The sequence below is a fragment of the Moraxella sp. CTOTU47618 genome (genome assembly GCF_032017425.1).
Lineage (GTDB): Bacteria > Pseudomonadota > Gammaproteobacteria > Pseudomonadales > Moraxellaceae > Faucicola > Faucicola tetraodonis.
The window spans coordinates 1-57671 of the sequence record NZ_DALZPW010000006.1; the positions used below are offsets into that span (position 1 = coordinate 1).

At 43.1% G+C, this 57671-nt stretch carries 51 protein-coding genes (1 of these 51 running past the window's edge); 15 read left to right on the forward strand and 36 right to left on the reverse strand.

What is annotated here, in order from left to right; translation table 11 throughout:
* Positions 1–54 precede the first annotated feature (54 nt).
* Positions 55–987 carry a 1,4-dihydroxy-2-naphthoate octaprenyltransferase gene (gene menA, locus RTS09_RS06075; protein WP_312535231.1) on the reverse strand — a complete coding sequence of 311 codons (933 nt, stop codon included), beginning with the start codon at positions 985–987 and terminating at the stop codon, positions 55–57.
* Between the two features lie 84 nt (positions 988–1071).
* A complete protein-coding gene (locus RTS09_RS06080) occupies positions 1072–3621 on the reverse strand; it encodes a Tex family protein (RefSeq protein WP_312535234.1) in 2550 nt (849 codons plus the stop codon).
* Between the two features lie 532 nt (positions 3622–4153).
* Here RTS09_RS06080 and ompR point away from each other — a divergent pair.
* A complete protein-coding gene (gene ompR, locus RTS09_RS06085) occupies positions 4154–4927 on the forward strand; it encodes an osmolarity response regulator transcription factor OmpR (RefSeq protein WP_286130670.1) in 774 nt (257 codons plus the stop codon).
* Between the two features lie 86 nt (positions 4928–5013).
* Complete coding sequence (locus RTS09_RS06090) at positions 5014–6096, forward strand: CobW family GTP-binding protein (protein WP_312535237.1); 1083 nt, start codon at positions 5014–5016, stop codon at positions 6094–6096.
* A gap of 68 nt (positions 6097–6164) precedes the next feature.
* Here RTS09_RS06090 and RTS09_RS06095 read toward each other — a convergent pair whose 3' ends face one another.
* Positions 6165–6977 (reverse strand): NRDE family protein, encoded by an 813-nt coding sequence (locus tag RTS09_RS06095; protein ID WP_312535240.1) that lies wholly within the window; start codon positions 6975–6977, stop codon positions 6165–6167.
* 184 nt (positions 6978–7161) lie between these two features.
* On the opposite strand from RTS09_RS06095, the gene RTS09_RS06100 reads away from it, so the two are divergent.
* A complete protein-coding gene (locus RTS09_RS06100) occupies positions 7162–7896 on the forward strand; it encodes a glycosyltransferase (RefSeq protein ID WP_312535243.1) in 735 nt (244 codons plus the stop codon).
* Positions 7897–7934: 38 nt separating this feature from the next.
* On the opposite strand, the gene RTS09_RS06105 is transcribed toward RTS09_RS06100, so the two are convergent.
* Positions 7935–8756, reverse strand: coding sequence for an enoyl-CoA hydratase/isomerase family protein (locus RTS09_RS06105; RefSeq protein WP_138017909.1), 822 nt, complete (start codon positions 8754–8756; stop codon positions 7935–7937).
* Between the two features lie 239 nt (positions 8757–8995).
* Between RTS09_RS06105 and RTS09_RS06110 the strand changes: the two genes are divergently transcribed.
* From RTS09_RS06110 to RTS09_RS06135, 6 genes are all read left to right on the forward strand, one after another.
* The gene (locus tag RTS09_RS06110; RefSeq protein ID WP_007117337.1) at positions 8996–9514 is read left to right on the forward strand and encodes a GbsR/MarR family transcriptional regulator; all 519 of its coding nucleotides are present in this window, start codon (positions 8996–8998) and stop codon (positions 9512–9514) included.
* A gap of 12 nt (positions 9515–9526) precedes the next feature.
* A complete protein-coding gene (locus RTS09_RS06115) occupies positions 9527–9775 on the forward strand; it encodes a hypothetical protein (RefSeq protein WP_312535246.1) in 249 nt (82 codons plus the stop codon).
* Positions 9776–10035: 260 nt separating this feature from the next.
* Positions 10036–10986 carry a TIGR01777 family oxidoreductase gene (locus RTS09_RS06120; RefSeq protein ID WP_312535249.1) on the forward strand — a complete coding sequence of 317 codons (951 nt, stop codon included), beginning with the start codon at positions 10036–10038 and terminating at the stop codon, positions 10984–10986.
* An 18-nt stretch (positions 10987–11004) separates the two neighbouring features.
* The gene (locus tag RTS09_RS06125) at positions 11005–11409 is read left to right on the forward strand and encodes a thiol-disulfide oxidoreductase DCC family protein (RefSeq protein ID WP_312535252.1); all 405 of its coding nucleotides are present in this window, start codon (positions 11005–11007) and stop codon (positions 11407–11409) included.
* Positions 11410–11915: 506 nt separating this feature from the next.
* The gene (locus RTS09_RS06130; protein ID WP_099807461.1) at positions 11916–12236 is read left to right on the forward strand and encodes a DUF485 domain-containing protein; all 321 of its coding nucleotides are present in this window, start codon (positions 11916–11918) and stop codon (positions 12234–12236) included.
* Positions 12237–12420: 184 nt separating this feature from the next.
* A complete protein-coding gene (locus RTS09_RS06135; RefSeq protein ID WP_312535455.1) occupies positions 12421–14064 on the forward strand; it encodes a cation acetate symporter in 1644 nt (547 codons plus the stop codon).
* A 75-nt stretch (positions 14065–14139) separates the two neighbouring features.
* On the opposite strand, the gene RTS09_RS06140 is transcribed toward RTS09_RS06135, so the two are convergent.
* Positions 14140–15159, reverse strand: a complete 1020-nt coding sequence (locus tag RTS09_RS06140) for a 5'-nucleotidase (protein WP_312535255.1) — start codon at positions 15157–15159, stop codon at positions 14140–14142.
* A gap of 445 nt (positions 15160–15604) precedes the next feature.
* On the opposite strand from RTS09_RS06140, the gene thrS reads away from it, so the two are divergent.
* On the forward strand, positions 15605–17533 hold the full coding sequence (gene thrS, locus RTS09_RS06145; protein ID WP_312535257.1) for a threonine--tRNA ligase: 1929 nt from the start codon (positions 15605–15607) through the stop codon (positions 17531–17533).
* A 35-nt stretch (positions 17534–17568) separates the two neighbouring features.
* The gene (gene infC / locus RTS09_RS06150; protein WP_172460503.1) at positions 17569–18066 is read left to right on the forward strand and encodes a translation initiation factor IF-3; all 498 of its coding nucleotides are present in this window, start codon (positions 17569–17571) and stop codon (positions 18064–18066) included.
* A 108-nt stretch (positions 18067–18174) separates the two neighbouring features.
* Here infC and RTS09_RS06155 read toward each other — a convergent pair whose 3' ends face one another.
* Complete coding sequence (locus tag RTS09_RS06155; protein ID WP_312535259.1) at positions 18175–18462, reverse strand: GNAT family N-acetyltransferase; 288 nt, start codon at positions 18460–18462, stop codon at positions 18175–18177.
* A gap of 285 nt (positions 18463–18747) precedes the next feature.
* Between RTS09_RS06155 and ettA the strand changes: the two genes are divergently transcribed.
* Both ettA and RTS09_RS06165 read left to right on the forward strand, forming a co-directional pair.
* The gene (gene ettA / locus RTS09_RS06160; RefSeq protein ID WP_060995255.1) at positions 18748–20409 is read left to right on the forward strand and encodes an energy-dependent translational throttle protein EttA; all 1662 of its coding nucleotides are present in this window, start codon (positions 18748–18750) and stop codon (positions 20407–20409) included.
* A 111-nt stretch (positions 20410–20520) separates the two neighbouring features.
* Positions 20521–21150: a hypothetical protein gene (locus RTS09_RS06165; RefSeq protein WP_312523774.1), complete on the forward strand. Its 630-nt coding sequence runs from the start codon at positions 20521–20523 to the stop codon at positions 21148–21150.
* 69 nt (positions 21151–21219) lie between these two features.
* Here the strand turns inward: RTS09_RS06165 and serA are convergent, their stop codons facing one another.
* Complete coding sequence (gene serA / locus RTS09_RS06170) at positions 21220–22452, reverse strand: phosphoglycerate dehydrogenase (RefSeq protein WP_138017899.1); 1233 nt, start codon at positions 22450–22452, stop codon at positions 21220–21222.
* Between the two features lie 220 nt (positions 22453–22672).
* Here serA and RTS09_RS06175 point away from each other — a divergent pair, with 220 nt between their 5' ends.
* Positions 22673–24082, forward strand: a complete 1410-nt coding sequence (locus RTS09_RS06175; protein ID WP_312535262.1) for an FAD-binding oxidoreductase — start codon at positions 22673–22675, stop codon at positions 24080–24082.
* Positions 24083–24151: 69 nt separating this feature from the next.
* Here RTS09_RS06175 and RTS09_RS06180 read toward each other — a convergent pair whose 3' ends face one another.
* From RTS09_RS06180 to purL, 9 genes are all read right to left on the reverse strand, one after another.
* The gene (locus tag RTS09_RS06180; protein WP_409034776.1) at positions 24152–24769 is read right to left on the reverse strand and encodes an LOG family protein; all 618 of its coding nucleotides are present in this window, start codon (positions 24767–24769) and stop codon (positions 24152–24154) included.
* A gap of 260 nt (positions 24770–25029) precedes the next feature.
* The gene (locus RTS09_RS06185) at positions 25030–25224 is read right to left on the reverse strand and encodes an SEL1-like repeat protein (RefSeq protein WP_076775324.1); all 195 of its coding nucleotides are present in this window, start codon (positions 25222–25224) and stop codon (positions 25030–25032) included.
* Between the two features lie 50 nt (positions 25225–25274).
* Positions 25275–27668 (reverse strand): ATP-binding protein, encoded by a 2394-nt coding sequence (locus tag RTS09_RS06190; protein ID WP_312535268.1) that lies wholly within the window; start codon positions 27666–27668, stop codon positions 25275–25277.
* A gap of 369 nt (positions 27669–28037) precedes the next feature.
* Positions 28038–28631, reverse strand: a complete 594-nt coding sequence (locus RTS09_RS06195; RefSeq protein ID WP_312177177.1) for a TPM domain-containing protein — start codon at positions 28629–28631, stop codon at positions 28038–28040.
* A 98-nt stretch (positions 28632–28729) separates the two neighbouring features.
* Positions 28730–30004 carry a TPM domain-containing protein gene (locus RTS09_RS06200; RefSeq protein ID WP_312535271.1) on the reverse strand — a complete coding sequence of 425 codons (1275 nt, stop codon included), beginning with the start codon at positions 30002–30004 and terminating at the stop codon, positions 28730–28732.
* Between the two features lie 197 nt (positions 30005–30201).
* Complete coding sequence (locus tag RTS09_RS06205; protein WP_239741365.1) at positions 30202–30927, reverse strand: LemA family protein; 726 nt, start codon at positions 30925–30927, stop codon at positions 30202–30204.
* 281 nt (positions 30928–31208) lie between these two features.
* On the reverse strand, positions 31209–31859 hold the full coding sequence (locus RTS09_RS06210) for a YceI family protein (RefSeq protein WP_312535273.1): 651 nt from the start codon (positions 31857–31859) through the stop codon (positions 31209–31211).
* A gap of 176 nt (positions 31860–32035) precedes the next feature.
* Complete coding sequence (locus RTS09_RS06215) at positions 32036–32731, reverse strand: YceI family protein (protein WP_239741363.1); 696 nt, start codon at positions 32729–32731, stop codon at positions 32036–32038.
* A 270-nt stretch (positions 32732–33001) separates the two neighbouring features.
* Positions 33002–37009: a phosphoribosylformylglycinamidine synthase gene (gene purL / locus RTS09_RS06220; protein ID WP_312535275.1), complete on the reverse strand. Its 4008-nt coding sequence runs from the start codon at positions 37007–37009 to the stop codon at positions 33002–33004.
* Positions 37010–37359: 350 nt separating this feature from the next.
* Between purL and RTS09_RS06225 the strand changes: the two genes are divergently transcribed.
* Entirely contained in the window at positions 37360–37866 is a 507-nt protein-coding gene (locus tag RTS09_RS06225) for a pyridoxamine 5'-phosphate oxidase family protein (RefSeq protein WP_159675726.1), read from the forward strand.
* Between the two features lie 125 nt (positions 37867–37991).
* Here RTS09_RS06225 and pgsA read toward each other — a convergent pair whose 3' ends face one another.
* The 20 genes from pgsA to RTS09_RS06325 all read right to left on the reverse strand — a co-directional run.
* On the reverse strand, positions 37992–38666 hold the full coding sequence (gene pgsA / locus RTS09_RS06230; protein WP_159675725.1) for a CDP-diacylglycerol--glycerol-3-phosphate 3-phosphatidyltransferase: 675 nt from the start codon (positions 38664–38666) through the stop codon (positions 37992–37994).
* A gap of 989 nt (positions 38667–39655) precedes the next feature.
* The gene (locus tag RTS09_RS06235) at positions 39656–42670 is read right to left on the reverse strand and encodes an Eco57I restriction-modification methylase domain-containing protein (protein WP_076775338.1); all 3015 of its coding nucleotides are present in this window, start codon (positions 42668–42670) and stop codon (positions 39656–39658) included.
* A 692-nt stretch (positions 42671–43362) separates the two neighbouring features.
* Positions 43363–43665, reverse strand: coding sequence for a helix-turn-helix domain-containing protein (locus tag RTS09_RS06240; protein WP_076775340.1), 303 nt, complete (start codon positions 43663–43665; stop codon positions 43363–43365).
* Entirely contained in the window at positions 43652–44518 is an 867-nt protein-coding gene (locus RTS09_RS06245) for a KilA-N domain-containing protein (RefSeq protein ID WP_076775342.1), read from the reverse strand. Before RTS09_RS06245 ends, RTS09_RS06240 begins: the two co-directional genes overlap by 14 nt.
* 402 nt (positions 44519–44920) lie before the next feature.
* On the reverse strand, positions 44921–47002 hold the full coding sequence (locus tag RTS09_RS06250) for a DUF3987 domain-containing protein (protein WP_076775344.1): 2082 nt from the start codon (positions 47000–47002) through the stop codon (positions 44921–44923).
* Between the two features lie 130 nt (positions 47003–47132).
* Positions 47133–47903, reverse strand: a complete 771-nt coding sequence (locus tag RTS09_RS06255) for a hypothetical protein (RefSeq protein ID WP_076775346.1) — start codon at positions 47901–47903, stop codon at positions 47133–47135.
* Complete coding sequence (locus tag RTS09_RS06260) at positions 47900–48088, reverse strand: hypothetical protein (protein WP_143351081.1); 189 nt, start codon at positions 48086–48088, stop codon at positions 47900–47902. The genes RTS09_RS06255 and RTS09_RS06260 overlap by 4 nt, the downstream gene beginning before the upstream one ends.
* A 430-nt stretch (positions 48089–48518) precedes the next feature.
* Positions 48519–48740 (reverse strand): hypothetical protein, encoded by a 222-nt coding sequence (locus RTS09_RS06265; protein ID WP_076775350.1) that lies wholly within the window; start codon positions 48738–48740, stop codon positions 48519–48521.
* Positions 48737–49003 carry a helix-turn-helix domain-containing protein gene (locus tag RTS09_RS06270; protein ID WP_076775352.1) on the reverse strand — a complete coding sequence of 89 codons (267 nt, stop codon included), beginning with the start codon at positions 49001–49003 and terminating at the stop codon, positions 48737–48739. Before RTS09_RS06270 ends, RTS09_RS06265 begins: the two co-directional genes overlap by 4 nt.
* 10 nt (positions 49004–49013) lie before the next feature.
* A complete protein-coding gene (locus RTS09_RS06275) occupies positions 49014–49277 on the reverse strand; it encodes a helix-turn-helix domain-containing protein (protein ID WP_099807448.1) in 264 nt (87 codons plus the stop codon).
* A 121-nt stretch (positions 49278–49398) separates the two neighbouring features.
* Positions 49399–50535, reverse strand: coding sequence for a hypothetical protein (locus tag RTS09_RS06280; protein WP_099807447.1), 1137 nt, complete (start codon positions 50533–50535; stop codon positions 49399–49401).
* 205 nt (positions 50536–50740) lie between these two features.
* Positions 50741–50932 carry a hypothetical protein gene (locus RTS09_RS06285; protein WP_099807446.1) on the reverse strand — a complete coding sequence of 64 codons (192 nt, stop codon included), beginning with the start codon at positions 50930–50932 and terminating at the stop codon, positions 50741–50743.
* Positions 50932–52299 carry a tyrosine-type recombinase/integrase gene (locus RTS09_RS06290; RefSeq protein ID WP_312535298.1) on the reverse strand — a complete coding sequence of 456 codons (1368 nt, stop codon included), beginning with the start codon at positions 52297–52299 and terminating at the stop codon, positions 50932–50934. Before RTS09_RS06290 ends, RTS09_RS06285 begins: the two co-directional genes overlap by 1 nt.
* Before the next feature lie 295 nt (positions 52300–52594).
* Positions 52595–53332, reverse strand: coding sequence for a sulfite exporter TauE/SafE family protein (locus RTS09_RS06295; protein ID WP_076775362.1), 738 nt, complete (start codon positions 53330–53332; stop codon positions 52595–52597).
* A 24-nt stretch (positions 53333–53356) separates the two neighbouring features.
* A complete protein-coding gene (locus RTS09_RS06300; protein ID WP_312535302.1) occupies positions 53357–53848 on the reverse strand; it encodes a molybdenum cofactor biosynthesis protein MoaE in 492 nt (163 codons plus the stop codon).
* 39 nt (positions 53849–53887) lie between these two features.
* Entirely contained in the window at positions 53888–54151 is a 264-nt protein-coding gene (gene moaD, locus RTS09_RS06305) for a molybdopterin converting factor subunit 1 (protein WP_007117364.1), read from the reverse strand.
* Positions 54138–54635 carry a cyclic pyranopterin monophosphate synthase MoaC gene (gene moaC / locus RTS09_RS06310; protein ID WP_040404340.1) on the reverse strand — a complete coding sequence of 166 codons (498 nt, stop codon included), beginning with the start codon at positions 54633–54635 and terminating at the stop codon, positions 54138–54140. The genes moaD and moaC overlap by 14 nt, the downstream gene beginning before the upstream one ends.
* Before the next feature lie 128 nt (positions 54636–54763).
* Positions 54764–55768, reverse strand: coding sequence for a GTP 3',8-cyclase MoaA (gene moaA / locus RTS09_RS06315; RefSeq protein ID WP_312535305.1), 1005 nt, complete (start codon positions 55766–55768; stop codon positions 54764–54766).
* A 2-nt stretch (positions 55769–55770) separates the two neighbouring features.
* On the reverse strand, positions 55771–57057 hold the full coding sequence (locus RTS09_RS06320; protein ID WP_312535457.1) for a molybdopterin molybdotransferase MoeA: 1287 nt from the start codon (positions 57055–57057) through the stop codon (positions 55771–55773).
* 7 nt (positions 57058–57064) lie between these two features.
* Positions 57065–57671 carry the 3' portion of a nucleotidyltransferase family protein gene (locus RTS09_RS06325; RefSeq protein ID WP_312535307.1) on the reverse strand. The gene runs 83 nt beyond the window's last position, so only the last 607 of its 690 coding nucleotides appear in the window; its start codon lies beyond the right edge, outside the window; the stop codon is at positions 57065–57067.

A 57671-nucleotide genomic window follows, 5' to 3' on the forward strand; every position in this document is an offset into this window, starting at 1 on the left:
TACGCTTTTCTTTCCCTCTGTCAATACCAATGGGAAAAGTTTTTTGATTTATTTTCAAATTAGTTTTTTATAGTTAAAGATAAGAATGCTTACACTCATCAACACACTGGTCGCTAGGGTAATTAAGACAATTTTGGCTAGCTCTGGCGCTAGTGCGTTTGAGGGGATAGTTTCATCACTATAATGGCGAACCATTTTAAGATGTTTGGCAATCGGAGAGATTAGAACAAGTAGGCTTAATAGATAAAAATTTTGTCGCAAGGTCACAAAGGTAATGAGTAAAAAGTAAGCACCCAACAACATAAACCGATACAGGTGGCTCATGCTTTCTTTGCCTAAGGTGGTAGCAAGGGTATTTTTACTAGCGCCTGTATCTGTGTCAAAATCCCGCATATTGTTAATCATCAATACGCAAGTGCATAGCAGGCCGATCACCACGGCAGCAATAATATCCCTCACGCGGATAAATTGTGTTTGTAGGTACACGCCCCCTAATACGTTAACTAAGCCGAAGAATAAAAATACCGCTATTTCCCCTTTCGCATTGTACCCATAGGGGTTTTTACCCATGGTATAGGTCACTGCGGCGATAATAGCGATGATGCCCAATGCTAAGAAGGTGAAGAAATCGATGAGACTGTTAAAGCTCAGCCAAAGTAAGCCAATACCGCAGCCAAAAATAAACAGCGCCCAACTTATGATTAATTTCTTGAGGGTCTTGGGATTGATTGTCCCTTGGGCAGTCTGTCTGTCGAGTCGATGGGCATCCGTACCCCGTATACCATCGCCATAGTCGTTGGCTAAATTGGATAAAATCTGTAGTCCTAAGGCAACCCATAGGCTTAGCAAAAAGATTTGCCAATTTTTGGTTTCAAAGCTACCAATACGCGAGTATGCCAACGCATTGGCTACTATGATGCCAGCCACCGCTAATGGATAAGTGCGTGGGCGAGTCGCTTGCCAAAATGCTTGTAAAAAATTGACCATCACTCACTCGAAACCTTGTATCACCAATCGCAACATCTAAATGGATTTAGCCATTTAGATGCACGTTTACTAATGATGCGGGGTTTATGTTGATTTTTTTAGACCTGCTTGCGCCAACAATGCACCTAAGCTACCGATTTTTTGCGGTTTGTCGGCTGCTTGGTTTTGCGGTTTAGCAGCTTTGTCACTACGTTGAGGTTTGCCCGAATGTTTGGCTGATTTACCGCCGCGCTCGGCAGGGTCTGCGTGTTTTTTCGCCGTACCAGCCACTGATTGGTTGGTATTTTTTGCTTTATTGGCGGGTGCTTTTTCAGCAGCTTTGGCTGCCATTGGCGTATCTGACTTCATGCTAAAGCCCACGCGTTTACGCTCTGCATCCACTGAAATCACGCGAACGGTGACGATATCACCTGGTTTGACATGATTTAACGGATCGGCGATAAACTCGTTACCCATCTCTGAGATATGTACCAAGCCATCTTGATGGACGCCCACATCAACAAAACAACCAAAACTTGTCACATTGGTGACCACGCCTTCAAGCGTCATGCCTTCGGTTAAATCGTTGAGGCTATTGACATCGTCACGGAACTGCGCTGTTTTAAAGCTCGGTCTTGGATCGTGTGCAGGTTTGGCTAATTCTTGTTTGATGGCAGCGGCTTTCAGCGTTGCTTGCTCGGCATCATTAACCTCATCGTTTGCGGCAGCGATAAGTGAAGCGGTCAGATTGTTAAGCGCTGACTCGTCACCTAGCACATCGTTGAGATTATTGTCGGTTGAGGCCAGCCATTGTTTGACCATCTCATAGTTTTCTGGGTGTAACCCTGTTGCATCTAACGGCTCATCACCGCCACGAATGCGTAAAAAACCTGCCGCTTGTTCAAAAGTTTTGGCACCCAATCTTGGCACATTTTTGAGCTGTTCACGATTGGCAAATGCGCCATGTTCGTTGCGGTAGTTGACAATTTGCTGTGCTACATTGACATTGAGACCTGCGATATAAGACAAAATCGCAGGACTTGCGGTATTGACGTCTACCCCCACCGCATTCACACAGTCTTGCGTGACTTTGGTTAAACTATCAGCCAGCTGCGTTTGGTTGACGTCATGCTGATATTGCCCCACGCCAATGGCTTTGGGATCAACTTTAACCAGCTCAGACAAGGGATCTTGCAAACGACGGGCAATCGATACTGCCCCACGAATGGATACATCAAGCTCTTGTAATTCTTGCGATGCCAGTTCGCTCGCTGAGTACACAGACGCACCAGACTCATTGACCACCACAGGCACGGCTTTGATATCGCCGTTTCCTTGAGCGCTGTGTTCTGCCAAAATTTCTTTGATTAAGGCATCTGTCTCACGGCTAGCCGTACCGTTACCAATGGCGATTAAATGCACATGGTGGTTTTTGAGTAAATCGGCAATGGTTTGTTTGGCTTCATCGACCTTATTGTCTGGGGCAAATGGATACACTGTTGCAATCGCAAAACTATCATCGCTATTTTTGGCAACATGACCTAGGCTATCAACCACGGCCATTTTAACCCCATGACGGATACCCGGATCGACGCCTAGAATCGTTTTTTGACCCGCTGGCGCTGCCATTAATAAATGCTGTAAATTGTTTGCAAACACGTCAATTGCTGCTGATTCAGCCGTTAAGCGTTTTTCTGTGAGCAAACGATGCTCAATATGCGGACGCCATTTATCCAACCACAGTTTTTTTCCCAGTGACAATAAAAATTGTTGACGCTCACTAGGCTCAGCAGCCGTTAAGTTAAATGCCTGATTAATTTGCTGGGTAAACGGTGCATCCTCGCCTTCAATGGCAATCGTCAGTACGTTGTCTTGGCGACCGCGTAGCATCGCTAATAATCGATGATTGGGTAAACGCGCCAAGCTTTCAGCGTGGTCAAAATAGTCTTTGTATTTTTCGCCGACTTCCCGTTTTTCTTCGCCCACTAAACGGCTATGAATTTGGGCGATTTTACCAAAGCCGACGCGCAGTTTGTCGAGTAGATCAAGCTGCTGTGTCCACTCATCGATAATAATGGCACCGATACCTGATAGCTGTTTTTCTTTATCTTCAAAAATTGACGCTTCGGCTTCGCCGTTGTCATCCTGTACAGGCGCTGGCGCTTGGTAATCTGATAATGCTGAGGCTGGGCTTACCGAGTCATTTAGAACCGCCAAGGCAATTGGCTCAAGTCCTGCTTCACGGGCTTGGGTTGCCAGTGAGCGGCGGCGCGGACGATACGGCAAATAAATGTCTTCTAATTCAAGTTTGGATGCCGCTTGATTAATGCGTTCATTCAATTCATCGGTCAGCTTATTTTGTGAAGTCAACAGCTCAATGATTTTTTGGCGACGAATGGCCATATCTCGTTCATAGCTCAGCGATTTTTCCAGACTACGCAACTGTACGTCATCGAGCCCGCCGGTTTGGTCTTTACGATAGCGGGCAATAAACGGAATCGTCGCGCCATCATCATAGAGTTTGACGAATGCCATCATTTGGTTGAGTTTGATACCAAGATTGGCAGCTAATTTTTGATAAATGGCTTGCTGGACTTGCTCAGAGAGTACATCTACCGCTGGATTAGCCGCAATGGCAGTAACGTTTGTAGTCATATTTTTGCCTAACACTTATAAGGATGAACTCAAAACTTCAGAGTTCACGCATTATAACAAAACAATACAAAAAGATAATAGGTAAACGCTATTTTAACAAAAATCTTTAGTGATTTTTTACTTTGCTAACTATACCCCTGTTGTTAAACTAAAATTTTGCTAACGGATGACTATATAATAGATGACTACCCTATAAGCTAACGTCGCGTTTTTAGCAAAATCACTACAGCAATCGACACATTTCTTTGCTTTAATAACCGCATAACCAAGCAAATTTGACTGAATAATAAGATTGATAATGCTTGCAAGTTGTAACCAATCGTTTCAAAATACCCTTATCAGTCCTTAATAAAAATTTTTATACCCATATATTTTATAACATTGCTTGTCCTAACTATTAATTATAAGGTTCATTTCAACACGCTAATGGAACATATTTAGCGTTTATAAAAACTATGTAGCGAAAACAACATTCGAGTGAAAATAACATTGGTGATAGGAATATCGACGATAAAAATGAGGAAAATAATCAATGAGTGACGACATCAACCCCACTGTAGAATCTACTCCCAATCAATCAGCCGCCGGCGATATGAATCAGCGCATTTTGGTCGTTGATGATGATGCGCGCCTACGTACCTTATTGCAACGTTTCTTAGAAGACGATGGTTATATTGTACGTACTGCGCATGACGGCAACCAAATGGACAAATTGATGCAGCGTGAATTATTTTCGCTGATTGTGCTTGATTTGATGCTACCTAACGAAGACGGTATCAGTATTTGCCATCGCTTACGCGCAGAAAACTCCGATATTCCGATTATTATGTTGACCGCTAAAGGTTCCGATGCCGATCGTATCGCAGGACTTGAAGCAGGCGCGGATGATTATTTGCCAAAACCCTTTAACCCCAAAGAATTATTGGCACGTATTAAAGCCGTATTGCGCCGGCAAACGCGTGAATTACCAGGCGCACCCAGTCAGCAAATGGAAGTGGTCGAATTTGGGTCATGGACATTAGATTTATCAACGCGCACCCTAAAACGTGATGGCAATATCGTGACCTTAACCACAGGTGAATTTAGTGTATTAAAGGCTTTGGTACAACACCCCCGTGAGCCATTAACCCGTGATAAACTGATGAATCTGGCACGCGGCCGTGAATGGGGCGCAATGGAGCGCTCAATTGATGTGCAGGTGTCGCGTTTACGCCGTCTCATCGAAGATAATCCTTCGCAAGCGCGCTATATCCAAACCGTTTGGGGCGTGGGCTACGTGTTTGTACCCGATGGCGCAGAAAGCTAAACAAGCGCTATTTAAGAGAGCGGATTAAAAAAGCCAATTAGAAGAGCGGATTAGGAAAACTGGGTTAACAGAGTTAAGAAAATTTTATGATAAAACCGTTGATTGTAAATACAGCCTGTCACCTTGTGATGGGCTTTTTAGGTTCTGGAAAAACCAGTTTTATCAATGCCTGTATCGCGCATTTTCAACACCAAGAAAAGTGGGCGATTTTGGTCAATGAAGCAGGTCAAATCGGTATTGATGAAAAGCTATTGACGGGTAATGCTGACCATGATTTAGCGATTCGCCAAGTATCTGGTGGCTGTATCTGCTGTTCTTCGCAACTGCCGCTACAGATTGCGCTCGCTCGCTTGACTTCTGAGTATAGACCTGACCGATTATGGATTGAGCCGACAGGGCTTGCACACCCGCGAGAGCTGATTGAGCAGCTATCTGCACCACATTGGCAAACTGCATTGTCGCTAAAATCTGCCATCAGTATCTTCAATGCGCGTCATTGGCAAGATAGCCGTTATCGTGACAATGACGGCTACCAAGCGCATGTGCGATTTTGTGATGTGGTGGTGATTAATCGCTTTCATGGGTTGGATGACACCCAAAAAACCCAACTGACCGCATGGGTAAAAGGCTTAAACCCTAAAGCAAAATTGATTTGGCAAGCAGAGCAAATGCTGAGCGAAGATAATCTGCGGCAATTGCAACAAGCGCTCAATCAATCAAGCCAAGTGCTTGCTGAGCGTAGCCACTATCAACAAGTTAGCTTAACAAGCTTTGCTCAGTCCACCGCCCCACCCACTACCCAAGTCGACACGCCCCCATCGCCAACAGCTACCAATGATGACTTGCCATTTCGCTATCATGATGTACAAAATGGCTATCAAATCATCGGCTGGCGGGTGTCAGCCGACTGGACAATTGATATGACTGTACTGATGGAATGGCTTTTGGCACTGCCCAACTGGCAACGTATCAAATCGGTGGTTCATATCAAACATACGCATGATGAGCAATGGCAAACCATGAATTTTACCCCAGATTCGCTCGATTTGGTGGCCTGTGAGCCACAAACCGATAACCGTATTGAAGTGATTTTTTTGGATAACACTATCGAATTGGATTTTGATAGGCTCGATACTGAGCTGATGATGATGTTTGGGAATATCCATTAAGCTTACGGTTGATAGATAGTCCATTTTATTGTCTATTTTTTTGATGTTGCGGCTGTTTTTTTCATTGATTATGTGGCGTTAACATCGGGCGTGATACGGATGATAGTGTCATTTTCAAGGTTTTTTTCTTGCATATCAAACCCTGTATGAGTGATGGTAAGCAAGCTACTCACGCGCGTCCCATAGCTACTTCCCAGCAACTTATCGAGGCGATTGGCAGGAATAAAGATGGAAGACAACGCCAACTCTGTCTTGATACCTAAACCTGTATCAGGTAGCTGGGTGATAGGCGCTTGTTCACGGTCTTGCAATATCTCAAATGCCACGTTTTTCCAATTGGCTGTTTGCCAATCCTCGTGCTCAGCAAGTAGGGGCAACAACTCTTGTCGTACTCGCTTGCGCAGTTTCTGCGTTTTAAACCATGCCGTATTTGGCTGACCATTGGATAACACGTATAAGCCTTTTGCCAATACCTCGATGCCATACCCTTTATTATTAAGTAGCACCGCTTGCTGCCGATCGCCAATGACTAGATTGAACCCATCGTAGCAGGGCAAATCAATTTGTCTTGCGAAAGCTAGCGGTGACCACTCACCACTTAAATAATCAAGGATTAATTGACCTCGGGACGTGGCAAAGACAGGCTTATCTTTGATAATCTCTCGGTAGTTTAAAATCACCCCCCAGCGCCCCTGCACAGGATCGATACCCAACCAAGTGCCCCCTGCTTGCGCATCTTGCCCCGCGATGATTTTTTTTCCATTCGGCAATTGCCATTCATGCAGTGCGCGCGTAGGACGCTGCAAAAATTCATCCCGATTGGATAATAATACCAAGGGATTATCCTCAAACAGCTGCCAAGCCAACGCCACAATGCACATACTTCATTCCTTCTAACTTGTTACCATGCCCTCGCCCATTGACCCTGCATCAGCTCGATTGCTTATTCCATAGCTTAGCACCCAAAACTTTTTTAGCAATCACCAAATCGTCATATTGTTCATTTATGATAAAAAATCTAAAAAACTGCCGTTTTAAACGATTGTTGCCCTTGTGAATAAGCTTATGACGCCAATTAGCATCGTGATTATTACCCTAAACGAAGCCGAACGTATCGGCAATATTTTGCGTGACTTAGCCCAACAAAGCTACCAAAATTTTGAAGTCATCGTGGTGGATTCCAACAGCGAAGATGACACCTGTCAAATTGCAGCAAGTTTTCGTCACCAGTTGCCGGCGATAAGCGTCCATAAAATGTCAAAGCGTGGCGTCAGCTTGGGTCGTAATACAGGGGCAAGCCTAGCCAAAAATGAACGGATACTGTTCCTAGATGCCGATGTGCAGTTGGATGCAGACTTTTTGAAAAAAGCCAGTCAATTATTGGATAAAAAATCCTTGAAAGTAGGCGGCGTGTACATGAATGCTGACCACCTAAAGCCTTGGTTTACAGTGGGTTATCTGCTGTTTAACATGGGTATTTTTGTTAGCCAATTTTTATCGCCAACGGCGGTCGGTGCGTGTATTTTTTCCAGTAAATCTGTGCATGAGCAATTGGGTGGTTTTGATGAGTCTATCACCCTGTGTGAAGATTGTGACTATGTCAATCGCGCCAAAAAAATCACCCGTTATCAGATGCTACCGCTCACCTTTCGCTTTGACCCACGCCGCTTGCAGCAAGATGGCTATTTTAATACAGGTTGGAAATATCTTCACGCCAATCTATATCGCTTTTTTGTCGGTGAAATCCGCGATAACAAAATCCGCTATCAATTTGGACATTATGGTACGCAAAAAAAATAGCGTCGGTGGTGACGCTATTTTTTACAAGGTTTTAGGCTTTATCGCCCTTTAAACTCAGCAGGACGCTTTTGCATAAAGGCGGTAATCCCTTCTTTAAAGTCTTCGCTGGTCGCCATTTGCATTTGGTAAATTACCTCTTGGTCTAGCGCGATATCTAGTCCTGCAAATGCCACTTGATTAATCGATTGCTTCATTGCCGCCAGTGCCAAGGTTGGCAAGCTTGTGAGGCGGTCAGTCAGTTTTTTCACTGCCGCATCAAGCGCATCTTGACTCACCAGCGCATTCACCAGTCCCAAATCTTCTGCCTTTTGCGCGGTGATTTGCTCACCCAACATCACAAGCTCAGTGGTTTTAGCGGCACCAATCAACTGCGATAACAGATAAATACCACCACCATCAGGCACTAGCCCGATATTGACAAAGGCTTGTAAAAATTTAGCATTGTCACTGGCGACGCGAAAATCACACGCTAACGCGATATTCATGCCTGCACCCGCACACGCGCCATTGATACGCGCGATAATCGGCTTGCTGATTTTGCGGATACGGCGCGTAATGTCCGCAATCCCAATGGTCAGGCTGTGCGACATTTTCAGTAAATTTTCGCGGTTATCTGCGCCGGATAGCATCTCACGAATATCACCACCGCTAGAAAATCCCTTGCCCGCGCCTGTGATGATAATCACTTTGGCGGCTGTGTCGTATTGTGCGTAATCAAGGGCTTGATAAAGCTCGGATTTCATCACGCTACTGAGCGCATTGAGTGATGCTGGATCATTGAGGGTAATCGTCGCAACACTATCTGCAACATCATACGTGACTTTTTGAAAGGTGAGTTGTTGTGTTTGGGTTGCCGTCATGGGTCATCCTTTTACCAAAGAAATAAATACCAAAAAAATAGATACAATGAACCACTTCATCTTACCGAAATTATTTTTTTTTGGGAAATAAAACGCGACTTGTAAGGTCAACAATCCAAACCCAACCACAAAATTTTTACAATTTTCAAAATTTCTGTATTGACAGAAATATATAAAAAGCTCAAAATAATTAAAAATTGATTGATTTACATCCATTTACTTACACACAAGGCTAAAAAGTGCAACTCACATCGACCATGGAAAAATTTGTCTTACACTGGGGCGAAATGGGCAATAAATGGGGCGTAAACCGTACCGTTGCCCAGATTCATGCCTTGTTATTTTTGGCAGGCAAGCCGATGAATGCCGAAGAAATCCAAGAGACCTTAGGCGTGGCGCGTTCAAATGTGAGCAATAGTATCAAGGAATTACAGAGCTTAAATCTGGTACAAACAGTACATACGCTCGGTGATAGACGCGATTATTTCACCACGGGTACGGATGTATGGGAATTGGCTAAGGTGATTGTCGAAGAACGCTATCGCCGAGAGCTTGCGCCGACGGTTGGATTCTTGGCAGATTTAATCAATGAGCCAGAATTTGCCACAGAAAGCAAAGACATACAACAACGTATCAAAGACACCCACCAATTTGTCGATACGCTGACGAGTTGGGCAAACGAGATGCTAAAACTTTCGTCCACTACGCTCAATCGTATCCTAAAGCTTGGGGCGACGATTCAGAAGTTTTTGAAATGATGGATTAGGACAATGACTGCAACATATCCGACTGGCAAAGTTTTAACCTATTATGCTCTATTTGGCGGTGGGATTGGCGGTCTGATACATTTGATGGGTGTAATGCTTTTTCCAATGAACGAGACCATTAGCCGCCATAGCTGGCAACACGGTGGACTCAATAACTTTTTTCTGGCTATGTTAGCCGCTATAGCGTTTGGCACTTTATTCGGATTTATTCCTTCAATACTAACGAGCATTATCATAGTTTTGAGAAAATAGTACTTTCTAGCGTTTGGCAATATTTTAGATTATTTGTTATTGGCTGTTTTGTGACATTTTTTATCTTTGTAATAGCCTTTCATGATATTAATAGATTATTTACTTCTAATACTCTAGTAACATGGTTAGGCATCTTGGTGTTTAACGGCAGACTTGCAATAGTTGGCGGTTTAACTAGTGTAATCGTTGGCAAATTGGTTTTACCAAAAAGCTAAAAATTTTACCCATAAATTTCAGTTTTGACAGAAAAAAGGAAAGAAATGATGAAAATACTTATCACAGGCGGTTCAGGATTTTTAGGCACAGCATTAACACAATCGTTAAAAACCCATGGTGTAAAAGGTGACACTGCGTCAGTCACTTGGGTATCTCGCTCTGTAGAAAAAGAGAAAACCAAAAATATCGCAGACGACGTTATTAGCTATGACGATCTTGCCAGCACCAATGAGACCTATGATGTCATCATCAATCTGGCGGGTGCGGGTATTGCCGACAGCCGTTGGACGGATGCCCGTAAGCAAGAATTGTTTGATAGTCGACTAAAACCCACACAAGCGGTAATTGACTATATTGAGCGAGTCGGCAACAAACCAAAACTATTGATTAGCGGCTCAGCCATCGGTTGGTACGGTATCCAAAAGGAAACCGACCCAACCGCGCTTGATGAAACCAGCCCCATGACAAAAACCGACTTCGCTCACGAAATCTGTCAGAAATGGGAGCAGCTAGCTTTGACTGCCCAAGATGCTGTAACAGATGCCGTAACAGATGCTGTGCCAGTTGCGATTGTGCGCACAGGGGTGGTGATTGCGCCCGAGGGGGGTATGGTTGGACGACTGATTACCCCATTTAAAATGGGCACCGGTGGTAAGCTTGGCAATGGTCAGCAAATCATGAGCTGGATTAGCCGTACTGATTGGGTGCGTGCGGTGATTTTTATCATTGAACAAAACCTGACTCACATTCTGCCCACTCAGCAAATTTACAATTTAACCAATCCAACGCCTATTAGCAATGCTGCATTTACCGATGCGATGGGCACTTGGTTGCACCGCCCTACTGTGATGACCCTGCCCGCCTTTGTGGTCAAGACCATGTTTGGTGAAATGTCGACGTTACTGTTGGATGGGCAACGCGTTGTGCCCACAGCGTTACTGGATCAAGGTTTTGAATTTAACGACTTGACCGTATTAGATGCCCTAAAACGCTAATCTTCGGAGACTGGTAATATGATTACCATGTACTATGATGATACCTGCCTTGTCTGCCGTACTGAAGCCTTGCATATGGTAGAGAAAAAACCTGACGCCATTCGCATCGTTCCGATTGATGACGCACGGGACGAACTTGCCAAATTTGGTATTAGCGAAAATGAGGCGATGACTTATCTGTGTGTGCAAGATAAACAAGGCAACATGCAAAAAGGCATGGATGCTGTAAGACTGCTATACAAAACCGCACAACTGCCTTTTGCAACCGTGTTTGAGTGGCCTGTGGTGAAACAAGCCAGTGATGTGATTTACCCTGTTTTTGCGCGACATCGCAACCGTGTACCCAATTGGATGACGCAACTTGCCTATGGTAAAGTCGCAGCAGACTGCAAAGACGGTATGTGTAGAACTCGAGGCAAATAAATGCCGTTTGGTTTAAATGGCGGTATGTACGCTCAATGATTCATCTATCCTCAATGATTTATTTATCATGGATAGCTTGATAATTTTTAATGGTCATTGGGCGTTACAGTCATGATGGTGCAATCATAATTAAGTGCAATCATGATTAGGTAAAATGATTATTAGTCACAATTATGACTATCAAGTTATGTCTAATAATAATTTTGGGTGCTTTGATAGGGTCGCCACTAATTTTCAACTTACATTCTACAATTTTTTTACAGTTTGAGAAAAAATAGCTAGATTTTTTAACAATTTTCATTTAATAATAGCAACTAATCAGGAAGATGAGATTGTTTGTATCATTTAAGACAATCTATTACGTTTAGCATAGCGGACTTGCTTCACCATATTTTTGTCTACTGTTATTGTCACCCAATCGCTATTTTCCTTGTCAGTTTTGACTCTGATTGTTGAATCAATCATCAATGAGTTGTCTTTTTCATTCATTTACAAGGAGCGTTATCATGGATGAGGCACAAATTCAGCGTATCATTAATCATTCTGAATTCCAAAGCATGGCAAAGAGAAAAACAAGCCTAGGACTTACTTTTTCTATCATTACTTTAATTGTGTGGTTTGGCTATCTGTTACTCGTGGGCTTTGATCCTGAAATGTTTGCTGCGCCACTGTCAGCAGGCTCGACTGTCCCTGTTGGCTTTTACATTGTTGTTGCCATTATGATTTTTGTACCAGTCATCACTTGGATATATGTCAGCAAAGCAAACGGCGAATTTGACACGATGACTCGTAAAGTAATCGATGATATCAACAGTGGTAAAGTATAACCTCACAGGGATTGTGTTGGGTTTTCAATTTTAAAATTGTGCTTTTTATAACAATTTTGACATCATTTTTGACACCATGGAGGGTGGCATGTTAAAACAACAATATAACGGCCTGGCTGTTAAAGGCTTGCACAAGCGTATCGGCAAGGTTTCAACTGCCGTAAGCTTGACGCTAGTGGGTCTGATGGCACAGATGCCAGCATGGGCAGCGGGCGCCCTAGAAGGCGAAGTAAAAAAACAACCGCTGAATATCTCAGCCATTATCATGTTCTTGATTTTCGTTTTTGCAACACTCGGTATTACTTACTGGGCGTCAAAACAAAACAAAACCGCTAGCGACTTCTATACCGCGGGCGGCGGTATCTCAGGTACCAAAAACGGGATTGCTATTGCAGGGGACTATATGTCAGCGGTAACCTTTTTGGGGTTATCGAGTATGGTTTTTACCGTCGGTTATGATGGCATGATTTATACGCTAGCCTTCTTGATTGGCTGGCCAATTATTTTATTCTTAATCGCTGAGCGGCTACGTAACTTGGGTAAATTTACCTTCGCAGATGTGGCATCTTATCGTTTTTCCCAAACCCCAGTACGTATTTTTGCTGCATCCGGTACCTTGGTCGTCGTTGCGCTATATTTGGTTGCGCAGATGGTTGGTGCGGGTAAACTAATTGAGTTATTATTTGGTTTGGACTATATCTATGCTGTACTAATCGTGGGTATTTTAATGATGATTTATGTACTATTTGGCGGTATGCTAGCCACCACTTGGGTACAGATTATCAAAGCAGTTTTATTGATGTCAGGTGCGACTTTCATGGCATTTATGGTGATGAGCCATGTTGGTTTTAGTTTTGACAAATTATTTAAGTCAGCAGTGGCGATTCATGATAAGCATGAAGCGATTTTGTCGCCTGGTAAATTGGTTAATAATCCCATTGAATCTATCTCATTAGGTTTGGGTCTATTGTTTGGTACAGCAGGTTTACCACACGTATTGATGCGTTTCTTTACGGTGCCAGATGCCAAACAAGCCCGCAAATCGGTACTGGTTGCCGCTAGCTGTATTTCTTACGTGTATTTTATGATCGTTCTTATTGGTTTGGGTGCTATCGTTATCCTAGCTGAACATCCAGATTATTTTACGACAGTGGTGAAAAATGGCGTAAGCTCACAAGCACTCATCGGTGGTGCCAACATGGCAGCGATTCACTTGTCCCATGCCGTGGGTGGTAACTTATTCTTAGGCTTTATCTCGGCTGTTGCTTTTGCAACTATCCTAGCGGTTGTGGCAGGTTTGACGTTATCAGGCGCCTCAGCGGTCAGCCATGATTTGTATGCGAGTGTTATCAGAAAAGGTCAAGCGAGACCTGAAGAAGAGATGCGTGCATCAAAAATTACTGTGGTTGCGTTAAGTTTATTGTCAATCGTGACCGGTATTATCTTTGAAAACCAAAACCTTGCGTTCATTGCAAGCTTGGTATTTGCGGTCGCGGCATCTGCTAACTTCCCGATTCTTTTCTTAGCGATGTTCTGGCGTGGTCTAACCACGCGTGGTGCGGTCATCGGTGGGTTTGCAGGCTTAGCAGTCGCAGTGTTACTGATTATCTTAGGACCTGCGGTTTGGGTAGATATCATGAAACACGAATCACCTGCTTTCCCATACAAAAACGTGGCATTATTTAGTATGCCTGTGACCTTCATTCTAGCGTGGATCGCGTCTATCACTGACAACTCACCACGCGCTGAGTTAGATAGAAAAGGCTTTGATGCACAGTATGTACGTTCATTAACCGGTATCGGTGCGTCAGGTGCATCTGACCACTAATCCAATGTTCAATAACAAATACCGCTTACCATAAGCGGTATTTTTATATTGGGTTTTTTATAAAACCTATGAATTTTAGGCTTGATGGATTTCAACCAGGTTTTGGGTTGTCGTGGCATCCGCTTGTTTGACATACAATTTTGATTTTGAGCTATAAGGCACTAGCCCTGAGGGTACTACGCCTTTAGCAGATTCGTAATTATGAATGGAGTCATCGAAGAAAATATGCGGGGCAAAGGTTTGCAGTACATGGCGTTTATCCAAGCCACCTAAAAAGAATGCCAAATCCACATTGACGCCCCAATCACGTAATGTCTTAATCGCGCGCAAATCAGCAGGCGCATTGCGTGCCGTCACCAGTGCAATTTGAATCGGTGGATGCTTGATTTTAGCAGGCAGGCGTTTTTGTAGTTTAGAGAGTTTAATTAAAAAATCCGCATACGGGCCTTTATTCATCGGCACATCACTCATTTTGGCTTCATAATCATGAAACGCTTTGAGTCCTTGCTGGCGCGACAATAGTTCCCCTGCTTCATCAAATAACACGGCATCGCCATCAAATGCAATGCGTAGCTGATTGGTGTCTAGCTCTTTCATATCAATCGGTGGCGCATCCAAAATCGCGCAGGCACACACGCCTGCATCGGTGACTTGCTGGGCATCTTCATGATTGGTGGTCAAAAACAAATCCACCTTAAAATCTGCCACATAATCTGCCACCCCTTCGCCTGAGGTAAATGCCGAGCGACTAATCGGTAGTCCATGACTACGCAGCGCATTTAATACTTGAATACCGGTATCTGGGCTGTTTTTTGACATAATCACCACTTCAACCATGGGCGCAGCGATGCCCTCGCCCTTGTCATCGGCTACACAATGGTGATTGAGATTGAGTAAGGCTTTGATAAGCGGATAACCCGTCCCAGTTTGCAAGGGATCATTTTCACGTTCAATCATATAGCTGCGAAATTTATCAATCGCCGTTTCTGGATCTTGGGCTATCGCTTGTTGAAAAAACCGCTCAGACTCCGATAGGTCAAACAATGCCGTGGCAGAGACCGCCACAATTAATGTATTGGAAAAATCAACTGACATAAAAATGCCCTTAATCAATCGTGTTGTTATGAAGCATAGCACTCACTATGCTGTAGTTATATAAGTTTTGCCACGGGTAATCTAGATTATTCCTGTAACTTGTTGGTGTAAAGGCGCACAGTTTAGTGTCAAGACACCCTGTCGTATTGGAGATACCAAGCATTGGCTGTCGTCTATTGTAGTGTTTTTTACACGCATATCATGAGCTACCTCATTTTGTGTCATCACTGCAAGCAATTCAATCAGCAAGTTGGTTTCATCACCGCAATTTGCTATAATATCTTGTTTACGCTTTTTGCAAAGCGACGAATTCATGGGATTGTAATGCCTATCTAGACACGGTAAGTCTGGATGGGCAAAGTTTTTCCCTTTTTTTATTCCCATCTCTCACGGTTACATGACCGATAGTAACGGTCATCACTGCCAAAGGACAACAGGAGCAATTATGGTAGCCATTACCTTACCAAACGGCGATATTAAACAATTTGATGGACAAACGTCAGTCATGGAAGTGGCACAAAGCATCGGCGCAGGGCTTGCCAAAGCCACCGTTGCAGGACGTGTCAACGGTAAATTAGTTGATGCGTGTGACCCGATTAGCGAAGACGCAACCGTCCAAATCATCACGCCAAAAGACGAGGAAGGTGTGGAAATCATTCGCCACTCGACCGCTCACTTACTGGGTCATGCTGTCAAACAGCTGTATCCTGAGGTGAAGATGGTTATCGGTCCTGTGATTGAAGAGGGTTTTTATTACGATATCTATAGCGAGCGCCCATTTACGCCAGAAGATATGGAAAAAATCGAAGCGCGCATGACGCAATTGATTAACCAAGATTACGATGTCATCAAAAAAATGACACCGCGTGATGAGGTTATCAAAGTATTCCAAGACCGTGGCGAGACTTATAAATTACGTCTTATCGAAGATATGCCGAATGAAACTCAAATGGGTTTGTACTATCACCAAGAATATGTTGATATGTGCCGTGGACCACACGTGCCCAATACCCGTTTCTTAAAAGCTTTTAAACTCACCAAAATGAGTGGTGCCTACTGGCGCGGTGATGCCAAAAATGAGCAACTACAACGTATTTACGGTACCGCTTGGGCAGATAAAAAAGACCTAAAAGCTTATATTCAGCGTATCGAAGAAGCGGAAAAACGCGACCATCGTAAAATCGGTAAAGCGCTTGATTTATTTCATATGCAAGAAGAAGCGCCTGGTATGGTGTTTTGGCATCCCAATGGCTGGACGATGTGGCAAGTGCTTGAGCAGTATATGCGAAAAGTACAAAAAGATAACGGCTATCTTGAAATCAAAACCCCGCAAATCGTCGATAGAAGCCTATGGGAAAAATCAGGACACTGGGAAAATTATGGCGACATGATGTTCACCACCCATAGTGAAAAACGTGACTATGCGATTAAGCCGATGAACTGCCCGTGTCACGTGCAAGTGTTCAATCAAGGGTTAAAATCCTACCGTGACTTGCCATTGCGTCTTGCTGAGTTTGGTTCGTGCCACCGTAATGAGCCGTCAGGTTCACTCCATGGCATCATGCGGGTGCGTGGCTTTACCCAAGATGACGCGCATATTTTTTGTAGTAATGAGCAAATCAAACAAGAAGCCCAAGACTTTATCAAGCTTACCCTTGATGTGTATAAAGACTTTGGTTTTGATGACGTGCAAATGAAACTCTCGACTCGCCCAGAAAAACGGGTCGGTGCTGACGAACTGTGGGACTTGGCAGAAAAAGACTTAGCGGACGCGTTGGATAATGCCGGGCTTGACTGGCAGTATCTGCCAGGTGAAGGCGCATTTTATGGACCCAAAATCGAGTTTAGCCTTAAAGACTGTCTTGGCCGAGTATGGCAATGCGGTACACTGCAGCTTGACTTTAACCTGCCAGAGCGACTAGGTGCGGAGTTTGTCAATGAGCAAGGCGAACGTGAGCGCCCTGTGATGCTACACCGTGCGATTTTGGGGTCATTTGAACGCTTTATCGGTATGCTCATTGAGCATTACGCCGGTTGGATGCCAGTCTGGCTTGCACCGCAGCAAGTTGTGGTGATGAATATTACCGACAACCAAGCGCCAGCCTGTCAAAAAGTCGCCGAACAATTGAATCAAGCCGGACTTCGTGTCATCACCGATTTGCGTAATGAGAAAATTGGCTTTAAAATTAGAGAACGCACCCTTGAACGTATTCCTTATATGATTGTCATGGGTGATAAAGAAGTAGAAAGCAACCAAGTTAACGTGCGTACTCGTGAAGGTGACAACCTTGGCGTGATGAGTATTGATGACTTTATCGACTTGGTTAACCAAGCGACCGCCCAAAAAGGGCGCGTCAAATCAAAAACAGCGTAGGAGTAAGTATTATTAAGAGTTCAAACCGATTAGACATCAACGAGGAAATTCGTGCCAAAGAGGTACGCTTAGTCAAAGAAGACGGCGAACAAGTTGGTGTTGTGGATATAAAAACGGCTTTGCAGGCCGCCCGTGATGCTGAGTTGGATTTGGTCGAGATAGTACCAGACGCTCAGCCTCCTGTTGCCAAAGTGATGGACTACAGAAAATATCTGTACGACCAAAAACAAAAAGCCAAAGAAGCCAAAAAGAACCAAAAACAAACGCAGCTTAAAGAAATCAAATTGCGTCCCGGCACGGAAGAAGCCGACTATCAAGTCAAACTTCGTAAAATCCGTGAGTTTTTGGAAGACCAAGACAAAGTCAAAGTCACCATTCGCTTCCGTGGTCGTGAGATGGCTCACCAACAAATTGGCTTGCAGCAGCTTGAAAAAGTCATTGCCGATACCACCGACGTTGCCAATGTTGAACAACAACCAAAAGTTGAAGGTCGTCAAATGGGTATGCTACTTGGACCTACCAAGAAAAAATAATCAGCAAACCCTAATCGATAAAAAAACCACATTAACCTATGTGGTTTTTTTATTGCCGTGTTGATGTATTGATAAAATTTTAAGCTTTTAAATCACTGTATTTTTAAATCATTGTACTTTTAAATCACTATATTCAGGGTGCTTTTGCAGATAGCTTGCCACGTAAGAGCAGGCTGGGACTACTTTTTTACCTTGCTCACGGGCATAGTCTAGCGCGTGTTTGGTCAACGCCCCTGCAATGCCGCGCCCGCCGATCGCGTCTGGCACAATGGTATGATCATATACGATAACATCACCATTATCCACATAGCTGATGTAAGCAGTAGTGCCGTCAACGGTGGTTTCAAAGCGTTGTGATTGATCGTTATGGTGAATAGATAATTGTAAATCCGACATGGTTGTCTCCTTGTGTATTTTTTTGTCTATTATGCTATCTGTGACCTTGTTATTTGTCGCTTGGTTATTTGCCGTTTGATATTATCACAGCCACTGTCCATGACTTGTAAAAGTTCTTGCCTATTCGGTATGGGCTTTGCAAATGATTTTTCGCTAGGCTTTTACCTTGCCCCACCCTGTTAACAATGCGATAATAAGCGGTTAAATCTTACCATTTTCAAATTTTTTGGCGTTGATGATACGCCTTACATTCACTTGCTATTAGCTAACTTAAACAGGAAAAACATGGCTCAATATATTTATACCATGAACAAGGTATCAAAAATTGTTCCACCCAAACGGGAAATCCTAAAAGACATCAGCCTGTCTTTTTTCCCCGGTGCAAAAATTGGTGTGCTGGGTCTCAACGGTGCCGGTAAATCAACACTTCTTAAAATCATGGCAGGCGTGGATACCGAGTATAACGGTGAAGCGCGTGCGCAAGCAGGTATCAAGATTGGCTACCTTGCCCAAGAACCGCAGCTAGACCCTGCCAAAGATGTGCGCGGCAATGTAGAAGACGGTGTGCGTGAAGCCCTAGATGCATTGGCGCGTCTTGATGAAATCTATGGCGAATATGCCTTACCCGATGCCGACTTTGACAAACTTGCCGCCGAACAAGGTAAGATGGAAGACATCATCCAAGCATGGGATGCCCATAACCTAAACAACCAGTTAGAAAAAGCCGCCGATGCGCTGCGCCTACCCGCGTGGGATGCCGACGTGAGCAAATTATCGGGTGGGGAAAAACGCCGCGTCGCCTTATGCCGTCTATTACTATCAAAACCTGATATGCTGCTCCTTGACGAACCTACCAACCACTTGGACGCTGAATCAGTCGCTTGGCTTGAGCATTTCTTAAAAGACTATAGCGGCACTATTGTAGCGATTACCCATGACCGCTATTTCCTTGATAATGTGGCAGAGTGGATTTTGGAGCTTGACCGTGGCTATGGCTACCCTTACCAAGGTAACTACACTGAGTGGCTTGAGCAAAAAAATAAACGCCTAGAACAAGAGCAAAAACAAGAAGAAGCCTTTGCCAAAGCGCTGAAACAAGAGCTTGAATGGGTGCGTAAAAACCAAAAAGGCCAGCAAGCCAAATCAAAATCTCGCTTGCAACGTTTTGAGGAATTAAACTCCAAAGAATTCCAACAGCGTAACGAAACCGCTGAAATCTACATTCCACCAGGACCACGTCTTGGCAACAAAGTGATTGAAGTCAACAATATCTCAAAATCATTTGGTGACCGTTTGCTATACGAAAACCTATCCTTCACTGTGCCACCGATGGCGATTGTGGGGATTATCGGACCCAATGGTGCAGGTAAAACAACCTTGTTCAACATGATTACAGGCAAAGACAAGCCAGACACGGGCACAGTTGAAGTCGGTGAATCAGTGAAAGTGGCGTATGTGGGACAGGTACGCGATGAGCTGGACGACAAAAAAACTGTGTGGGAAGAAGTCTCCGACGGTCTTGACATGATTACCGTGGGCGAATACACCACGCCTAGCCGTGCCTATATCGGACGCTTTAACTTTAAAGGTCAAGACCAACAAAAACTGGTCGGCAGCCTGTCAGGTGGTGAGCGTAACCGTCTGCAACTTGCCAAAACCTTAAAACAAGGGGCAAATGTGCTGTTACTCGATGAGCCATCAAACGACCTTGATGTCGAGACGTTGCGCGCGCTTGAAGATGCGGTGGAAGTGTTCCCAGGTACGGTGATGGTGGTGTCGCATGACCGCTGGTTCTTAGACCGTATTGCCACCCATATTTTGGCGTTTGAGGATGAAGGTCCGATTTGGTTTGATGGTAACTACTCGGAGTTTGAAACATATCGCAAAAAACAGTTGGGCGCGGATGCCGAGCCAAAACGCATGAAATATAAAAAGATTGCGAAGTAATGCTTATTTAAGCCTGAGAAATTATCCAATCTTATTGGATGTGTCTGGATAATTTCTCAATAATTGTCAATAAACCTTTGACTTTTGACTTCATGCTACAATGGGGGTTTAATGGGTTTTAAATCTAATGCAATTAATGAGTTAAAGACTAATTTTATTGGTATATCGGTTGGAGTCGCATCTCTAATTTTTGGCATTATTACATGGCTATTATCTCAGTTACAAGCAAATTCATCATCTCAAGTAACAGACCCTGGGAACCTTTCCGCAGCTTTTAATGTTAGTAATATGATGGTTAGTATGGCGTTCTTTTTGTTTGTGACAACATTTGCGTCAACTCTTTCTAGATTATCAGCTAAAATTAATGGTTTTTTTGCATTTTTTATTTCTATAATTTTAGCAACTTTATCAATATTTTTAAGTTATATCTTTTTAAATCTTAATCCACCCAAAATTTTAGATAGTGTCAGTTTGCATAATTTGAATAATATTTTATTTTATGCAACTATGGTTCTTTTCACAGCTATTTGTGGAAAATCTTTTGGAGCATTTATGGCTAGACCTACTAGTAATATGGAAAATGATTCTGAAACAAGCGACAATGAAATAATGGGTGGTGTACTGTTAGCTTTATTCGTATTGTATTTATGGGGACAGATGGTGGATTACGGACAAAATACACTGATAAAAAGTTTTCTTCCTGAAAACTGGCAACCAATAGCTGAAGTAGAAAAAAAATAATAATAATTATTTAAGAACTAAAATAAAAAACCAACTTTGATAAGTTGGTTTTTTATTCAGATTTAAAAATTAAAACAACACCCGCACCCGAATGGTTTCTGGGATATTTTTGAGTGCTTCAACCGCTTGCGCAGAATCGCCGCTACCCACATCCATCACCAAATACCCCACATCTTCTTCCGTCATCAGGCTTTGAGCAAAAATATTGATATTGGCATCGGCAAAGGATTTGTTAATCTGTGACAACACGCCAGGCACGTTTTGGTGAATATGTAGCAGACGATGCGTGCCTTCTTTTTGCGGCATACTAACATTTGGGAAATTCACTGAGGTTGCGGTATCACCCATATCAGAATAACGCACAAATTTTTCTGCCACTTCAAGACCGATATTGGCTTGGGCTTCTTGGGTTGAGCCACCGATATGCGGTGTCAAAATCACATTGTCAAACGCGCGCAGTGGTGATTCAAATTCTTCATCCGCTGATTTTGGCTCTTTGGGGAACACGTCAATCGCCGCGCCCAAGATATGACCGCTTTGCAGGGCTGCTGCCAGCGCATCAATATCCACACATTTGCCACGCGCCGCATTAATAAGATGCGCGCCTGGCTTCATGGCCGCCAATTCTGTGGCGGTAATCATATTACGCGTACTTGGCAAATCTGGTACATGCAGGGTGACCACATCGGCTTTACCAAGCAGTTCTTCTAGGCTACCCACTTGGGTGGCGTTGCCCAGTGGCAATTTGGTGACCACATCATGATAGATGACTTTCATACCAAGGCTTTCAGCGAGTACCGATAACTGAGTACCAATAGAGCCATAACCCACGATACCTAAAGTTTTGCCGCGCACTTCATAGCTGTCTTTGGCAGATTTGTTCCAGCCGCCACGGTGTACCACGGCATTTTTTTCAGGGATACCGCGCATCAGCATGATGATTTCGGCAAGTACCAATTCTGCCACAGAGCGGGTGTTAGAGTAAGGGGCGTTAAAGACAGGGATACCCAGCTCACGGGCAGCTTCCAAGTCCACTTGGTTGGTGCCAATACAAAAACAGCCAATGGCGATGAGCTTTTCGGCTTTTTCTAAAATATCGCGGGTCAAATGGGTGCGAGACCGAATGCCGATAAAATGGGCGTCTTTGATTTTTTCGCTAAGTTCTTCGGGGTCTAAGGCGGTTTTGATATTCTCAACATTGTGATAGCCCGCCTCTGACAGCACTTTAAAGGCATTGTCATGCAAGCCTTCAAGCATCAAAAAGCGGATTTTGTCTTTCTCAAGTGATAGATTTTGTGCCATAACAAACCCCTAGTCAGTATTTTTAGTCAATTATCCTATCACACTTACTGGGTTTTTTGTGGTGAAATTCCAGCAAGATGGCATGATTTTTTTGTCTTATGGGTAAAAAATTCTTCATCAATCGCCAGTGTTTTTGTCAAAATTTATTCCGTTAGTTATGCTATGATAGAGCCTCAAAAACCTTTTCAATCTGTATAAACATATGGGTAAAAGCCACGCTATGACTGCTAATCAGACCGCCATCAATACGCTCATTGAACAACTACGCCAGCAAGGATTTGACGAACACCAAATCAAAACCGATGCGGATAGTTTGGGCTATTGGGGCAAAGATTGGACCAAGCATTTTGAGCCCAATGCCAGCGCCATTGTCTTCCCAAAATCCACCCAGCAAGTGCAAGCCATCGTCAAGCTCTGTAATGCGCTTAACATCGTCATTACCCCAAGCGGTGGGCGAACCGGCTTATCCGCAGGGGCGGTTGCCGCCAATGGCGAGGTCGTGATTAGCCTTGATAAAATGCACCAAGTATTGGGCTTCTACCCTGCAGACCGTATGGTGGAAGTGGAGGCGGGTATCGTCACCAAAGCGCTGCAAGATTTTGCCCAGCAGCAAGGGTTATACTATCCCGTGGACTTTGCCTCAGCCGGTTCTAGCCAGCTTGGCGGCAATATTGGCACCAATGCCGGCGGTATCAAGGTCATCAAATACGGCATGACCCGCAACTGGATTTTGGGTATGACCGTGGTGACAGGTAAAGGCGATATTTTGCACCTCAATAAAGGCATGATAAAAAATGCCACCGGTTATGACTTGCGTCATTTGCTTATCGGTGCAGAAGGTACGCTTGGGATTGTCACCGAAGTGCAAGTCAAGCTAGAGCGCCAGCCCAAAAACCTAACTGTCATGGTGCTTGGCGTGCCAGAGTTTGCCAATATTATGCAAATCTTGTCAGCCTTTCAAAGCAAAATGGATTTGACTGCGTTTGAATTTTTTGATGATGTCGCCGTTGATAAATTACTTGCCACAGGGCATGTGCAAAAACCGTTTGAAACCGATGCGCCATTTTATGCGCTACTCGAATTTGAAGCGCCTTACGAGCCGATTATGGACATGGCGATGCAGATTTTTGAAGACTGTATGAGCGAAGGCTGGGTGCTTGATGGGGTGATGAGCCAATCCATTCACCAAGCCCAAGAGCTATGGAAACTGCGTGAGTATATCTCTGAAACCATCTCAGTATTTACCCCGTACAAAAATGACATCTCCGTGCTCATCAGCCGTGTGCCAGAGTTTATCGCGGATATCGATGCCATTGTTAGCCAAAACTATCCGGATTTTCAAGTGTGCTGGTTTGGGCATATCGGCGATGGTAATTTACATTTAAATATTTTAAAACCAGAAAACCTTAGCAAAGACGAATTTTTTGAAAAATGCCAAGTGGTCAACAAGTATGTGTTTGAAACGGTGCAAAAATACAACGGCTCTATCTCAGCCGAGCATGGCGTGGGTATGACCAAAAAGCCGTATCTTAATTACACCCGTCCTGATGAAGAAATTGATTATTTGCGTGCCATCAAACAAGTCTTTGACCCCAATGGGATTATGAATCGTGGTAAGATTTTCGACTAGATAACATTGATAAAAAAAGGATACAAAAAAAGACCTTTAACTGAGGTCTTTTTTTTGTCGCTAACAAAGTTAGATTTTATTCACATTCAGCGTGTCTGGCATGTTAACAATCGGTTTGAGGAGTTCAATGGCATCGGCGACAGTATTACAAACGATTAATCGCTGTAAATCTTCTGGTTTCATAAAACCTTGCTCAGCGGTAAACTGTAGATGTTCAATCAATTTGTCATAAAAACCATTGATATTGAGAATAATCATCGGTTTTTCATGTTGATATAGCTGTCGCCAAGTGGCAATTTCCATGATTTCCTCAAGCGTGCCAAGCCCACCTGGCAAGGTGATAAAGGCACTGGCGTACTCTGCCATGATGGCTTTACGGGTATGCATGGTATCGGTCAAATGCAGACGCGTCAGCCCGCCATGCGCCACTTCTCGATCCATCATAAATTCGGGAATCACACCCACGGCAATGCCGTTTTTTTCAATCACACCATCGGCAACCGCGCCCATACAGCCAATCACCGCACCGCCATACACCAGACCTAATCCCGCTTCAACCAATGCCCTGCCCAATTCATACGCCGATTGGACATAGACGGGGTCATTGCCTTTGCGAGAGCCGCAATACACAGCCACCAAGGGAACATCAATATCATGAAGTTTGACAATTTGTGCAATATCGCTCATTTCTTTACTAGTAATAATATCTACGGGTGTCATGCTTTTTCCTTTTAATGTGTTGTCATTATAGCTCAATCATCCTACAAATTCGTGAACGCAGCCTAGGCGCAGCGTATCTCATTTTGGCTACATTTGGCGCATAGGCATTATAATTGGTGCAGTTGGCGAAAAATAAAGCAATGGCTGTTAAAAAGCCATCAATGAAACGCTGAATAAGAAAGGCTTGAGAACAAAAATAAGCTATCAAAAGCTATTAAGGAGACCACCTAGGTATGATGGTCATCAGCTGTCTCTGTCAAAGATGGGCGTAATTTAGTGAGCGCTGCAGCATAACCATATTTGCTAGATTGCTTCAGCCAAGCGCTTGCTTTGTCAGCATCGGCAGCGACGCCATTGCCACTGGCATAGATGTTGGCGAGAAAATATTGGGCTTGCTGTTCGTATTCAGACGTTGGGGTCATACCGCATTCCGCGAAATTTGATGGGGTCAAAAGGTTTATATTGCGTCTGTTTATAGCGGCTGATACAACACACCAACCAACAACACCGTAATATCCTTCGCTGCTGGGGCAATCTGTACAGTATCAAGTGCTATTGACTGAGCATCATACGTGGTTGCCAAGCTGTCGATTTGGCTTTGTAACTGCTGCCCGATGCTATCTAACTCCTGCTGCAGCTGCTGGCGAATCGCATCAAGCTCTGCGACGGTTTGTTTGTTGGCATTGATATCGCCCACCGAGTTCATGGCACGTTTGACGTTATTGATATTGGTCTGTGACAACGCCTTGCGACCCATAAATGCGCCTAAGACCGCAGAACCAATACTGACCCCTGCATCAAGCCAGCCTTTGCTCGACTCAGCGGCTTGTTGTTGGTATTTTTCATTGGCGGCTTGCAATTTTTTGGCTAGCGCGTCTTGTTTTTTAGCAAAGCTATCTCGCAGCTGGGCAATGGCGATATCACGCTGTTCATGCAGCGGTACGATGAGTCGATTGCGGAAGGCGTCTTCGCTCTCTGCCACTTCGCTATACAGCTTTAAACTATCGACATACCACAGGTTTAACACTTGCTGCTGACGGATGGCTTCTTTCACATCTTTTTCCCAAGTTCTCCATGATGCCTTGTCGAGCGCTTGGGTAGGCAGTTGTTTGAGCACAGCGGGTTGGTGCGGAGCGGATTGTAACTGCTCAAAGGTCAAATCACTTAAAATCGCTTGATGCCAATCTACCACCAACGGCGGCTCACCAAATGCTGTGGTTAATAATAGCTGCTGCTGGCTTTGGGCGCCTGATTTTTTGTCATTAAAAAATACCCGCGCATAGGCAAAGGCAGTAGGCTCATAGAAGGTTTGCCCATCGCCCGCCATGTCTTTGGGGGCATAATACAAGCCCACATCTTTGGGCAAGGCCGGCGGCTGACTCATGGGGCTTGCTAATGGATTGATGGCAGGCGTGGTGGCTTGCGCTTGCGCTGGGTCGGTAGGGGCAGCCGCTTGGCTATTGGCTTTGAGCTGTGCTATGGCCTGTTTGCTAAGCGGTCCTGATAAGTAGTTGAGCGTGAAGCGGGTACTAAAAATCACAGGGCTGGCGTCATGCACATTGTGCAGCAAAAATTGGCGTTTACCGAGTTTATCAAACCACGCATTAAGCGCCGCTTTGTCCAGTCCACTGCTGCCGCTGGCAGAGAGCAAGCCATCCATCACCCGTTCACGGTCTTGGGCAGTCTGTAACCGTCCGATAAACCAAGTACCTGCGTTGGATAAGGCTTTGTAGTCCAAGTCCACTGGGTTTTGGGTCGATAACACAATCCCCAAACCAAATGCACGCGCTTGTTTTAGTAGGGTCAATAGCAATACTTTGGTCGGTGGATTGCCAATCGGCGGTAGATAGCCAAATACTTCATCCATGTACAAAATTGCCCGCAAGGTTGAGGTGCCTTGCTGACGGCGCATCCAGCCCAATAAATTGGTGAGCAACAAGGTGACAAAAAATAAACGCTCATCATCGGATAGATGGGCAATATTGAGCACACTGGTTTGTGCTTTGCCATTTTTATCATAAAACAGTGCGCCAGCATCCAGCGGCATGCCTTTAAGCCAGCTGGCAAAACTCGGTGATGCCAAAAGCCTATTGAGCTTCATCGCCAGTGCGCTACGGTCTTTATCCGCAAATACTTGTGACAGCGGCAGGATGCCGATTTTGTCAAACGCTGGCGTTTGGATTTGGGTAATCAAATCCACCAAGGTTAAAGTTTGGTTATTGTCCCAGGCGTTTTTAAGTAGCTGTGCCAAAAACACATGCTCGGGTGCAAGGTTATCCCCATCGACTTTTAATAGCACCAACAGTGCCGACACTGTCGCATCGATATACTCCGCATAGCTTTCGCCATCATTTTTGACACTATCGGGCGGCGGGACAAGATTGCCAAGTAGGGCAATCGGTAAGCCATTCTCGCTACCTGGGGTATAGACACTGACACGATTGGCGGCTTTGAGTGCTTGCACACGCTCCGGGGTTTGAAAACTTTTGCCAAGCCCTTGTTGCCAGTTTTCTGCGGTTTGCTTGGCAAACTCTGCCACACTCATACCCGCTTGACTTGCCATGCCGCTATCAATCCACGGCTCAAAGTCACTGGCTGCCAAATTTGGAAACGTCAATGCCAAATTGCCCAAGTCACCTTTGGGGTCAATCGCAATCACCGGAATATTATCCAGCGCAGCTTCTTCCAGTAAGCTAATCCCCAAACCCGTCTTACCCGAGCCCGTCATCCCAATAATCACCGCATGGGTTGTTAAGTTAGCTGCGTCATATAGGGTTGCTTGACCTTGTGTAGGCTCTGGGTACACGTCTTGACCGAGATAAAATTGACCGATACTATCAGCAATATCATTGGTGAGCGTTGGCATGGAATTCCCTCAAAATTTTTATAAGTAATGATTTATCGCTAACATGACGACTGGTCTAATTGCCTAATTGTCTAATTGTCTAATTGTCTAATTGTCTAACAAGCTGAGTGGCGGTATGTCGGTTTCATTATATGTAAAATTTTATCGTTTCGCCTAGCAAAATTTGTCGATTCTTTTATCTAGCCTTAACGCAATTTTTTAGCGCCGCAAAGATAATCCTTAATAATTTTTGATACCAAATTTTGAAGTTTACCCGCTTACTGTTTGTTAATAAAAATTTAGCAATAAAAGCTGAGCAATAAAAAAAGCGATGGGTGACATCGCTTTTGGTGGGATTGCATCATCGCACTATGCTAATTAAGTTTAAAACTACTTTATAAAAATCATTTTGTCAGCGATTTCGTTGCCGCTTGGGTCATTGTCTAATTGGTAATATTGACGAAGCAATTGCCCCACATCACCCAATAGCGCAACCAAGCTATCAATGTGTCGATTAGCTTTAATACCTTCGATAGCCTTGTCGCACATCGCTTGCCACATGGTTGGCATCACATGGCTATTGATGCCTCTATCCGCGACAATCTCCAGACGCCGCTCACAGATATTAAGATACACCAACACCCCGGTATTATCCTGCGTATCCCAGACGCGATAATCTCCAAAAACTTCGATCGCTCTGTCTCGGCTGTTTTGTAGCCGTGCGGACGAAATGGGCAAATGATTCTCAATCACTAGCACCACTTCACCGCGATGCCCTTGCTCAGCTTCGGTAATTGCTTGATTTAACTGCTGTTGGGCGCTGGGCGTTAACCAGCGATTGTGCAGGCTAGGTATAAACGCAACTTGACGCCACCATCTAGCCCAACTTGGCACAGTGGAAGTCACTGTCGCCATCGGTGAGGTGTAAGCAATGGTTTCTTCGTTGGCACCATTCGTTGCAGTTATTGGGTCATTTGTGCTCATGAAAATTCCATAAAAAATAATGAAGTATATAGTTGATGATAAGGGGTAAATTCAAAATAATTTTTTCAATAATTTTTTATTGACTAGCCGATTACTGACTACCAGTCACCACCAGCGCCGCCGCCGCCAAAGCCGCCACCGCCGCCACTAAATCCGCCACCACCAAATCCACCGCCGCCAAAGCCGCCACCCGGTAAGAAAACAACCCCGCCACCGCCTCTGCCCCCGCGACCACCACCGCCACCACGAAAGAGCAAGAATAAAAAGACAATAAATGCCACAAATATACTGCCCAGTAAGCCTGCGCCAAAGATTGTACCAAGCGTTACAATGCCACCTGCCGTAGCAATCGAACCAAAAAACCGCCCTAATATACTGGTCAAAATCATGCCAGCGACAAAGCCAAAAAAGCCTAGGAAGATAAGCGGTATGCCGCCCTCTTGATTTGACTGGGCATTGCTATTGGTATTGACTCGATTGGTATCGGCTTGCTTTAAAATAGCAGGATCGGTCGTCAAGCGTTCTTCAATGCGATTAATTCCCGCTGTGATGCCCCCGGCATAATCACCTTGTTTAAATCTTGGGGTTATGTCATCGCTAATAATGCGTTTGGCGACGGCATCAGGAATGGTACCTTCAAGACCATAGCCTGTTAAAATGTACATTTTACGGTCATTGACGGCAACAACCATCAACAGCCCCTGATCGGTGTCTTTTTTGCCCAGTTTCCAACGATCGGCGACCTTCATTGAATAGTCAAAAATATCCTCGCCATTGGTGGTTGGTACAATGACCACGGCTGCTTGCGCCAAGCCGCGGTCATTAAGACTACGCAGTTTGGTTTCAATCGCTTGTTTATCACTGGCAGATAGAATTTTTGCTTCATCAATGACAGGGTTATTGAGGATTAGTTTATCAGCGGCAACAGGGACTTGGGTTGACTGTTTAGGTGTAGTAGTCGTCTGGGCATTGGCGGTAGCTGTTGCCTGATTGTTATTGGCCTGATTGCCAGTTGCTTGAGTATTGACCCCTGGTATCGGCAGCGCATCATTGCCTAACGTCTCTTTAATTGCATCATTATTGAGTACAGCATCATTGAGCGCTTCATTGGTTTGTGCGGTTTTGGCAATCGCAACCATGTCCTCAACACTATGATCTTGTAATGTGGGCTTAGCGGTAACGGTTGCGGAATTGGCTGTCGCTGTGGCAGTTTCTGCAACGGCTGCCATAGGCATCGCAAGCCCAATGCCGATGGTCAGTGCAGTAAAAGTACTTAATAGCACCCGCTTCGCTAATAAGCGAGACGACAATTTTTGCGGCTGATTATGGGAGCGCTGTAAATTGGGCTGTGTCTGTGCAATATTCAATGACACCTGTGTTTCCTCAAAGTATGCAATTTTTTTATTATGATCTAGTCAATTCAACAACTATTTTAAAAAATTAAAAAATTAGTCTGACAATTGATGCAAATCTTATCCAATGAGCCTGCCACCGACTGATGGCAGACTATTTAAAAAAATCTTCTTAACTCTCAAACTTTAACTATACAGTTAACATTAACAATGGTGAATTAAGGTTTCGCTGCCGCGGTAGCCGAATTATTTACAGGCTGACCACCGGCATTGGCAGTGTTCCCATTGTTTTGCACTGGCTGACCGCCCGCATTTGCGGTATTGGTATTGTTATTGCCAAAATCAACAGTTGGTGCAGTGGAGATTTGCGCCTCATTGGCCACGGTAAAATTTGGACGGGTATGCATACCAAACACTTTTGCGGTGACATTGGTTGGGAATTGGCGTACGGTAGTGTTATAAGTTTGAACGTCTTGGATATAACGACCCCGTGCCACGGTAATGCGGTTTTCGGTGCCTTCAAGCTGTGCTTGTAACTCTTGGAATTGTTTGTCCGCTTTTAGATCAGGATAGCGCTCTGAGACTGCCATCAAGCGCGATAACGCACCGCCCAATTGATCTTGCGCTTGTTGATAGCGTTGAAAAGCCGCTGGGTCATTGAGTACATCGGCACTCACATTGATAGTCGTCGCTTGTGAACGCGCTTGTGTGACTTGGGTTAAGGTCGCTTGTTCGTGCTGGGCATAACGCTCAACGACTTTGACCAAGTTTGGAATCAAGTCAGCACGGCGCTGATACTGGTTGACTACTTCTGACCATGACGCGTTGATTTGTTCATCTTGCGCTTGCATAGAGTTATAACCACAACCGGTCAGATTGGCAGAACCCACCACCAAGGCTGCGGCCAATAAGGTGTTTTTTACTGTGGTATTGAATGGTTTCATAAGTTTTCCTCAAAGATAAATTAAATAAATCGATATCTAGGTTTTTGAAAATTATGAAGCTATGTGTGGCTACTGTAAATTTACGTTTTGTATAGTGCTGTATGGTTTTGTATCAAACTGCAGACTTATTAAAGCCGGCTTAGCGGCTTAGAATAGTTAAATATCGAATAGTTAAAAAACGAATAGCTAAAAATTGAATAGTTAAAAATTTGCAATCAGCTTAGCAAAAAAAGACCAGCCAACGCTGATCTTTTTGATTACCTTTATTATCTACCAAAAAATCATTGTTGAGCGGCTTCAATTTGAATGACTAATTTCACCTTTTTACTCACACCCATTTTGACATAACCATCAATCCCCCAATCGGTACGGTCAATCGTGGTTTCAAAATCACCACCGTACACATATGCCATGAGTAACGGACTTGGATAGCTATTAAATTTGCTCGCTGTCAACGTAATAGGGCGAGTTTTTTTGAGCAAAGTTAAATTGCCTTTAATTTGGTGTAATTTACCCTTTTTAAAGATAAATTTAGTAGAGGTAAAGTGGGCAGTTGGATATTTATCTGCATTAAAAAAGTCTTTACTTTTTAAGTGTTCATCAAATTTCTTATGACCTGTTTGCAATTTTTCCAACGGAATATCAAGGTCAATTTGCCCTATTTGATTGTCGGGGTCAAATACCATGTCGCCTTCCAAGCCATAAAATCCACCATGATTGGTTGAGGTGCCAAAATGGTCAATGCTAAATCGCACATTGGTGTGCATCGGGTCAAGTTTATAGTTGATTGAATTAGATTTGACGATTTCTTTGCTTACTGCTTTTGCGCCTAAGCTAAAAGTTTTAGCCAAGGCTTTTTTGGTCAAAATGGCAGTGGTTGCCATGCCTGCAAGTTTGGCAAGTGTCCCTAAGTTGTTAGTTTTATCTGTCATGAACTTTCCTTATTATTAGTCGTTAAAAATTGCATTGGTTTGAACATTTTAACTTATCAATTGAATCAAGCTGTGCAAAGAGTGTTGGCAAAGTTCAGTGTTTGTGAAATTATCTATCGTAGAAACGTAAAAAAGCCAATGCGTTAACATTGGCTTCTAGGTAACGCTAAGCAAGCTTATTGTTGTACGGCTTCAACTTGGATGTTGAGTTTCACGTCTTTAGCAAAACCCATTTTGACATAGGTATCCATGCCCCATTTGGTGCGGTCAATGGTAGTCTCAAAATCACCGCCACATACTTGCGCATTTTTCAGCATTGGGCTGTTGTAGCAATTAAATTTAGTGGCTTTTAGGCTGACTGGGTTGGTTTTGCCCAATAGCGTCAAGTTACCGTCAACTTTCGTTACTTTGCCATTTTTGAAATGGAATTTGGTTGATTTAAAATTAGCCGTTGGGTATTTTTCAGCGTTAAAGAATTCAGCTGATTTTAAATGGTTGGTAAAATGTTCGTTACCCGTGTCAAGACTATTGACAGGAATGTCAACGTTGATGCTGCCTGTATTTTTGGCGGGGTTGTAGTTCAAGTCACCCGTTACGCCGTAGAAACCACCTTGGTTGGTCGTTGTACCGAAGTGATCAATCGCAAAACGTACATTGGCGTGGTTTGGGTCTAGTTTGTAGCTGGTGCTGTTGCTTGGCTTAACTTTTTCTACTTTGGCGGTTTTAGGCGCTTTTGTGACCGCTGCAGGTTGAGCCGCGGTTTCACCAACTTTTTGCGTTTCACCGTTTTGCGAGATAACCAATTCTGCATTGGCAAATTGTGTGGCTAACAACGCTGTGATAGCGGCAGTGGCTAAAAGTTTGCTATTCATGGGATTTTCCTCGATACATTATAAGAGCTGTGTGGGCTTACAAAACATTGTTAATGAAACTTAACTTAGTCTATGTAGGATTAAGTTATTATAACATATACCTTTCCCTTGTTATCGTGTATTGTTTGTAAATTGTTGCTAGTTTTTGACCGAGCCAAAACTTTCACCGTGACAGCCTTTATTAATTAAGTCGGGTTAGGTCATTAAAAAAGGACAGCTTTTGCCATCCTTTTATAAAAAAATCCACTATGTTAACTTTTATCTTAACTTTTATCTTAAGAATGCCCGGGCATTTCTAAACATCCGCATCCACGCCCCATCATTATCCCACGCTTCAGGTTTCCAACTATGGTTATACGCCATCAAATTACGCTCTGGGTGTGGCATCATCAAGGTCACACGCCCATCGGTACTACAAATCCCTGTCACCCCTTGCGGTGAGCCGTTTGGATTGAGCGGATAATGCTCAGTTGCTGTGCCGTGACTGTCCACATAACGCATCACAATTTGCCCATGTGCGCTCATTCCTGCGATATCGGTATCGCTCAACGTCGCAAAGCCTTCGCCATGTGCCACCGCAATCGGTAGAATGCTCTCTTGCATGCCTTTTAACAGCACCGACTTGGTACGTTCAATTTTCACATTCACCGTGCGCGCTTCAAACCGTGCCGATTTATTGGCGATAAAACGGGGGAAATTCTCTGCGCCCGGTATCAGGTCTTTAAGCTGGCTCATCATCTGACAGCCATTACAGACGCCAAGCGAGAAGGTTTCTGGTCGGGTAAAGAATCGCACAAATTGCATGCGTAGTTCGTCATGAAACAGCACCGATTTTGCCCAGCCAGCGCCAGCGCCAAGCACATCGCCATAACTAAAGCCGCCGCAAGCCACCAGCCCATCAAAGTCACGCAAGTTGACACGCCCTTTGAGTAAGTCACTCATATGCACATCGACGGCTTCTAGCCCTGCACGTTTAAAGCCTGCCGCCATTTCTAGCTGACCATTCACGCCTTGCTCACGCAAAATGGCGACTTTGGGCTGTGCGCTGCGGCTATTGATGTAGGGGGCTTCAATCGCTTGGTTGAGATCATAATTGGCTTGGGCGATTAAGCCTTGATGTGAGTTATCACCAATCAAATCAAAGGCTTGTTGTACGCATTCGGGATTGTCACGGTTTTTGGCGATATGGTAGCTGACTTTGCTCCATTCTTGCTCAAGCTCGCTACGCTCAAAACGTAAATTTTGCGTGGCTGTTTGGATGAGTAAACTGTCTTCATCGGTGCTTTGACCGACTAGGCTTAACAACTCGCTGACGCCTGTGGTTTCGGCAAGCGCTAGCAACTGAGCCACCTGATGGCTTTTGACTTGAATCACCGCACCGAGTTCCTCAGCAAACAACTGACCGAGTAAATTGTCATCAGATAACACCAATTTCACGCCTTGACGACTGGTGAATTGCATCTCAGCGATGGTGGCAAGCAAACCGCCATCACCAATGTCATGATATGCCGTGATTAAGCCTTGGTTGTTAGCTTGCTGGATAAAGTTAAAAAAGTTGATTAAATCTTGCGGATTATCTAGGTCTGGGCAAGTATCGCCCAGTTGGCTTAGGGTTTGGGCAAGGATTGAGCCACCTAAGCGGAACTGACCTTTTGATAAGTCTAAACGATAAAAAGCGGTTTCGCCAAGCGCTGAGCTGGTTAGCAATTCTGGGGTTAAGGTCTTGGTGACATCTTGCACAGGGGCAAAGGCAGTGATAATGAGCGACATCGGTGACACCACAGATTTGTTTGCTTGCTCATCTGACCAATTCGCTCGCATCGACAAGCTGTCTTTACCCACAGGAATGGCAATACCAAGTGCCGGACAAAGCGCTTCGCCCACGGCATACACCGCATCAAACAAGGCTTGGTCTTCTTTGTCTTCACCACAGGCTGCCATCCAGTTCGCCGACAAGGTAATGTCTGATAGCTTGGCGATATTCGCCCCTGCGATATTGGTAATGGCTTCGGCAACAGCAAGGCGCGCAGATGCAGCAGGATTAATCAAGGCAACTGGGGTACGCTCGCCCATACTCATGGCCTCGCCTGTCATCGGATTGCCATCGACAGGGATGAGAGCAGAAGCGGTAACAGCACAGTCCGCCACTGGCACTTGGTAACGTCCAACATATTGGTCACGTACTACCATACCCGTGATGGAACGATCGCCAATGCTAATTAAGAAAGATTTACTGGCAACCGTTGGATGACGCAGGACGTCTTTGACCGCTTCAGCCAAATCGACTTTATCAAGATTTAACGCTTGCAGTGTTGGCGTGCTACGGCTAAAGCTACGCTGCATTTTTGGCGTGCCACCGAGTAGCACTTGTAGGGGCATATCGACCGGTTGTTGGTCGCCTTTGGTGTTGAGTAGTGGGTCATTGACTACCAACTCACGCACGTCCGTCGCTTCACCCAAAATCGCATACGGGCAACGCTCGCGCTCACAGATACTATCAAATAGCTCACGGCTCTGTGGACGGATTGCCAACACATAACGCTCTTGGGCTTCATTTGACCAAATCGCCATTGGCGACATACCATGCTCAAGCGACGGCACTTTACGCAAGTTTAACACCGCCCCAAGTTCGTGGTCATTCACAAGCTCGGGCATGGCGTTTGACAAACCCCCTGCCCCCACGTCATGAATTGACACAATCGGATTGTTATCTTCATCTGGCTGGTTTCCTGCCATTGCCCAACAGCGGTCAATGACTTCTTGACAGCGGCGTTCCATCTCGGCATTGTCACGTTGCACTGATGCAAAATCCAGGCCTTCATCAAGCTCGCCACTATCCACCGAACTTGCTGCGCCACCGCCCAAGCCGATTTGCATGGCAGGACCCCCTAGCACAATCAGCAAATCGCCTTGCTGAATCGGATTTTTTTCCACCAAATTGCGTTTGATATTACCGTAACCACCGGCAATCATAATAGGTTTGTGATAGCCCCGCATTTGGCTGCCATCTTGGTCTTTTGAGGTATCCAATTGAAATGAGCGAAAATAACCGACCAGATTTGGACGACCAAATTCATTGGAAAACGCCGCACTACCAAGCGGCGCTTGGGTCATGATTTCTAATGCGGACGCCATACGCGATGGCTTGCCGTAGTCAGCCGTCGAGACTTTTCCGCTGTGCTCCCATTTTTCTGGCATATCAGGCAGCTGCAAATGCGACACATGGAATCCTGCCAAGCCTGCTTTGGGTTTACCGCCACGACCTGTCGCGCCCTCGTCACGGATTTCCCCGCCAGAGCCTGTTGCCGCGCCTGCATAGGGTGCAATCGCCGTTGGGTGATTGTGGGTTTCGACTTTCATCAAGATATCAATCGGCTCTTGATGAAAATCGTATGCTAAATGATTGTTGTCGCTGTTTAATAGCGGATAAAAACGCTGCCCTTCATGCCCTTTTACCACCGCGGCATTGTCTTTATAGGCGGATAAAATATCGTTAGGATTTTGCTTGAAGGTATTTTTAATCATGCCAAACAAGGATTTTGGCTGTACTTCCCCATCAATCGTCCATTGCGCATTAAAAATCTTGTGACGGCAATGCTCCGAGTTGGCTTGGGCAAACATCATGAGCTCAACATCGGTCGGATTGCGCTTTAGCACATGAACGTAGGCATCCATCAAGTAGTCAATATCTTGGCTCGATAACGCAAAACCGAACTCACGGTTGGCAGATTCTAACGCCTCACGCCCTTTGCCCATCACATCGACATGGTTGAGCGGTGCTGGCTCGTGGTCATCGAATAAATGCTGAGCCTTTGCCAAGTCATAAAATAGGCTTTGGGTCATGCGGTCGTACAACATCATCTCGATATCATGCGGGAGCTTTTCAGGCAAATTTTCGCCTATGAGCGTATACACCACCAAGCGCTCAACACGCTCAATCGCTATCTCACAATTGTTAAAAATATCCGTCGCTTTACTTGCCCAAGGGCTAATCGTACCAAAACGTGGGCTGACGATAATTTGCAGCGCCTCTTTATTCTCATGTTGGCTTTCATGTTGGTTTTCATCTCGGCTTGCTTGATTAAGCGCGATTTCGTCACCGTGATTGAGCAAATCTACCGCTTTTTTATAGTCGTGTTCTGCCAAATCCTTAGAAAAAATATAAACTTGCTGGCTTTTTAAGTGGGTGATTTTGAGATTGGTTTTTTGGCTAAGGGAATTTAGCAGTTTGGTGGTTTGAAAATCGGTTAAAAATGGGTGTCCAGCGATGATAGTCATAGAAAGTTCCGCTTGCTTTGGGAAAAGTTGGGAAAATAACAGAAAAATTTGCGGCTATTATAGCATTAAACCCACGGGCGTATCACTTGTCTTGATGGTGATAGACTGTCATTTCACTTTGTGTTTTTTCTAAAGTGCCTTTCAATTGTGTTACCTTGCGATAACATCATTAACGGTTTTATACCAATTACTTGCAGCTTTTCGACAGACATAAACAACAAAAGCCGATATTATCGTCCAAGTTAATGACTTTAACCGAGTTTTAAAATAAATTCTTAACCAGTTAGCAATAAATTTTTTAGTATTAACTTTGAGACGTATAATAACCATATAATAACAAGGATATTCTCATGGCAGATCTCACCAAAGCGCAACATATTGAAAATATTAATAAAGTGATTAAAGGCGTCAAATATGCAATGATGACCACTATTACTGCAGACGAAAAACATTTACATGCGTGCCCAATGACCACCAATAAAAATGAATTAGAAAATGGTAAAATTTGGTTCATCGGCGATCGCAAATCAGAAACTGTCAAAGACTTGGAAAAAAACCCACAAGTCAACTTATCTTATACCTCAAGCGACCAAAAAGACTTTGTATCTATCAACGGTACGGCTAAGCTGGTTAATGACAAAGCCAAACTAGATGAGCTTTGGAGCCCAGTTTATGCGGCGTTCTATGAAAAAGGTAAAGAAGATCCTAACGTGCAAGTGATTTGCATTGAATGTAACGGTGCGCAGTATTGGTTAAGCGGTAACACAGTGGTGGATATGTTTAAGATGGTATCAGCGGCTGTCCAAGAAGGGAAAACCGCAGAAAACATGGGTGAAAACCATGCCGTAACCTTTTAATGATTGGCTTTAAAAAAATATAACCCCAGTTTTTTAACTGGGGTTTTTTATGGTAAATTTTTAGCTAACAATGTTTTAGAATAATCCATTTTTTTAACGTCATTAGCTTTTTTTAAAGTTATCGATTAAGGCTGTTTTAGATAGGGCCATGCCGCTTTTAGATAAATAAACATTGACCATAACGTCAACACCACTGAAATGACCAATAGTAAATACCCCGTCATCTCAAGTGATTCCCAATTGAGCAGTAACACTGTAATTGCCACCATTTGAAAAGTGGTTTTCATCTTGCCCACATATGACACTGCAACGCTGGTACGATTGCCTAGTTCTGCCATCCACTCACGCAAGGCAGAGACAGCAATCTCCCGTGAGATGATAACAATCGCTGAAATCGCCATGACAATGTCAGGATGCCACTGCACCAAAATAATTAGCGCGGCAGCAACCATCAGTTTATCCGCCACAGGGTCAAGAAACCGCCCAAACGCCGATGTCATATTGAGCTTGCGAGCAAAGTAGCCATCTAACCAATCGGTAATTGCCGCCAAAACAAATACAGCCGTCAATAAAAAGTGGCGTAGTAGGCTATCACTAAACTGATACATGCCTATATTGGCAATTGCATTGTCACTAATGGCGCTCTGACCAATCCCCATCGCAGGTGGCCAATAAGCAATCGCCACAAACAGTGGAATCATCACGATGCGCGCAATGGTCAAGTTGTTGGGCAAGTTAAAAATACTGCCCGAGGCAACAGGGGGATGGGCTGTCTCGTCAGTCACTGGCTTATCAGTCATGGGATTTTTCATTCATTCTTGTTGTAGGGCGCGGCGTAACGCTAATTTTAGTTGAAATAATTATAACGGTTCTCAAAGCAATGTCATTATTTTTTGCCAATAGTGCTTGTTTTTGTCATATTTTTCAACAATTAAGCCACTTTACCGTATTGATTTTATGGTATTTTTTACTAAATATGTCATTGTATAGAAAACACTTCAAAAGTAACAGGGTGTAATTAGCTAGTCAAAAATTTAGACCTTTATTGTTATCATAACGTCCGACAACAATAATAAGAATTATTTCACTATTAGCAAATTTTGCTATTGTTAGGTTTCTTGAAAGTTGATTATTTTGCACCCAATTTATTAATCATAGCGTATCAACTTGCGTATTTTTTTATCAATTTTTTATTAATATAGTACTTGGACAATTTTGATAAATCGCGTTTATTGTCAAAAATTTTCAGACCTTTAACACTTACTTGTGCTTTTCCTCAGCCCATTGCTCACCTCCTGCAATGGGTTTTTTTTATTATTCTAAATCATTGATATATATACACTTATTAAAATCAATATGAAATTTGACCACACTTTTGACCACACTTTTGTAATTCCGCTTGCCCTTTTTTGACTTAAATTATTTTTGTAACTGCGAAAAAATACCCCTGTCCAAACTTGGGCAAGGGTAAAAAATCTTAGGGTAATCTTAGGGCTTAAACTGGTAAGTAATTCGGTTTAATTGACTTGCCCTTGCATGGGGTTGTTTTGTCATTTTGGGGCTTACTAAATTCTTGACGGATCACAATGGCAAAATGCCCGTACACTTTGCCCTGTGAGGTGTTGTGTTAGGTGTTGCATTTTATAGTGTTATAAGGCATGTTTGTTCACACTTTTAAAGGTGTATTGTCTTACATACTTTTTTTACGAACTCTAATAATAGGATTAAGCACGAAAAAACGAATTGTTTGTAAACTTTTTGATTTTCTTTCTCCCTACTTGCTAACCAATCAACTATCCTCGATTATCTTTATCTCATCATTGGTCAATCCATATAGCTGATATACCATGTTATCTATTTCTTTATCGGTTTGGCTAATTTTGGTTTGCAGGGCTTGGGCTCTGGTTTGTTCTGCCAAGAAGTATTCTTCCCAATCGGCTTCATCTGCAAAGGCAAGTTTGATTTTCTTTTTACCTAATTCTTTGATGAATTCTTTATAGGTGAGATTTTGCCAGTTTTGTAGGTTTTTGCTAGGGCCGGTTAGGTCAAATTTGCGTTCTAAGGTGCGTAAGAATTTGCTATTAATCCCTTTTAATTCCTTGGTTAGATTTAACATTTCATTAGCTTTATCTATAAATGGTCGTTGTTTTTCAATACTTACATTTTTAATAGGTAAAATCTTAATTACACTTGGTTTGATTTCAGCAAATGTTTTGTCTTTTTGTGGATTATTGATTTTATAAACAAAATTAATTAGCCTAGAGTTTAAAAGAGTTAACATAAATTCTAGAGTATAGTTATCATCTATTAAAGAAACAATGAATAATGAGTTTTGAGGATAAAATTTTTCATAATCAATTACACAACGAATAATATCGCTAGTTTGACGCATTAAAATCTTTGGTGAATTAATTTTTAGCTCATTTGAAGGGTACATTAGATTTTTGCCATAATGAATATATTCAATATTTTTGGTATCGAACAAATACCTATTTACATTACTACCTACTACTAAAGGTTTCCATTCATCACTTAGTTTTTGAGATGAGTGATAAATTCTTGCCTTTAACATTTCTTTTGTTTGTGCTGGATTACCATGCCCAACTTGATAAGGTTTAATACCCCAAATAATTTCTGCAACTTGATAGAAGGGTTTTGAATTGATATTTAATTTCTTGAGTAAAGAAATTTTGCTTGTATCAATATCTATAAGAATTCTTGAATATTCATCATCTAACCAATAACTTTTATCAGCTGAATTTTCACTAACAACCTCGTTGTTTTTTAAACGTTTTACCTTAATTGATTTCTGATTAGTTTTACTTTTACATAGGATAATAGTTGAACTTTCAACAGTTGCATCTTCAAAAACACCATCGCCATAATCTATAACTTCAGTCAAATCATAATCTAATAGTTGTATTCTGAAAGATTTTGCAGAGTTGATTAGCATCCAAGTGTTAGGAATAATTTCCCCAAAATAACCATTTGGCTTTAGCATTTCAATCATTGCAAAAGTAAAAAACAAGTAAGTATCGTTTGTTTTAGAATTAATAAAGTTATACTTCTTATTTAAGAAATCTTTATCTTTCCCTTCGACTTTAGCACCATAAGGCGGATTACCAATTACCACATCAAACCCGCCCTTTTTAAACACCTCGGGAAACTCTTTTTCCCAATTAAATGCCTTCTCGCCCGCCACACTCACATCATCAATCAGCGAATTACCACACTTCAAGTTTTCATTCAGATTTGACAACTTACGATGCGGTTCTGCCGTGCGAAGCCACAACGACAACTTGGCAATCTCAACTGATTCTTGATTGATATCCACCCCAAACAAATTATGCTCCAAAATGTGATTTCGCACCTCTTGGAATACCAAACCACCACCGAATAGCTTACTTTCTAGCTCATCAAGGTAGGCGTGCTCGGCCATCAAAAAATTTAACGCCTCATTCAAAAAAGCCCCACTCCCACACGCAGGGTCGCAAATCGTGATATCAAGTAACCACGCTCGATAATCCTTTAGGCGTTGTAATAGCGTTTCTTGGGTTTTCTTTTGGCGTTTCTTATCGGTGATATAGTCCTCGTCATTTATGCCAATGTCTGTCTTCTTATCGGCACATAGCTTGCCCACCGTGTTTTGTACGATATAGCTGGTGATATATTTGGGCGTATAAAACACCCCATCTTTTTTGCGTTTGGATTGGGCTTTGTCAAGTACCTCACCGTTTAGTTCTGCCTTGATTTCGTCAATCTCGGTCAAGCTGTTTTCAAAGATATGCCCCAAAATATTGACATCCACCTCACTGGCAAAGTCATAATCGGAAAGTTTGGCAATATGGACGGATAACACCTCATCGGATATTTTGACATTATCTAGCACATCATCGGGCTTAAACAAGCCACCGTTATAGGCGAAGATTTCGCTATGGTCATCCTTATAGCCCGTATTCAAAAAACCAAAATAACTATTTAATTTGTCATTTAAGCTCATTGGGATTTTGAGTTTTTTGGCTTGTTCCCATTCATTTAGCATAGTACGGGCGGTATTTGCGGCAAGTAGCCCGCCATCTTCGGCAAAGAAAATAAATAGCAAGCGGTCAAGGAGCTTTTGTGATTTTTGAAATAACACCAATGGCTCATATTGCGGATTGTTTTTAACCAAGTCATCAAATAACGCCCGCTTGAAGGTGGAATAATCTTTATACAGCTGTTTGGTGACTTTTTCCTCTTGGCTGATACTCTCGGCCTTGATTTTTAGTGGGATATCTGCCAGTAAGTTATCGAATTTTAGTAACAAGTATAAAAAGTTAAAATCTTCTCGGCTGATTTTGAATAAGTCAAATTCGACAAACTCCACCGCATTATCAATATAAAACCGCAATTTTTGAAAGTTAGAAGTAATCACATAACGGCAAGTAGGATGGTTGTTCTTATAGCCAAAGGCTTGTGATTCGATGCTGGCAAGGTCAGTGGTGTCCATGCCTTTAAGCTCGATCACGGCTAGGGCTTTGCCACCTTTGAGAATTGCCCCATCACACTTTTTTGCCCCTTTGATATTTTTAAGTTCGGTGGTGAGATTGAAGTTCGGTTGGGGGTTTTTAGTGTAGCCAAAAATATTGACAAATAAATCAATTAAAAACTCGCCTTGGTACTGTTCTTCTTTGCTTTGCTTGATGTTGGCTTGAATGTCGCTATCGTGAAAATGACGTTGGAATTTTTCCCATGCGTGATTGACGTCATCTTGGTTTAGGGTTTTGAGGGCATTTTTGACAATGATAGGCTGGAATAATGACATGATTATCTCTGAGATTGTTTAGGTAATTTGGTTAAAAGTTATCTTAATTCAAAAGTCTGTAATGAGAAAAGCATTTATTGATTTATTGTCTTTATGACTAACTGTAGGGTATTAATTGTATTGATTGGTTATACTTTCTTGCTTTGCTAGGCTGTTGCGTTTTGGGTATCGGTTGGCGTGATTTTACGTACTTTTAAAAGGCTGTTTTGGTGCGTACTTTTTGCGTACTGCGTACCAATTCGAACAAATTAAGGCGATTTTTGCTCGAACCAATGGAAAACGGCTATTTGCTTGTTCACTTTCTTGTTCACCAATACCAGTTAGTCACATGGTTACACTCAAGGTTACGCATAAAAGGGCATTTTCTTTGGTAACTAATCTTGGTAACCAAAATTTGTTGCTAACTAGCTTGCTAACCATGCCCCAATGACAATAAATAAAATCAATTATGCCCGCCTATCGTTCGGCTTTGCTGTTCGGTTTAGTGTTCGATTGTTACCAATGCCATATTAATAGCGGTTTGGCGTGTTGCTGGGTGTTCGGTCTTTGAATTGAACCATAGGCGGTTAGGTGTTCAATTCGCTGTTCACTTTTTGCCAATGCCTTGTTATTGCTGGCTTGCTGTTGGTGATGGTATTCAGTTTTAGTAATAAAAAGGAGTATCGTAAAACCTACGACAACCTTTGTTATCGTCAAGCCATTGCAAGATCGTCAACCAATTCAATTTTCAACTTTTTGCCCAATGTGTCTGCAACGTTAGATAAGGTGGCAAGGGTCAGACTAGTATCATCACCTTTTAGTAAGCGGTCAAGCGTTACCCTACTGACGTTCATGCGTTGGGCTAGGGTAGCTTTGGTTATATGCTGGGCTTTCATGCTTTCGCTGATTTGCCATGCGATAATCCGCTTTACCGCAATGGCGGTTACTTCGTGGTTAATGTTTTCATCGTATAACCAATCATCAAAACTGCTGTCTTTGAGGTTATTTATCATCATTAGCCCCCATATTAGGAAGTTGTGCAAGTAGAGGTTTTTCTTCAAGTTTTTGCATAGCTTTAGATTTACTCATACTTTCTCTTAACATTTTTTCTATTGCTCTAAGTTTAATTTCTCTTTCCGTTTGGGTTATATGATCATTAATAAGTAAAGCGTTTTGCATTTCTAAATTGCCTATAATGGCATTATCCAAAACTGTGCCATAATCTCGCTGATTGCCTTGTAAATTTGGGTTCGCTTCTCGCCATTCTCTATGAGTTTTACCAAAAACGATTTTATTGATTAAATCTGCTTCATCAGCATAGATATAACCGTGCTTGTTAGGGTTAATACCTTGTAATAAATTCATCTGTATAGAATCAGTCTGCACTCGATAATTTACCTTTGCAAACTCCCTTTTTACTTGCCATTCTATAGAAGTTTGCTGTGCCTCTTGCTCTTTAAGGCGTTGAAATTCTTTTATTAAATAAAGTTTGAATTCGGGGCTTATCCATAAACCAAATTCAAAGGCTATATCTATATGGGCATAAGTGCCACCATATCGCCCTGCTTTTGACTGCAAGCCGATAATATTACATTTCTCCACTAATTCTTTAATGCTTACTTTAAAGCTATTTAATCCTGCTTGGTTTTTAATTATGGCGAATTCGCCATAATTAAAATTTGGGTTATTTATTTGTTCCCAAATGCCAATAAATTCAAGCGTGTTTCTATTTCTAAGCCAGTCTGTGATAAAAAAATCACCGTCTTTAGCCTTAAGCATATCCGTTAAACTAATGTAATCTTGTTCATTGATAGTTGAGATAGATATAGGATTATCTTGTACTAAAATACTACGATTATTTTTCACCATAATAATTCACCTTAGCTTTTTTTGTATCATTTAGAGTACATTATTGCTAATATCAAGACAACAAAAAAGAGTATGGCTAAAATCACCATACTTCAACACGCCCGCTTAATTAGAATATGAAAGGCTGTATATATCTGCATAGGTGGGAAAGTGGGAAAATGATTTTTTTAAGCCCTGTATTTATGCGGTTTCCCATGTTTTCCCATTAATAAGCATTTTGGGAAAGTAGGGAAAGTGAAAAGCTAAAAATAGTTCCCCGCCTGTAGGCTTGTCACTTTCCTTTCATTTTCCCCGTTTTCCCATTGCATAAAAAAATGGGAAAATGTCGCAACCGTTGCTACTACTAGCGTTCATGCGTTCACTTTCCCATTTTCCCAATTTTCCCGTATATATAGAAATATACTAGGATAATAAGCTGGGGTTAACTTCAATGTATCGGGTATTATCCAGTGTAATAACTTGAATGTATTTCTTATCGCTCAAAACATTAATACACAATTCAAAATTAGCCTTTGCCCTTAGGTGCTTGGGGTTAACCTTGCTTTGGGTATCTGCATAGCTTAGTTGGGTAACGCCTTTAACCTTGCATTGTTTGACAATCCAATCAATTAACTTTTGGCTGTCGGTCTTTTCGGTTGGCTTGGCATCTAAGTAGCGTAACCGTTCAGCTATGGAATACTCCACCAACATAAACGCCCGTTCTAGGTAGTCCACTGATACCGATTTTTGGCAATCAAAAAACGCCATTAATGAGGCTATACGGCTGGCATTTTCTGCCATGCGTGAGGCAAACGCTCGTAAATATTCTAATGCCCTGCCTTTGGCTTGCCTGCCCTCTATTTCGTCTTGAAAGTTTGCCAATGTTTGGCGGGCTTGCTGGTCTGCAAAAGGCATATTAAACCTTACCTCTTTGCCTGTAATATCTCGGGTTATCTCGGTTTGGGGTGGGTCTAGCAAAATATCGCACCTTGCCCAATAGGCTAATAGTCTAGGGTCATCATAGGGGCTTTGGTTCATGCGTTCGGGCGTTGCCCATTGCCTGCTACCTATCAAACTTTCGGGGCAAGCAATTAAGCATCTAGGCAAAAAGCCCTGCCCATTCATTAACGGGTCATTTAATGCTGGCTCAAGTATTACCCGTTGCCCCATGATATCCAATGTTAAACGGGCATCATAAGCATTTGTAAAAGGTATGGCATTTTTGCCCCGTTGTGAGCGCAAACGGCTCACGGGGTCACCACTCCATACACTGGTAAGGCTTGATAGGGCATTGCCTGCGGTGTCTGATTTCATGCTATGCCCATTTAAAAATTGCCCCGCCTCGCTGGTTGTCCATGACTGGTTAGGTAAACCATCAATGATAAATTTATCTAATACTGCCTCTATGGTGGCATCTGTTACAATCATGCTTTCATTTGTTGGCTTTGGTACGGTTGCCTCATAGTGGGTACGTTCCCCGCCCTTTAAAGCGTTGCGGTCTGCCTCCCATTCTTGTAACCGCTCTACAAATAGCTGATAGGCGTTTTTTTCCCATTTTGTAATGCTGTAATGGGAATATTTATTAGCCTGTGTTTTACCGCTTCCGCTTTCGCCCTCTGTGATTAAATATAGACAAGCTGGTTTATGCTCATGCCCCATAGGTGCATTAATGTAGCGTTGTCCAATGGTAGATAATGCCCCTAAAATACATTGCCCCGCCATTGCTAAGGGTACTTGTGCATGATAGGCGATTGCCTCGACTGCCTGCCTTAAAACCCCTTGCCATGCTTCAATAGGGTAGCGGGTTGGTGTTGGGTTGGTGTCCTCCAGTGGTTCGGGCTCGCCCCATTCAATGCCGTTTAATTCCTTGACCTTAGTTTGCAAGGCTGGCTCTTTGTTTGGGTCGTTGATGATTTCATCTAATAGATAATTGGTAACTAAATCGGTTATCGTGTCCACTGTTGCCACCAATCGCACGTTATACCCCTTGAATGTGGTTTCCAGTTGCTTGCCTGTGGGGTAATCGGTGAATAGGGTTACTTGGCTGTGGCTGGCGTGGGCTTTAACCATGCGCTCAAATTGCCAATCCTTAAATGGTGCAATCAGTGAATACTCACCATTGATTGTTAAATAGGGGTATAGCTCGATAGCAGTATCAAGGCTTGCTACTGCCACCACTTGCCCGCCATTGCCCAATATAAAACAATCGTTTTCTAAGCCATGTAACGGGAATGGCTCTGCATTATTTAACGGGAATATGGCAAGGTTAGACGGCTGGTAATGCTCATCAAACAACATAACGCCTATGCTGTTGGCGGTTGGCTGGTTGGCGTTGTCCACTGTGTAATTGCTATCAATAAAAAGCAATTTATCTTTGCCGATACAGTGGGCAAGGTTCACCAATGCGGGGTTATGCTGGTAAGTTTCATAACTTGCCGTTGGCTGTCCTTTGATAAATTCATGAAAGGCTTTATTTGTATTTTTTGATATGGCTAGATTACTCATTTCGATAGCCTCCCATTACTCATAGCTTGGCGTTTATTGGCTTTTTGGCGGTGGGTGCTGGTGTAATACCACTTAGAGAAATAAAGGGCTTTACGCCCCTTATCCTTGCCACTGTTGCGGGCTTGTTTATTCATGCCTTGCCCTCCCAATTCAATACAACATCAAAATCATTTAGCGGTTTCCATGAAACGGGCTTTAACTCGAAGTTGTCTTTTGAGATTGCTTGTAAATGAATAAGGATATGAAAGGCTTTATCATATAGATACGCATTGACTGACCCTAACGGCTCTATCACCTCGCCATTGCAATAAACTGCATAAAAAGGCTGGTAGAAAATACCGTCTTTGAAATATCCGTCTTTGCGTTCCCAATAGCTAGGAACATATAGCGGCTTTTCGTCTTGGGCTGGCGTGTGAGCTGTGGTATCGGTTGCACTGTGGGCAAGTGCATTTTTGCGTTGGCTGGTTTGGGTGTTGCCCGCGGGCATGATGATTTTATTAGGCATGATAATGCCTCCTTGCGTATTATTTTGAGTATTTACCACACTATGAAAAATCATAGGGTGGCGGGGTTCACTCTCGGTCACGCAAGCAACCGCCTCGCATATTTGCCGTAAAGGCTTATTTTGCAATGTCACCCCGCCATAACTTTTTGCCAATGCTGGCATGATATGACGGTTTACCCCTGCGAATTGGGGTAGATGGGTTTGTGCTTTGTTATCGCCACTTTGAGAGAGTAAGCGAAATTTGGGCACAAAAAAAGCCAAAAGGTAACGGAATGGCTGTCCGCTTGCGTGAATTTTTGAGAGACCTCTATTGTCAATCATGCCCGCCACCAATGGCAAGCTATCATTTAGTGAATTAAATTCACCAATATTTAATAGTCTTAAAATTTTACTCATGCTATTATTTCCATAAGGTCATGTGGTGTGACTTGGGGCGTTATCTGTAAAAGGATAATGCCCTTTTTCATGTTCAAGCCATTTTTAAAAATAGTATTTTTTGCTTTCATTTTTGATGATTGCTTTCTAAAGTTTTTTGGTGCATTTTGCACAAATTTTGGTGCGTGAATTGATGTTTGTTGCACGCTCTATCCCTTGACTGGCAAGGGATACACCCTTTTTGATAATTCCCCAAAACTGCCCGTTTTGGTGCGTGAAATCGTGGTTTATTTCTTCTTTGGTGCATTTTTTGGTGCATTTTGCACAAATTCTGTTGCATGAGTTGATGTTTGTTGCACGCTCCACCCCTTGACTGGCAAGGGATACAAGCTTTTTGATAATTACCCCGAATTGCCTGTTTTGTTGCGTAAAATAGTGGTTTATTTCCTATTTTGTTGCTTGCTTCCACTGGCTGACATTGGGTAATCACTACCAAAATCATCAATAACAAAATAGCGATATTGATTGTTTGGATAATCTCGCCCAACTTTGCCATAATCTTGCTAATATCCTGCCCACGGATAGCACGTTGTAGCTTGTTTGGGTGTTGGGTGGTATGTTTATATCGTCTCACGTTTAAACCCTTAAAATTGACTGTTGTGGTGGCTCTATAAATACTGCCCTTTTAATACTGAATACTTGATTAGGGTTCACGGCTTGTAAAAACTCTACAACGGTTTCGGCTGTCCAGTAATCCATGAATATATCGGTATTCGCTGGTTGTATCGGCTCATTATTCATTACTACAAAATAATCATCATTCGGGTTTATGCGCTCGATGTCGGGATATACGCTCATGCGGTTACCCCCTTGACTGATTGAATATAGCTAGGCTCTAACCAATACTCTTTTACCTTTTTGCCTGTGGGCGTGGTGATAAATCGGCTTTGGATAGGTATGCTGTTATCCCTGCGTAAATCGCCCAATCTTTGAGAACATGACAAACAATTAAAACGCTGTAAGGCTTCAAGGGGCGTTATTCTTGCGCCTGTCATCAAATAGGCTAATAGCTGGGCTTTGTGGCTGGTGGTGTCGTTTGGGCTTGGGGTGTTGGCTGGCATGGTTTACCCCTTATGCTGTCTTATTGTCTAAATAGTCGATTAACTCGCTATTTCTAAAATAATGGGCGTTACCAATGGTGATAGGCTTTACAAACTTGCCCGCCTTAATCCAACGTGTGAGCGTCAAAACGTGGATTTCCAGTAGCTTTGCTACGGTGCTACGGCTGGTTATGCCTTTAGGGTTGTTGGCAAGGTCGGTAAAGGTGGGTAGTGGTTCGCCTGTCACCTTTTCGGCTGGCGTATTTTCCACTTGTTGCGGGGTTTTGTTGGTCATTGCATTAACTCCTTAACGGTTTGTTGTTGAGATAATGCAAATATAGATTTTTGATTGCGGGGCTAAATAGGCTAAATAGCCATAAAAAAAGGGCTAAATAGCCCTTAAAGTTTGAAAGTGTTTATTTTAGTTTTTGGTCTAGTTCGTTCACCAATTTAAGCCATTTCGCTATCGTGTCCTCTGCTATCCCCACCTTATAACTGTTGGTGAGCTTTTGTAATATTTCATTAACTGCCCCTTTGTGCTTGCCGTCTAGAGGGTAGTTATGTTCTCGCATGAATGAGTAGATTAGCTTTGTAACGGCTGATTGTGAATTCCCTGTTAAAACCTTATCAACGATTGCGGGCGTGTGGCTTTGGTTTGGGTCGCTTGCCTGCTCGATACTGGCAAGCTGGGCTTTTAATTCTGCTATCTCTTTGGCTTGCTGGTCTATGGTTGCCTGTTGATCTGCCACCTTTTGCAATAACTGGCTATCGGTTTGGGGTGTTGGCAAGGTGGGTAAATTGTCATTAAACCCGTTGATAATATAACCTTTAATCTTTAGAAAATTTTGCAAAGATTGCCTAGTTATGTCATGGTCTAAATTACCGCTTTTAATGCCTGCTCTTATTAGTTTTTCAGCTTTCAAATACTCAATATTATTCTGTCTAAAATAAGTATCACCGATACAAATTTCTATTTGTATCGGGTCATCACCACTAATCAAACATGATGCCTCAAGAATGTTAAATATATCTAGGTCAGTTAATAGGGGGTCACGCTGTAAAATGACGGTCTCTTGTTTTGCCTCGCCCGCCTGTGGTTCGCTTAGCGTTATTGGTATTCTATCATTACCTAAAAAGCCTAATAAACCTTCCAATGGCTCAATACTAGCTAATTCTTGAATGCTAAAGTGCCAATGCACTGTATTATAGATATTTGCAAAATCTGCCAAACTTTCTATTAACTTAAATTTATCACTCGATTTCAATTTTTCAAAGTTTTCATTACTCCAAACAAAATCCTCTAAGTAGCTTGCCGTTTGCAGTTTATCTAATTTACTTCTTAACTCGTTGTTGTAACAATCAAATTCTAATGGCTCTATTTTATAGTCTATATCTATAAAATAAACTGTTACATTTTCGGCAAAATCATAATGATTAAGATAGGTTACTACATCATACAAATTTTGATTATTGTATTGAGATAAACCTTTTATAAAATCAAAAACACTTACGTATTCCTTTAAAGGTTCTGTTATCTTGTCTAAAATTCCCATCACTCGCACCATACGCACCAATTTAAAAAGGGTGCAAGGCGGTGAGTGGCTTGGTGCGATTTCCACTCGTTCGGGTAATTACTCCTAGCCTTGCAAAGTCGTAAATATCTATCAAATGACTACTAAAAAATGTCTAATGCCTCCCAAAAAGTATCAAATGAAATTCGGCTCTGTTTCGTGTAACAGGGGAAGTGTGTTACTTTTCTTAAATTCTAACTAGCCGATAGCCCCGCATAAATAACGCCTTTTGTAGGTCGTTCAGTGGCATGAATGGATTGTCCAAAATATCGCCTAGCTGGTCTATTTGTTCATGGGTCATCACCAAAATATGCCCGCTTGGGGTTGGCTTGGTGTCCATTGCTGGCAAGGTGTTTTTATTGGCTGTGGTGGTGTTCATTATTCATTAACCGCCTGTCGCTTGGCTTTGGCATTATCCAGGTAAATAATATTGTCCACCTTGCCCGCTTTGAGATCATCTAAGTAGTTTGCCCATGCGGCCATCATGTCATGACGTTTATTAAGCCATTTAACGCGGTTGTATGCCCTGCCGTTAGCGTCCCTCACGTTGTGGCCTAACTGCATTTCAATAAGGCGATAATCATAATTTAATCGTTCCTCTAACATGGTCCTGGCAGTTGCCCTAAACCCATGCGGGCTATGTACCCCAAAATAACCCCTATTGCAAAAATCCTTGCCTATGCCTGCCTTATTCATTGATTGACTATTGAGCAATTTATTAACTTGTTGCCCATCTGCAAAAGGTTTTGATTTTCGTCTGCCATTATAAAAAACGTATTCCATACCGCCTGTTATTGGCTTCATACGCTCAATAATGGCCATTGTTTGCGGTACTAGAGGTATTACTAAGCTATCAACCATATCATGCCGATTAACGCCCTTTTGTGGCTCAAATTCCCACTGTTTAGCGGTCAGGTCTAGATCAGCCCATTTCATAGTGCAAATATCCCCAATGCGGGCAAAAGTAAGGGCCAGTAATTGCAATATCTCTTTATTGAAATTATCACTAGCGGGCAAGCTGTCTATTTCTTTTAGGAGTAGGCTAAATTCTTGAGGCTCAATAATAGCGGGGTGATGTTTTTGGCGGGTTGGTTTTAAGGCTCTAGCCTCTTTTACTGCAGTAACTGGATTGTGTTCTATCAATCCATTAATTACCGCATGGGCAAAAATTCGGCTTGCAATGCCTTTTACTCGGTTGCCCTTTTGGATATGCGTTTTTTGTACCTGTTTGAATAGCCTTAATACTTGAGGAGTGGTAATAGTATCTATTGGCGTTTCTGCAAATTCATTTAGTAAAGGCTCAAGTAAAAATCCCCAATTTTTCAAAGTTTGCTCTGCTAAAACGTGGTCGGGGTTATTAGTTTGCTCTGCCAACCAATCATCTGCTACTGCTTTGAATGTACTATCTAATGAATGGGCTTTTTGCTCTCGTTCCTGCTCTCTATGTTCTTTAGGGTCAATGCCCTGCTCTAATAACACTAGATTATCGGTATAGGCTTGTTTGGCTTGGGCAAGTGAGAAGGCTGGATAATTGCCTAATGATAAATAAGGGCGTTTGCCTGTGATAGGGTGCGTGTAACGGTGTCTAAAATCTGTGGTTGCTTTATCGGTTTTCTGTGAGGGTCTTATTCTAATCTCTAAACCCTTAAAACCTGCAATCGGTAAGATTAACTCTTGATTAGTAGCAATACTTTCTTTGATATGCCGTTCTATCTGACTAACATTTGCAATTGATACTTTAGCCATAATTTAACCCTTGATACCCAATTTAACCTATAATTTTTGGTAGCCATTTTGGTAGCCATTTTTTGATGCTAACAATAAATAACTTTGCATAACTATAGTTAGTATAATAGCATGAAATAGGCTTGTATCAAGGGTTTTAGCAATCTAAAGTAATTTTATGTTTTCTGTTGTTATTTATAAATGTTCGCCTGCAATGGGTTTTTTTTATAGCTTAAGCTTTAAAATGATTGGATGTTGCAATTTATCGCATTTTTTAAGTTGGTGCTAGAGCCAGCGGTTGGGGTCTACCTAAGCGTCAAAAATTTGCCAGCATTTTCAGCCCTGCAATGACTAATACAAGAGATAATAATTTATTGAGCATGGGGTCGGCAAGGCGTTTGCTACCATAAGTTGCGCCAATAAAACCCCCTACACACACCGCTACAAGCCAGATTGGTAGTTGATTTGGCAGTTTCGCCCCTGTCGATAACACACCAAACAAGCCTGAAATTGAATTCACCAAAATAAACCCCGACGCTACGCCTGCGACAACTTTAGGGCTTGCCCAACGGTTAAATAATAAAATTGGACTTAAAAACACACCACCGCCCACCCCCGTCAATCCCGACAGCAACCCTAAAACCGCCCCCACGATTGCCAAAAACCATTTTGACACCTGTTTTAATGGTTGCTCGCTGGTGAGTTTTTTGGCAAAAATAAATGAATAAATGGCCGAAAAAATCAGTACCATCCCAACAATCGGCTTATATAAATGACTGGGCAAATGGGTCATCCCCCCGATAAACGCCATCGGTATCGCAGTTATAGCAAGGGGAATAAAAATTTGCCAAGAAAAGTTTTTTGCGGAATAAAATCGCCAAAACGCAATGATGGACACCAAAATGTTGAGACATAGCGCAGTAGGTTTCATCATACTTGGCGCAACGCCGACTAACCCCATCATCGCAAGATAGCCCGATGCACCGCCATGCCCGACTGATGAATAGAGCAAGGCAGAAATAAAAAACAGCACGCTTAATAGGGTAGTTGTCATTGCTTGTTAACCATTACTAGAGTATTAACCATTATTAGAAAGCCACAGACTCTCAGTGCTGTCGGCATAAAATTCTTGTTTCCACACAGGGATATCCGCTTTAATCGCATCTAGTAGCCAACGACACGCATCAAATGCAGGATAACGGTGGGCAGCCACTACCCCAACCCACACCGCCATCTCACCAATCGCAAGGTCGCCAACACGGTGTATGGCAATGGCGTTTTCGATGTCAAACTGGGCTTTGGCTTGTTCAATCAGTTTTTTGCCTTGATTGAGTGCCAACTGCTCGTAGCCATAATAAGTGAGTTTGCTAACAGGGCGAGCGTTATTGTGATTACGTACCCAGCCTTCAAATGTCGCTAACGCCCCGCAAGTATCGCTCATTAAAGCGTGTTTAAGCCGTCTGTCGTCAATGGCTCGGTCAGTCAATGCAAAGCCGCTAGTAATCACGGTGTGGTAGGCTTGGTCTTCACTGATGCTAATGGTGGCTGAGCCTTTATGCAATGCGTTCATGGTTTTCTCTGTATATTTTTTAAAGGACGTATGCGATATTTAACCGCCCGCCACAGGCGGAATAAAGGCGATGATATCGCCATCTTGGAGCGGCGTTTGCCAGTTGGCAATGTGGTGATTGATTGCCACGGCAAGTTTGGTTGGGGCGAGTTTAAAACCGTATTGTGCGCTTAACGTTTGGTAAAGCTCGGTCAAGTTATCACCGTCAAAGCGGATTGTTTCTTCGTCTTTCCCTGCTTGTTCAGCAAGGCTTGCAAAGTATAAGATGGCTAAATTTTTCTCAGACGCGCTAGGTGTTGGCATAGTCGGATTTGCCTCCTGTTTTGGTGAGTAACTTGATATCGCTGATGGTAATGTCGTGAGATAATGCTTTGGTCATGTCATAAATCGTTAGGCAAGCCACCGACACAGCAGTTAAGGCTTCCATTTCCACGCCTGTTTTGTGGGTAACTTTGACGGTGGCAGTGACGTGGATTGAGCAGTTGTTATCATCATACTCAAAGCCGATTTTTACCCCGTCGAGTGGCAGCTGGTGGCAAAGCGGAATCAGCTCGTGGGTGCGTTTGCTTGCCATGACCCCTGCGATATGCGCGGTCTGGGTGATTGAGCCTTTTTTGGTGATGCCATCGGCGGATTTTATCACTTGGTAACTGTCGCTAGGGAAAATGACTTGCCCTACGGCGGTGGCGGTGCGTTGGGTTATCGCTTTGCCCGACACATCGACCATGGCGATATCACCGTGTGCGTCTAAATGTGTCAGGTCTAAGGGAGTTAATTGTGTTGTCATGTTTTGGATTTTCACCCCTCAAATGTGGCACAAAATTACATAAACTTATACGCTTATCAAGCGGCGCTTGGATGAGTAAATTTTTTTTAAATTTGCCTATTTTATATTTTCAAAAAACCTGCCATCGATTAACCGCCAATCATCGACAAATTCGCCATGATACCACTATCGTTTTGCTTGAGTAAATGATGCTCGGGCTTAATCGGCATTAAGCTTTGCAAGGCATGAACCAATCCATCGACATCGCCATTTGCCAAAAACGCTCGCACATCATAACTGCCATTATCAAACAAACACAAATGTACTTTGCCTTGGCTACTCACTCGCAAGCGATTGCAACTGTCGCAGAACTGCGGGGCATAAGGCTCAATCAGCCCAATGCCACCGACATAATCGGCGTGGCGATATTCAATCGCAGGGCCTGCATCGCTTGCTCGACGTTGGGATTGCCAACCATTTTGTAATAAAAAATCTTTGATACGCTGACCACTGCTATGTTGGGCAAAAAACAAAGCTTTATTATCCGAGGTTTGCATAAACTCAATAAAACGGTAAGTGACAGGACGATTTTTGACAAAACTTAACACGGATTGCAAGTTATCAAAGGCGGTGTCTGCCATCAAAATACCGTTGAGTTTTAGCTTAATATCGGTGGTTGCTAGCAATGTATCGATGTCTTGTAACAGCGTTGGCAATATATCAAAGCCGGTGATTTGTTTAAAAATGGCGGGGTCAAAGCTGTCGATACTGATGTTAAGCTGATTTAGCCCTGCCGTTTGCCAGTCGGATAAATGCTTGGCAAGGCGATAGCCGTTGGAGCTAACCGCCACTGTTTGGATGCCTTGGGTCTGCTTGGCAAGTTCGATGATGCGCGGTAAATCTTGTCGAATCGATGGCTCACCCCCCGTCAGCCGCACTTTGGTGGTACCTAGTTTGGCAAAGGCTTGTATTAAAATATCGATTTCGGATACAGAAAGCTCGTTGTCAGGGCGTTTACCCGCGTTGGCAGTATAGCCATCGGGCAGACAGTAATGACAGCGAAAGTTACAAAAATCGGTAATCGACAGGCGTAAATAGCTTAACTGGCGATGGAAATTGTCCACCAAATTTAATGAAGAATGTTGCGGAGTCATCGTTAGCTAAAATTCCAACTAAACGGCTGCACTGTCACTATTTCGCCTGCTTTTACCCCTGCATTATCTTTGGGTAATACAAGCAAGCAATTGGCGTGGCTAAGCTGTTTGACACGGTGGGAGTCTTGGGCAGATAAAGGGGTTACGCTAAAACTGCCGTCTTCATTTTGGCAAAAAATCGCTCGCTGATAATCTTGGCGTCCTGCTCGCTTGTTGATGTCGTGGGTGGTTTTGGCAAACAGTTGCAGCGGTTTTGGGATATCTGATGGTTTCACGCCCGATAGTTGCCACAGCGCAGGTTTGACAAAATTAAGGCAGCATACCACGGTAGATAGCGGATTGCCGGGTAACCCAAAATACATGACCGTTTTTTTATCTTGCTCAAATTCGCCAAATATAAAAGGTTTACCTGGTTTCATCGCCACTTTGTAATGATGAATTTTGCCGAGCGCCTGAATGACTTGGGTTAAAAAATCATAATCGCCCACCGATACACCCGCCGTGGAAATAATCACATCACATTCGGCTATCGCTTGCTGAACAGTGCGGCGAGTGGTCTCAAGGTTGTCAGGGACAATGCCATAATCTTGAATAACAATCGGCAACTGCTTTAATAACGCTTTTAGCGTGGGCGTGTTGGAATTATAAATTTGGGCAAGCGTTGCCAGCGGCTGCCCCACGTCGACTAGCTCATCACCGGTCGCAATAATGCCAACCGTGAGTGGCTGAAATACCTGCACGCTATCCACGCCCAAATTGGCAAGTAAGCTGATATCGGTGGGGTTTAGGCGTTTACCAATTGTTAAAACAGTTTCGCCTGCTTGCACTTCCTCGCCTTGGCGGCGAATATTTGCACCCACTTTAGCGGTTTGGGTCAAGCGAATGTGATAGGCTTGGCTGTTATCCAAACTGGGCTGAATGTCGCTAAGGTTGGTGTCTTCTTGCATCACCACCGTGTCGCAGTCATTTGGCACCACCGCCCCGGTAAAAATTCGCACGCCCTGATTGGGTTTTAAACGACCATTAAAAGGCTTGCCTGCCCCCGATTCACCGATGATTTCAAGTTGGCTATCGTGGTCAAGATAGCTATCCATAGCTATCGCAAAACCATCCATGGATGATAGATTTTGGCGGGGAATATCAAAGGATGCGGCAATATCTTGGGCTAAAATGTGGTTTTGCGCCTCTAACAAACCCACTGTTATCGTCTTTACCTCGCCTAGACGCGACGTTAAATAGTTCTCTAGGCGATCATTAATCGCTTGTTTTAGTTCATTGACAGAAATCATCATCATCTCAATTAAAATATTGGGTCGGCGGCAAAAGCTGATAGGCTGTTTTTAGCTGCTCAAATTGTTCTAAGGTATCAATATCTTGGCCTAAATGCGGCAGCGGTATCGGATAAATCTGATAAACCGTGCGGTCGGTGGGCGAAACGATAGCCATTTGGTGTTGCCATAACGCCCGAAAACCTTTATCGCCTTGCAACTGATAACCAAATGCTCGCAAAAAACCCCAAGGTAAATTGACGGGAATCCCCCAAATTGGTTGATTATTATCACCATACTCACTCACAATCAGCCGATGGTCCTCAACATTTTGGCTTAATAGCGTCAAATCATCGAGGGTTACCGCCACTTGGTCAACGGTCAAAAACAAAATCCGCATTGCAGCACTTACTGACTGTTGTTGTAATATTGTCATTGCATACTGAATCGATTGCGCCATCCCTGTTTGCGGCGTTGGATTATCGACGACTGTGACGGCAAATGGTGCAACTTCATTGTATAACGCTTTAGATATTGGGTTATCAAGTTTTGGCAAAACCACCAACACTTGATAAGGCTGCAATTGGCGTGCCAATTGAATTTTTTCAGCCAGCAAGGTTTGATGATTTTTTACA

Excerpts from the sequence above, each read along its gene's own strand:
- menA (WP_312535231.1), bottom strand. The coding sequence starts at position 987 with ATGGTCAATTTTTTACAAGCATTTTGGCAAGCGACTCGCCCACGCACT.
- RTS09_RS06080 (WP_312535234.1), bottom strand. The coding sequence starts at position 3,621 with ATGACTACAAACGTTACTGCCATTGCGGCTAATCCAGCGGTAGATGTA.
- ompR (WP_286130670.1), top strand. The coding sequence starts at position 4,154 with ATGAGTGACGACATCAACCCCACTGTAGAATCTACTCCCAATCAATCA.
- RTS09_RS06090 (WP_312535237.1), top strand. The coding sequence starts at position 5,014 with ATGATAAAACCGTTGATTGTAAATACAGCCTGTCACCTTGTGATGGGC.
- RTS09_RS06095 (WP_312535240.1), bottom strand. The coding sequence starts at position 6,977 with ATGTGCATTGTGGCGTTGGCTTGGCAGCTGTTTGAGGATAATCCCTTG.
- RTS09_RS06100 (WP_312535243.1), top strand. The coding sequence starts at position 7,162 with ATGACGCCAATTAGCATCGTGATTATTACCCTAAACGAAGCCGAACGT.
- RTS09_RS06105 (WP_138017909.1), bottom strand. The coding sequence starts at position 8,756 with ATGACGGCAACCCAAACACAACAACTCACCTTTCAAAAAGTCACGTAT.
- RTS09_RS06115 (WP_312535246.1), top strand. The coding sequence starts at position 9,527 with ATGACTGCAACATATCCGACTGGCAAAGTTTTAACCTATTATGCTCTA.
- RTS09_RS06120 (WP_312535249.1), top strand. The coding sequence starts at position 10,036 with ATGATGAAAATACTTATCACAGGCGGTTCAGGATTTTTAGGCACAGCA.
- RTS09_RS06125 (WP_312535252.1), top strand. The coding sequence starts at position 11,005 with ATGATTACCATGTACTATGATGATACCTGCCTTGTCTGCCGTACTGAA.
- RTS09_RS06130 (WP_099807461.1), top strand. The coding sequence starts at position 11,916 with ATGGATGAGGCACAAATTCAGCGTATCATTAATCATTCTGAATTCCAA.
- RTS09_RS06135 (WP_312535455.1), top strand. The coding sequence starts at position 12,421 with ATGGCACAGATGCCAGCATGGGCAGCGGGCGCCCTAGAAGGCGAAGTA.
- RTS09_RS06140 (WP_312535255.1), bottom strand. The coding sequence starts at position 15,159 with ATGTCAGTTGATTTTTCCAATACATTAATTGTGGCGGTCTCTGCCACG.
- thrS (WP_312535257.1), top strand. The coding sequence starts at position 15,605 with ATGGTAGCCATTACCTTACCAAACGGCGATATTAAACAATTTGATGGA.
- RTS09_RS06155 (WP_312535259.1), bottom strand. The coding sequence starts at position 18,462 with ATGTCGGATTTACAATTATCTATTCACCATAACGATCAATCACAACGC.
- ettA (WP_060995255.1), top strand. The coding sequence starts at position 18,748 with ATGGCTCAATATATTTATACCATGAACAAGGTATCAAAAATTGTTCCA.
- RTS09_RS06165 (WP_312523774.1), top strand. The coding sequence starts at position 20,521 with ATGGGTTTTAAATCTAATGCAATTAATGAGTTAAAGACTAATTTTATT.
- serA (WP_138017899.1), bottom strand. The coding sequence starts at position 22,452 with ATGGCACAAAATCTATCACTTGAGAAAGACAAAATCCGCTTTTTGATG.
- RTS09_RS06175 (WP_312535262.1), top strand. The coding sequence starts at position 22,673 with ATGACTGCTAATCAGACCGCCATCAATACGCTCATTGAACAACTACGC.
- RTS09_RS06180 (WP_409034776.1), bottom strand. The coding sequence starts at position 24,769 with ATGAGCGATATTGCACAAATTGTCAAACTTCATGATATTGATGTTCCC.
- RTS09_RS06185 (WP_076775324.1), bottom strand. The coding sequence starts at position 25,224 with ATGACCCCAACGTCTGAATACGAACAGCAAGCCCAATATTTTCTCGCC.
- RTS09_RS06190 (WP_312535268.1), bottom strand. The coding sequence starts at position 27,668 with ATGCCAACGCTCACCAATGATATTGCTGATAGTATCGGTCAATTTTAT.
- RTS09_RS06195 (WP_312177177.1), bottom strand. The coding sequence starts at position 28,631 with ATGAGCACAAATGACCCAATAACTGCAACGAATGGTGCCAACGAAGAA.
- RTS09_RS06205 (WP_239741365.1), bottom strand. The coding sequence starts at position 30,927 with ATGAAACCATTCAATACCACAGTAAAAAACACCTTATTGGCCGCAGCC.
- RTS09_RS06210 (WP_312535273.1), bottom strand. The coding sequence starts at position 31,859 with ATGACAGATAAAACTAACAACTTAGGGACACTTGCCAAACTTGCAGGC.
- RTS09_RS06215 (WP_239741363.1), bottom strand. The coding sequence starts at position 32,731 with ATGAATAGCAAACTTTTAGCCACTGCCGCTATCACAGCGTTGTTAGCC.
- purL (WP_312535275.1), bottom strand. The coding sequence starts at position 37,009 with ATGACTATCATCGCTGGACACCCATTTTTAACCGATTTTCAAACCACC.
- RTS09_RS06225 (WP_159675726.1), top strand. The coding sequence starts at position 37,360 with ATGGCAGATCTCACCAAAGCGCAACATATTGAAAATATTAATAAAGTG.
- pgsA (WP_159675725.1), bottom strand. The coding sequence starts at position 38,666 with ATGACTGATAAGCCAGTGACTGACGAGACAGCCCATCCCCCTGTTGCC.
- RTS09_RS06235 (WP_076775338.1), bottom strand. The coding sequence starts at position 42,670 with ATGTCATTATTCCAGCCTATCATTGTCAAAAATGCCCTCAAAACCCTA.
- RTS09_RS06240 (WP_076775340.1), bottom strand. The coding sequence starts at position 43,665 with ATGATGATAAATAACCTCAAAGACAGCAGTTTTGATGATTGGTTATAC.
- RTS09_RS06245 (WP_076775342.1), bottom strand. The coding sequence starts at position 44,518 with ATGGTGAAAAATAATCGTAGTATTTTAGTACAAGATAATCCTATATCT.
- RTS09_RS06250 (WP_076775344.1), bottom strand. The coding sequence starts at position 47,002 with ATGAGTAATCTAGCCATATCAAAAAATACAAATAAAGCCTTTCATGAA.
- RTS09_RS06255 (WP_076775346.1), bottom strand. The coding sequence starts at position 47,903 with ATGAGTAAAATTTTAAGACTATTAAATATTGGTGAATTTAATTCACTA.
- RTS09_RS06265 (WP_076775350.1), bottom strand. The coding sequence starts at position 48,740 with ATGAGCGTATATCCCGACATCGAGCGCATAAACCCGAATGATGATTAT.
- RTS09_RS06270 (WP_076775352.1), bottom strand. The coding sequence starts at position 49,003 with ATGCCAGCCAACACCCCAAGCCCAAACGACACCACCAGCCACAAAGCC.
- RTS09_RS06275 (WP_099807448.1), bottom strand. The coding sequence starts at position 49,277 with ATGACCAACAAAACCCCGCAACAAGTGGAAAATACGCCAGCCGAAAAG.
- RTS09_RS06280 (WP_099807447.1), bottom strand. The coding sequence starts at position 50,535 with ATGGGAATTTTAGACAAGATAACAGAACCTTTAAAGGAATACGTAAGT.
- RTS09_RS06285 (WP_099807446.1), bottom strand. The coding sequence starts at position 50,932 with ATGAACACCACCACAGCCAATAAAAACACCTTGCCAGCAATGGACACC.
- RTS09_RS06290 (WP_312535298.1), bottom strand. The coding sequence starts at position 52,299 with ATGGCTAAAGTATCAATTGCAAATGTTAGTCAGATAGAACGGCATATC.
- RTS09_RS06295 (WP_076775362.1), bottom strand. The coding sequence starts at position 53,332 with ATGACAACTACCCTATTAAGCGTGCTGTTTTTTATTTCTGCCTTGCTC.
- RTS09_RS06300 (WP_312535302.1), bottom strand. The coding sequence starts at position 53,848 with ATGAACGCATTGCATAAAGGCTCAGCCACCATTAGCATCAGTGAAGAC.
- moaD (WP_007117364.1), bottom strand. The coding sequence starts at position 54,151 with ATGCCAACACCTAGCGCGTCTGAGAAAAATTTAGCCATCTTATACTTT.
- moaC (WP_040404340.1), bottom strand. The coding sequence starts at position 54,635 with ATGACAACACAATTAACTCCCTTAGACCTGACACATTTAGACGCACAC.
- moaA (WP_312535305.1), bottom strand. The coding sequence starts at position 55,768 with ATGACTCCGCAACATTCTTCATTAAATTTGGTGGACAATTTCCATCGC.
- RTS09_RS06320 (WP_312535457.1), bottom strand. The coding sequence starts at position 57,057 with ATGATTTCTGTCAATGAACTAAAACAAGCGATTAATGATCGCCTAGAG.